The organism is Streptomyces sp. NPDC085946 (genome assembly GCF_044540485.1).
Lineage (GTDB): Bacteria > Actinomycetota > Actinomycetes > Streptomycetales > Streptomycetaceae > Streptomyces.
In genome coordinates this window covers 97,517-153,800 of sequence record NZ_JBITSF010000018.1, presented here as the reverse complement: position 1 = coordinate 153,800, position 56,284 = coordinate 97,517, and the positions used below count along the sequence as shown (strand labels likewise).

General features: G+C 73.8%; 52 protein-coding genes and 1 pseudogene (2 of these 53 cut by a window edge). 25 read left to right on the top strand and 28 right to left on the bottom strand.

All coding sequences use genetic code 11. From position 1 onward, the window contains the following. Positions 1-376: the 3' end of a DNA repair protein RadA gene (gene radA, locus ACIF8T_RS29870; RefSeq protein ID WP_400039213.1), read on the top strand. Its footprint begins 1,034 nt before the window's first position; 376 of the gene's 1,410 nt are visible here — the last part of the coding sequence; the start codon falls outside the window, past its left edge; its stop codon occupies positions 374-376. An 81-nt stretch (positions 377-457) separates the two neighbouring features. Next, positions 458-1,582, top strand: a complete 1,125-nt coding sequence (gene disA, locus ACIF8T_RS29865; RefSeq protein WP_400039212.1) for a DNA integrity scanning diadenylate cyclase DisA — start codon at positions 458-460, stop codon at positions 1,580-1,582. 317 nt (positions 1,583-1,899) lie between these two features. On the opposite strand, the gene ACIF8T_RS29860 is transcribed toward disA, so the two are convergent. Further along, positions 1,900-2,724 (bottom strand): hypothetical protein, encoded by an 825-nt coding sequence (locus tag ACIF8T_RS29860; protein WP_400039211.1) that lies wholly within the window; start codon positions 2,722-2,724, stop codon positions 1,900-1,902. A gap of 114 nt (positions 2,725-2,838) precedes the next feature. Between ACIF8T_RS29860 and ACIF8T_RS29855 the strand changes: the two are divergent. From ACIF8T_RS29855 to cseC, 6 genes and pseudogenes are all read left to right on the top strand, one after another. Next, a pseudogene (locus tag ACIF8T_RS29855) lies at positions 2,839-3,291 on the top strand (phosphatase PAP2 family protein); the annotation flags it as partial. 1,054 nt (positions 3,292-4,345) lie between these two features. Further along, complete coding sequence (locus ACIF8T_RS29850; protein WP_400039242.1) at positions 4,346-5,278, top strand: A/G-specific adenine glycosylase; 933 nt, start codon at positions 4,346-4,348, stop codon at positions 5,276-5,278. Positions 5,279-5,608: 330 nt separating this feature from the next. Continuing rightward, positions 5,609-6,148, top strand: a complete 540-nt coding sequence (locus ACIF8T_RS29845; RefSeq protein ID WP_400039210.1) for a SigE family RNA polymerase sigma factor — start codon at positions 5,609-5,611, stop codon at positions 6,146-6,148. An 83-nt stretch (positions 6,149-6,231) separates the two neighbouring features. After that, a complete protein-coding gene (locus tag ACIF8T_RS29840) occupies positions 6,232-6,831 on the top strand; it encodes a hypothetical protein (protein ID WP_400039209.1) in 600 nt (199 codons plus the stop codon). Between the two features lie 146 nt (positions 6,832-6,977). Then, positions 6,978-7,679, top strand: coding sequence for a two-component system response regulator CseB (gene cseB, locus ACIF8T_RS29835; RefSeq protein ID WP_400039208.1), 702 nt, complete (start codon positions 6,978-6,980; stop codon positions 7,677-7,679). Positions 7,680-7,716: 37 nt separating this feature from the next. After that, positions 7,717-9,078, top strand: coding sequence for a two-component system sensor histidine kinase CseC (gene cseC, locus ACIF8T_RS29830; RefSeq protein ID WP_400039207.1), 1,362 nt, complete (start codon positions 7,717-7,719; stop codon positions 9,076-9,078). Positions 9,079-9,102: 24 nt separating this feature from the next. On the opposite strand, the gene ACIF8T_RS29825 is transcribed toward cseC, so the two are convergent. The 3 genes from ACIF8T_RS29825 to ACIF8T_RS29815 all read right to left on the bottom strand — a co-directional run bounded on the left by ACIF8T_RS29825 (position 9,103) and on the right by ACIF8T_RS29815 (position 12,034). Further along, positions 9,103-9,537 carry a VOC family protein gene (locus tag ACIF8T_RS29825; RefSeq protein ID WP_400039206.1) on the bottom strand — a complete coding sequence of 145 codons (435 nt, stop codon included), beginning with the start codon at positions 9,535-9,537 and terminating at the stop codon, positions 9,103-9,105. Positions 9,538-9,597: 60 nt separating this feature from the next. Then, the gene (locus ACIF8T_RS29820) at positions 9,598-10,110 is read right to left on the bottom strand and encodes a helix-turn-helix transcriptional regulator (RefSeq protein ID WP_400039205.1); all 513 of its coding nucleotides are present in this window, start codon (positions 10,108-10,110) and stop codon (positions 9,598-9,600) included. Positions 10,111-10,465: 355 nt separating this feature from the next. Next, positions 10,466-12,034, bottom strand: coding sequence for an MDR family MFS transporter (locus tag ACIF8T_RS29815; RefSeq protein ID WP_400039204.1), 1,569 nt, complete (start codon positions 12,032-12,034; stop codon positions 10,466-10,468). A gap of 123 nt (positions 12,035-12,157) precedes the next feature. Between ACIF8T_RS29815 and ACIF8T_RS29810 the strand changes: the two genes are divergently transcribed. After that, positions 12,158-12,754: a TetR/AcrR family transcriptional regulator gene (locus ACIF8T_RS29810; protein WP_400039241.1), complete on the top strand. Its 597-nt coding sequence runs from the start codon at positions 12,158-12,160 to the stop codon at positions 12,752-12,754. Between the two features lie 12 nt (positions 12,755-12,766). Here the strand turns inward: ACIF8T_RS29810 and ACIF8T_RS29805 are convergent, their stop codons facing one another. Continuing rightward, on the bottom strand, positions 12,767-13,462 hold the full coding sequence (locus ACIF8T_RS29805; protein ID WP_400039203.1) for a M23 family metallopeptidase: 696 nt from the start codon (positions 13,460-13,462) through the stop codon (positions 12,767-12,769). A 373-nt stretch (positions 13,463-13,835) separates the two neighbouring features. On the opposite strand from ACIF8T_RS29805, the gene ACIF8T_RS29800 reads away from it, so the two are divergent. Both ACIF8T_RS29800 and ACIF8T_RS29795 read left to right on the top strand, forming a co-directional pair. Next, entirely contained in the window at positions 13,836-16,979 is a 3,144-nt protein-coding gene (locus tag ACIF8T_RS29800) for an NACHT domain-containing protein (protein WP_400039202.1), read from the top strand. Positions 16,980-17,093: 114 nt separating this feature from the next. Beyond that, complete coding sequence (locus ACIF8T_RS29795; RefSeq protein ID WP_400039201.1) at positions 17,094-17,735, top strand: HAD family acid phosphatase; 642 nt, start codon at positions 17,094-17,096, stop codon at positions 17,733-17,735. Between the two features lie 77 nt (positions 17,736-17,812). Here the strand turns inward: ACIF8T_RS29795 and ACIF8T_RS29790 are convergent, their stop codons facing one another. Then, positions 17,813-20,335: an ATP-dependent Clp protease ATP-binding subunit gene (locus ACIF8T_RS29790; RefSeq protein WP_400039200.1), complete on the bottom strand. Its 2,523-nt coding sequence runs from the start codon at positions 20,333-20,335 to the stop codon at positions 17,813-17,815. Positions 20,336-20,765: 430 nt separating this feature from the next. On the opposite strand from ACIF8T_RS29790, the gene ACIF8T_RS29785 reads away from it, so the two are divergent. Beyond that, positions 20,766-21,410 (top strand): SCO3374 family protein, encoded by a 645-nt coding sequence (locus ACIF8T_RS29785; protein WP_400039199.1) that lies wholly within the window; start codon positions 20,766-20,768, stop codon positions 21,408-21,410. A gap of 104 nt (positions 21,411-21,514) precedes the next feature. Here ACIF8T_RS29785 and ACIF8T_RS29780 read toward each other — a convergent pair whose 3' ends face one another. The 10 genes from ACIF8T_RS29780 to ACIF8T_RS29735 all read right to left on the bottom strand — a co-directional run bounded on the left by ACIF8T_RS29780 (position 21,515) and on the right by ACIF8T_RS29735 (position 30,146). Continuing rightward, positions 21,515-21,850 (bottom strand): Lsr2 family protein, encoded by a 336-nt coding sequence (locus tag ACIF8T_RS29780; protein ID WP_400039198.1) that lies wholly within the window; start codon positions 21,848-21,850, stop codon positions 21,515-21,517. 260 nt (positions 21,851-22,110) lie between these two features. Then, positions 22,111-22,644, bottom strand: a complete 534-nt coding sequence (locus ACIF8T_RS29775) for an amino-acid N-acetyltransferase (RefSeq protein WP_400039197.1) — start codon at positions 22,642-22,644, stop codon at positions 22,111-22,113. A 9-nt stretch (positions 22,645-22,653) separates the two neighbouring features. Beyond that, the gene (locus ACIF8T_RS29770; protein ID WP_400039240.1) at positions 22,654-23,073 is read right to left on the bottom strand and encodes a BlaI/MecI/CopY family transcriptional regulator; all 420 of its coding nucleotides are present in this window, start codon (positions 23,071-23,073) and stop codon (positions 22,654-22,656) included. A 181-nt stretch (positions 23,074-23,254) separates the two neighbouring features. After that, the gene (locus ACIF8T_RS29765) at positions 23,255-23,440 is read right to left on the bottom strand and encodes a hypothetical protein (RefSeq protein ID WP_400039196.1); all 186 of its coding nucleotides are present in this window, start codon (positions 23,438-23,440) and stop codon (positions 23,255-23,257) included. Between the two features lie 65 nt (positions 23,441-23,505). Further along, complete coding sequence (locus ACIF8T_RS29760; RefSeq protein WP_400039239.1) at positions 23,506-24,225, bottom strand: hypothetical protein; 720 nt, start codon at positions 24,223-24,225, stop codon at positions 23,506-23,508. A 477-nt stretch (positions 24,226-24,702) separates the two neighbouring features. Then, positions 24,703-25,500 carry a type III pantothenate kinase gene (locus ACIF8T_RS29755; RefSeq protein ID WP_400039195.1) on the bottom strand — a complete coding sequence of 266 codons (798 nt, stop codon included), beginning with the start codon at positions 25,498-25,500 and terminating at the stop codon, positions 24,703-24,705. A 14-nt stretch (positions 25,501-25,514) separates the two neighbouring features. Beyond that, a complete protein-coding gene (gene nadC, locus ACIF8T_RS29750; protein ID WP_400039194.1) occupies positions 25,515-26,486 on the bottom strand; it encodes a carboxylating nicotinate-nucleotide diphosphorylase in 972 nt (323 codons plus the stop codon). A gap of 20 nt (positions 26,487-26,506) precedes the next feature. Next, on the bottom strand, positions 26,507-28,210 hold the full coding sequence (locus ACIF8T_RS29745) for an L-aspartate oxidase (RefSeq protein WP_400039193.1): 1,704 nt from the start codon (positions 28,208-28,210) through the stop codon (positions 26,507-26,509). Next, positions 28,207-29,217 (bottom strand): pantoate--beta-alanine ligase, encoded by a 1,011-nt coding sequence (gene panC, locus ACIF8T_RS29740; RefSeq protein WP_400039192.1) that lies wholly within the window; start codon positions 29,215-29,217, stop codon positions 28,207-28,209. The genes ACIF8T_RS29745 and panC overlap by 4 nt, the downstream gene beginning before the upstream one ends. Then, positions 29,214-30,146, bottom strand: a complete 933-nt coding sequence (locus ACIF8T_RS29735) for a Rossmann-like and DUF2520 domain-containing protein (protein WP_400039191.1) — start codon at positions 30,144-30,146, stop codon at positions 29,214-29,216. The genes panC and ACIF8T_RS29735 overlap by 4 nt, the downstream gene beginning before the upstream one ends. Before the next feature lie 186 nt (positions 30,147-30,332). On the opposite strand from ACIF8T_RS29735, the gene ACIF8T_RS29730 reads away from it, so the two are divergent. Continuing rightward, positions 30,333-31,529 carry a threonine aldolase family protein gene (locus ACIF8T_RS29730; protein WP_400039190.1) on the top strand — a complete coding sequence of 399 codons (1,197 nt, stop codon included), beginning with the start codon at positions 30,333-30,335 and terminating at the stop codon, positions 31,527-31,529. 160 nt (positions 31,530-31,689) lie between these two features. After that, positions 31,690-32,796, top strand: a complete 1,107-nt coding sequence (locus ACIF8T_RS29725; protein WP_400039189.1) for a DUF5937 family protein — start codon at positions 31,690-31,692, stop codon at positions 32,794-32,796. Positions 32,797-32,825: 29 nt separating this feature from the next. On the opposite strand, the gene ACIF8T_RS29720 is transcribed toward ACIF8T_RS29725, so the two are convergent. After that, complete coding sequence (locus ACIF8T_RS29720; protein ID WP_400039188.1) at positions 32,826-33,497, bottom strand: response regulator; 672 nt, start codon at positions 33,495-33,497, stop codon at positions 32,826-32,828. An 86-nt stretch (positions 33,498-33,583) separates the two neighbouring features. Beyond that, positions 33,584-34,783, bottom strand: coding sequence for a sensor histidine kinase (locus tag ACIF8T_RS29715; RefSeq protein WP_400039187.1), 1,200 nt, complete (start codon positions 34,781-34,783; stop codon positions 33,584-33,586). Positions 34,784-34,901: 118 nt separating this feature from the next. Here ACIF8T_RS29715 and ACIF8T_RS29710 point away from each other — a divergent pair, with 118 nt between their 5' ends. Further along, on the top strand, positions 34,902-35,933 hold the full coding sequence (locus tag ACIF8T_RS29710; RefSeq protein WP_400039186.1) for an SAM-dependent methyltransferase: 1,032 nt from the start codon (positions 34,902-34,904) through the stop codon (positions 35,931-35,933). Here ACIF8T_RS29710 and ACIF8T_RS29705 read toward each other — a convergent pair. Then, on the bottom strand, positions 35,898-37,049 hold the full coding sequence (locus tag ACIF8T_RS29705) for an NADH-quinone oxidoreductase subunit D (protein WP_400039185.1): 1,152 nt from the start codon (positions 37,047-37,049) through the stop codon (positions 35,898-35,900). The two genes, ACIF8T_RS29710 and ACIF8T_RS29705, sit on opposite strands and share 36 nt — an antisense overlap. 31 nt (positions 37,050-37,080) lie before the next feature. Between ACIF8T_RS29705 and ACIF8T_RS29700 the strand changes: the two genes are divergently transcribed. After that, on the top strand, positions 37,081-37,599 hold the full coding sequence (locus ACIF8T_RS29700) for a PH domain-containing protein (RefSeq protein WP_400039184.1): 519 nt from the start codon (positions 37,081-37,083) through the stop codon (positions 37,597-37,599). Beyond that, positions 37,596-38,927 (top strand): PH domain-containing protein, encoded by a 1,332-nt coding sequence (locus tag ACIF8T_RS29695; protein WP_400039183.1) that lies wholly within the window; start codon positions 37,596-37,598, stop codon positions 38,925-38,927. The genes ACIF8T_RS29700 and ACIF8T_RS29695 overlap by 4 nt, the downstream gene beginning before the upstream one ends. Before the next feature lie 356 nt (positions 38,928-39,283). Here the strand turns inward: ACIF8T_RS29695 and ACIF8T_RS29690 are convergent, their stop codons facing one another. Continuing rightward, complete coding sequence (locus tag ACIF8T_RS29690) at positions 39,284-40,669, bottom strand: hypothetical protein (protein ID WP_400039182.1); 1,386 nt, start codon at positions 40,667-40,669, stop codon at positions 39,284-39,286. Between the two features lie 565 nt (positions 40,670-41,234). Here ACIF8T_RS29690 and folP point away from each other — a divergent pair. The 5 genes from folP to ACIF8T_RS29665 all read left to right on the top strand — a co-directional run bounded on the left by folP (position 41,235) and on the right by ACIF8T_RS29665 (position 44,397). Beyond that, positions 41,235-42,125 (top strand): dihydropteroate synthase, encoded by an 891-nt coding sequence (gene folP / locus ACIF8T_RS29685; RefSeq protein ID WP_400039181.1) that lies wholly within the window; start codon positions 41,235-41,237, stop codon positions 42,123-42,125. Then, positions 42,122-42,634 (top strand): nuclear transport factor 2 family protein, encoded by a 513-nt coding sequence (locus tag ACIF8T_RS29680; RefSeq protein WP_400039180.1) that lies wholly within the window; start codon positions 42,122-42,124, stop codon positions 42,632-42,634. Before folP ends, ACIF8T_RS29680 begins: the two co-directional genes overlap by 4 nt. Before the next feature lie 259 nt (positions 42,635-42,893). Then, a complete protein-coding gene (gene folB, locus ACIF8T_RS29675) occupies positions 42,894-43,253 on the top strand; it encodes a dihydroneopterin aldolase (protein WP_400039179.1) in 360 nt (119 codons plus the stop codon). Next, a complete protein-coding gene (gene folK / locus ACIF8T_RS29670) occupies positions 43,250-43,861 on the top strand; it encodes a 2-amino-4-hydroxy-6-hydroxymethyldihydropteridine diphosphokinase (RefSeq protein ID WP_400039178.1) in 612 nt (203 codons plus the stop codon). Before folB ends, folK begins: the two co-directional genes overlap by 4 nt. Before the next feature lie 47 nt (positions 43,862-43,908). After that, positions 43,909-44,397 carry a DUF3180 domain-containing protein gene (locus ACIF8T_RS29665; RefSeq protein ID WP_400039177.1) on the top strand — a complete coding sequence of 163 codons (489 nt, stop codon included), beginning with the start codon at positions 43,909-43,911 and terminating at the stop codon, positions 44,395-44,397. A gap of 100 nt (positions 44,398-44,497) precedes the next feature. Here ACIF8T_RS29665 and folE read toward each other — a convergent pair whose 3' ends face one another. From folE to dacB, 6 genes are all read right to left on the bottom strand, one after another. After that, a complete protein-coding gene (gene folE / locus ACIF8T_RS29660) occupies positions 44,498-45,103 on the bottom strand; it encodes a GTP cyclohydrolase I FolE (RefSeq protein WP_400039176.1) in 606 nt (201 codons plus the stop codon). Positions 45,104-45,231: 128 nt separating this feature from the next. After that, positions 45,232-47,271, bottom strand: a complete 2,040-nt coding sequence (gene ftsH / locus ACIF8T_RS29655) for an ATP-dependent zinc metalloprotease FtsH (RefSeq protein ID WP_400039175.1) — start codon at positions 47,269-47,271, stop codon at positions 45,232-45,234. Positions 47,272-47,459: 188 nt separating this feature from the next. Further along, a complete protein-coding gene (gene hpt, locus ACIF8T_RS29650; RefSeq protein WP_031115895.1) occupies positions 47,460-48,020 on the bottom strand; it encodes a hypoxanthine phosphoribosyltransferase in 561 nt (186 codons plus the stop codon). 80 nt (positions 48,021-48,100) lie between these two features. Beyond that, positions 48,101-49,156 (bottom strand): tRNA lysidine(34) synthetase TilS, encoded by a 1,056-nt coding sequence (tilS, locus tag ACIF8T_RS29645; protein ID WP_400039174.1) that lies wholly within the window; start codon positions 49,154-49,156, stop codon positions 48,101-48,103. A gap of 192 nt (positions 49,157-49,348) precedes the next feature. Continuing rightward, positions 49,349-50,482 (bottom strand): zinc-dependent metalloprotease, encoded by a 1,134-nt coding sequence (locus ACIF8T_RS29640; RefSeq protein WP_400039173.1) that lies wholly within the window; start codon positions 50,480-50,482, stop codon positions 49,349-49,351. A 100-nt stretch (positions 50,483-50,582) separates the two neighbouring features. Beyond that, positions 50,583-52,145 (bottom strand): D-alanyl-D-alanine carboxypeptidase/D-alanyl-D-alanine-endopeptidase, encoded by a 1,563-nt coding sequence (gene dacB / locus ACIF8T_RS29635; protein WP_400039238.1) that lies wholly within the window; start codon positions 52,143-52,145, stop codon positions 50,583-50,585. A gap of 124 nt (positions 52,146-52,269) precedes the next feature. On the opposite strand from dacB, the gene ACIF8T_RS29630 reads away from it, so the two are divergent. After that, positions 52,270-52,761, top strand: coding sequence for an inorganic diphosphatase (locus tag ACIF8T_RS29630; protein ID WP_400039237.1), 492 nt, complete (start codon positions 52,270-52,272; stop codon positions 52,759-52,761). Positions 52,762-52,884: 123 nt separating this feature from the next. Further along, positions 52,885-54,591, top strand: a complete 1,707-nt coding sequence (locus ACIF8T_RS29625; RefSeq protein ID WP_400039172.1) for a threonine/serine exporter family protein — start codon at positions 52,885-52,887, stop codon at positions 54,589-54,591. Positions 54,592-54,681: 90 nt separating this feature from the next. On the opposite strand, the gene ACIF8T_RS29620 is transcribed toward ACIF8T_RS29625, so the two are convergent. Continuing rightward, positions 54,682-55,680, bottom strand: a complete 999-nt coding sequence (locus ACIF8T_RS29620; RefSeq protein ID WP_400039236.1) for a DedA family protein — start codon at positions 55,678-55,680, stop codon at positions 54,682-54,684. A 139-nt stretch (positions 55,681-55,819) separates the two neighbouring features. Between ACIF8T_RS29620 and ACIF8T_RS29615 the strand changes: the two genes are divergently transcribed. Continuing rightward, a complete protein-coding gene (locus ACIF8T_RS29615; RefSeq protein WP_400039171.1) occupies positions 55,820-56,185 on the top strand; it encodes a YbjQ family protein in 366 nt (121 codons plus the stop codon). Positions 56,186-56,198: 13 nt separating this feature from the next. On the opposite strand, the gene ACIF8T_RS29610 is transcribed toward ACIF8T_RS29615, so the two are convergent. After that, positions 56,199-56,284 carry the end of a MerR family transcriptional regulator gene (locus ACIF8T_RS29610; RefSeq protein ID WP_400039170.1) on the bottom strand. 679 nt of this gene lie beyond the right edge of the window, so only the last 86 of its 765 coding nucleotides appear in the window; the start codon falls outside the window, past its right edge; the stop codon is at positions 56,199-56,201.

Here is a 56,284-nt window from a genome sequence, read left to right as displayed (position 1 = left end):
CGGCAGAATCAGCGCCTTGGGCAAACGGGACATTTACTCCGCAACGGTCGGCGGGGTGAAGCTCTCGGAACCGGCCGCCGACCTGGCCGTCGCCCTCGCCCTGGCGTCGGCCGCGAGCGACACCCCGTTGCCGAAGAACCTCGTCGCGATCGGCGAGGTCGGCCTCGCGGGCGAGGTCAGACGGGTCACGGGCGTGCAGCGCAGGCTCGCCGAAGCCCACCGCCTGGGCTTCACGCACGCCCTGGTGCCGGGCGATCCGGGCAAGATCCCGGCCGGTATGAAGGTGCTGGAAGTCGCGGACATCGGGGACGCCCTGCGGGTCCTCCCGCGCTCCCGTCGCCGAGAGGCCCCACGGGAGGCGGAGGACCGCCGGTAGACTTTGCCCTGGTCTCGCCCGTCCGTACGAACCCAGAGTGCGCAACGGGGGCGCCCCAGAACCTGCGACCGGAGGAGTGCAGTGGCAGCCAACGACCGGGCAGCAGCTCCCGGAAAGTCTGGTGGGAGTGCCGGTTCCGATGGCCTGATGCGCGCCTCGCTGAGCGCCGTGGCACCCGGTACCGCCTTGCGTGACGGCCTGGAGCGCGTGCTCCGCGGCAACACCGGCGGACTCATCGTGCTCGGTTCCGACAAGACCGTCGAGGCACTGTGCTCGGGCGGTTTCGTGCTGGACGTCGAGTTCACCGCGACCCGTCTGCGCGAGCTGTGCAAGCTCGACGGCGGCATCGTGCTGTCCTCGGACCTGTCCAAGATCCTGCGGGCGGGCGTCCAGCTGGTGCCGGACCCGACGATCCCGACGGAGGAGACGGGCACCCGGCACCGCACGGCGGACCGGGTCAGCAAGCAGGTCGGCTTCCCGGTCGTCTCCGTCTCCCAGTCGATGCGCCTGATCGCCCTGTACGTGGACGGCCAGCGCCGCGTCCTGGAGGACTCGGCGGCGATCCTGTCCCGCGCGAACCAGGCCCTGGCGACCCTGGAGCGGTACAAGCTCCGCCTCGACGAGGTCGCGGGCACGCTGTCGGCGCTGGAGATCGAGGACCTGGTGACCGTCCGGGACGTCTCGGCGGTCGCCCAGCGCCTGGAGATGGTGCGCCGCATCGCCACCGAGATCGCCGAGTACGTGGTCGAGCTCGGCACGGACGGCCGGCTGCTGGCCCTCCAGCTGGACGAGCTGATCGCCGGCGTGGAGCCGGAGCGCGAGCTGGTCGTGCGGGACTACGTGCCCGAGCCGACCGCGAAGCGCTCCCGCACGGTCGACGAGGCCCTCGCCGAACTCGACGCCCTCTCCCACGCCGAGCTCCTGGAGATGCCGACGGTGGCCCGCGCCCTGGGCTACACCGGCTCCCCCGAGACGCTGGACTCGGCGGTCTCCCCGCGCGGCTTCCGCCTCCTGGCCAAGGTGCCGCGCCTGCCCGGCGCGATCATCGACCGTCTGGTGGAGCACTTCGGCGGCCTGCAGAAGCTGCTCGCCGCGAGCGTCGACGACCTCCAGACGGTGGACGGCGTGGGCGAGGCGCGGGCCCGCAGCGTCCGGGAGGGGCTGTCCCGGCTGGCGGAGAGCTCGATCCTGGAGCGGTACGTCTGACCCTCTGCCCCGAGGCGACCGGTCCGGCCTGCCGCGATCCGTCCGGCCTCAGGGCCCGTCCGGCCTGCGAGGATCCGACTCGCCTTCGGCGGTCCGGCTTGCTTTCGGCGGTCCGTGTGACGTGTGGTGGTCCACCTGCCCCGCGGCGATCCACCTGAGCTGCGGCGGTCCGTCCCGCCTTCGGTCCGACGTCCCGCCTCCGGCAGGGGTGCGGTCGGCCCGCGGGAGCGGGACGCGGCCGGCGGCGCCGGGCCGGCGGAGCGGGGCTGCGTCCCGCCACCCGGCGGCGACTCCCCCTGGTCTCCCGGCGGGGACCCTCAGTCGTCCTTAAGCACGAACGAGGTCTGCACCTTCGTGAAGCCGGGTGCCTTCGCCTCCACCAGGTACGTGCCCGCCGAGGCGGACCCCGCCGGAGGCGTCGCGCACCGGGCGGCGCTCGGCTTGCGGTCCCACTTCACGGTGTAGGTGATGCCGTCCTCGGCCGGCACCCGGAAGACCAGGCTGGCCGGCCCCTTGGGGCAGTCGTCCGACGCCCAGTAGGCGTCCTCGTCGTCGGCCTGAGTGATCGTCATGACCGCGTTCTTCGGGCCGAGGTCGACCTTGCAGTCGTGCTCCGAGACGTTGCGCGCGGTCAGCCGGAAGGTGGGCGTCTGCCCGGGCCCGTAGGTGTTGCGGACGCTGCGCAGGCTGAACCTGACCACGCTGGGCGTGCACTCCGGCAGCGCGGAGCCGGCCGGGAGCGTGTCGCCGGCGCCGACCCCGGCGGTCGTGCCGCCCTGCGAGCCGCTGCCGGCGGCACCGCCCGCGCCGCCCGACCCGTCGCTCCCCCCGGAGTCCCCGGAGCCCGAGCCGCCGCCGGAACCCGACGAACCCCCGGAGCCCGACCCGTCCTCCGACTCGTCGCGCCCGCCCGGCGCCTGGCTGATCGCCGGTCCGGAACTCGACGGACCCGGCGTGATCGACGGCGCGGGATTCTTGCCGTCGGCCCCGTTGTCGCGGCCCCCGTCGCCGCTGCCGCCGCCGGACGTGACGATCCACGTCATCAGCAGCGCCAACAGGGCGATCACGGACACCAGAACGACCCTCCGACGCCAGTAGATGGAGGAGGGAAGCGGCCCGACCGGATTGCGCAGAGATCCCACGGCGAAAACTGTACGAGAGATCGACGACTTCGCTCGTCCCACCCGCCGCTGACAGCGACAACTTTTCCGGATCATCATTTCGCAACGTGCCCTGTCCGCCCCGGCTTTCACCGGGTGCACCCCCTGACGGTCGCAGTACGTGACGACACCGGCCCGACGCCTACCGTCCGTCACCATGGACTCCGCGGCCACCGGTCTCCACCGCGGCATCACCTGGCTCGCCCACGACACTCCAACGTGGGTACGGCGCACGGCGGGTGTCGGGACGAAGGCCGGACTCCTCGTGTTCGGCGCGCTGTTCACCGCCGCTCGGCGGCGGTCCCGGCGTACGGGTGCGGCGGGGTGCTCAAGTCCCTTGTGGCGCGGGAGCGTCCGTGCCGCGCGGTCGCGGGGCGGCGCTCCCCGGCCGGGTGCCCGCCGTGCGGCGGCCGGTCGTTCCCGAGCAGCCACGCCACCGTCTCGGGCGCGGCGTCCGTCGCCCTGGTCCCGGTCCGCCGCACGCCGGTGCGGGTGACCGCGCCGCGAGCCCTGTTTCCGGTGTTCTCACGGGTGTTGGCCGGCGCGCCCTGCCCGCTCGACGTCGCCGCGGGTCCCGCCGCCGGCACGGTCGGCGCCCTCCTCGCCGTACGCCCGGGCGTCGGGTCGGTGACCCGGCCGGCCGGGGCGCCGCGCCGTTCCCCGGCGCCCGTTGCGCGCCGGCTCACCGTTCCCGGCCCGCGCGACCTCCCGTACGGCGCTCCCCGCCCGCCCGCGCGCCGCCGCCGGGGCTCACGGTTCCACCAGTCCGCCTCGTGCGCCACGATCGCCGCCCGCTCGCGGCGGCGCCCGCCGAGCCGGTCGAGGGCCGCCCTGACGTACGCCTTCACCGTGCCCTCCACCAGGTGCAGCCGGAAGGTGGTTCCGGGCCGGGCGGACCGGCGGACGCGACGGCGGCGGGGAGGGCCGCCGCCGGGCGGGCCCCGGCCGTGCGCGGTCCCGGCAGCAGCGCGGACACGGCGAGCGCCGGGCCTCGGGAGACGCGGAACGGGGCGGGCGCCAGGGTCCGGCTCAGAGCGGCGGCGGCCGTCAGCGCCAACGCTGGCGGCCGCCGCCGGACACGCCGGACGCCACGGCGAGCGCGGCGAGACCGGCCGGCCGCTGCCGGAGCGGGCGCGGCTCGTTCGGCCCGAGCCGGTCCGCGGCGACCGCCGGCACCGCGGGGCCGCCCGCAGGAGGGCGCTCCGCGGCGGGCGGGTCGGAGGCGTCGCATGCGGCCGGCGCCACGAGCGGGCGCCGGGGCGGCACCCGCCGATCGTCGGGTGCCCGCCGTCCGCGGGGGTGGCGCTGCCGCCGCAACGGCGGGTCGGCGTGGCAGGATCGAATGGCCATGACTGCGCCCACGAAACCCCCGCACACCAGTCCCGCCGACCCCGCCGCCGACCCCCTCGCCGACAGCGTCCGCGAGCACGCCCCCACCGGGCCCGCCGTCCCGGAGCCCTCCCCCGACAGCGCGCCCGCCGTCCCGGAGCCCTCCCCCGACAGCGCGCCCGCCGTCCCGGAGCCCTCCCCCGACAGCGCGCCCGCCGTCCCGGAGCCTTCCTCCTGCAGCGCGCCCGCCGTCCCGGAGCCTTCCTCCTGCAGCGTGCCCGCCGTCCCGGAGCCTTCCTCCGGGAGCGTGCGCGCCGTCCCGGAGCCCGTTTCCGGAGAGCCGCTGCACTCCCCCGTCATCGACTGGTTCGACACGCACGCCCGCGACCTGCCGTGGCGGCGGCCGGAGGCCGGCGCGTGGGGGGTGATGGTCAGTGAGTTCATGCTCCAGCAGACGCCGGTGAGCCGTGTCCTGCCCGTCTACGAGCAGTGGATGGCCCGCTGGCCGCGCCCCGCCGACCTGGCCGCGGAGGCCCCCGGCGAGGCCGTGCGCGCCTGGGGCCGGCTCGGCTACCCGCGCCGCGCCCTGCGGCTGCACGGCGCCGCCGTCGCCATAACGGAGCGGCACGGCGGTGACGTACCGGCCGACCACGCCCAGTTGCTCGCGCTGCCCGGCATCGGCGAGTACACCGCGGCGGCCGTCGCCTCCTTCGCCTACGGGCAGCGGCACCCCGTCCTGGACACCAACGTCCGCCGGGTCTTCGCCCGCGCGGTGACCGGCGTGCAGTACCCGCCGAACGCCACCACCGCCGCCGAGCGCAAACTGGCCCGCGCGCTGCTGCCCGACGACGAGAGGACCGCCGCCCGCTGGGCCGCCGCCTCCATGGAGCTCGGCGCGCTGGTGTGCACGGCGAAGAACGAGTCGTGCCACCGCTGCCCGATCGCCGCGCAGTGCGCGTGGCGGCTGGCGGGCAAGCCCGCGCACGACGGGCCGCCGCGCCGCGGCCAGACCTACGCGGGCACCGACCGCCAGGTGCGCGGCCGGCTCCTCGCCGTCCTGCGGGAGGCCCACGCACCGGTCCCCCAGGCGGCCCTGGACCGGGTCTGGCACGAACCGGTCCAGCGCGCCCGCGCCCTGGACGGCCTGGTCGCCGACGGCCTCGTGGAGCCGCTGCCGGGCGGCCTGTACCGGTTGCCGCTGACGTGACGGGGGGCCGGGGGCGGGCGGGCGGCCGGCCTCCGGCCACGACCGGGCGGTTCCTCTCCCCTCCCATTGACGGGAGTAACCCGAACGAGTGACTCGTCACGCGAATCGTTGACACCGAGAGGGAGGCAAAACCCCCATATCCGCCCTGAACGGGCCGCCTCCTTACCCGATTCCGACGGCTGTTACACAACCGACGCACAGCCGCGCGCTGGTCGCGGGCTTGCTCGGACAGCGCCGTGACACGGCCTCCGTAGGTTCGTCCGCATCACACGGAGCAAGGGGAGCCGGCGGCGCGGGGCCGCCGGTCACGGGGAGCGGAGGCGGTTCGACATGGCGCAGGGCGAGGTGCTCGAGTTCGAGGAGTACGTCCGCACCCGGCAGGACGCGCTGCTGCGCAGCGCCCGCCGGCTGGTCCCGGACCCGGTGGACGCCCAGGACCTCCTCCAGACCGCGCTGGTGCGGACGTACGGCCGCTGGGAGACCATCGAGGACAAGCGGCTCGCCGACGCCTACCTGCGCCGGGTCATGATCAACACCCGGACGGAGTGGTGGCGGGCCCGCAAGCTGGAGGAGGTCCCCACCGAGCAGCTCCCCGACGCCTCCGTCGACGACTCCACCGAGCAGCACGCGGACCGCGCGCTGCTGATGGACGTCCTGAAGGTGCTCGCTCCCAAGCAGCGCAGTGTCGTGGTGCTGCGACACTGGGAGCAGATGTCCACGGAGGAGACGGCCGCCGCCCTCGGCATGTCGGCCGGAACGGTCAAGAGCACGCTGCACCGGGCGCTCGCCCGGCTCCGCGAGGAGCTGGAGGCCCGTGATCTGGACGCACGCGCGCTGGAGCGTGAGGAGCGGGAGCGGTGCGCGGCCTGAGCGACGGGGGGCCGGCGGGGGACGGCGCGGAGCTCCCCGGGCGGTCCTCCGGGCCCCCGCGGGTCCGGGGGGACCTCCCGGCGGTGACCACGGCGACGGCCGTGTGCGCCGCCCTCGCGGTTCTGCTCGCCGGCTGCGCCGCCGGCGGCACCGGCGCCCGTGACGAGGGTCCGGCCCACGCCGACTCGGCGGCGGGTGCCGCCTCCCCCGCGGCCGCCCCCTCCCGGACGCCCGACCGGGTGGACGCGGTCGAGCTCGTCATGTCCGACCCGGAGGTCTCCTCGGAGGTCAAGCGCGAGCTCCACCCGTGCGTCGCCGACGAGTACCCGGTCGACGTGTCGTACGGCAACCTCACCGGCGGCTCGGCCGACGACGTCGTCGTCAACGTGCTGACCTGCGGTGACGCGGTGGGCGTGGGCAGCTACGTGTACCGCGAGGAGGACGGCGGCTACGCGAACGTGTTCAAGGCCGAGGAGCCCCCGGTCTACGCGGAGATCGACCGCGGCGACCTGGTCGTGACCAAGCAGGTGTACGAGAGGGGCGACCCGGTGTCGAGCCCGTCCGGCGAGAACGTGATCACGTACCGCTGGACGGCGGGCGGCCGGTTCACCGAGGAGTACCGCACCCACAACGACTACGGCAAGGTCGTCGGCGACGCCCCGTCGCCGGTCCCCGACAGCTGAGGGCCGGGGCACGGCGCGCACCGCCCGGTCGCCGGGACCGATGCGGCGCCGGAGTGAACCCGGCGCGCGCCTGCCGCGTCCGCCCAAGGGACGGCCGGCGAGCACCCGGCACCGCACGAGAGCACACGAGAACTGAGAGCAGCGGGATGGCAGACCAGACCCACGTCCTGTTCGTCGAGGACGACGACGTCATCCGCGAGGCCACCCAGCTCGCGCTGGAGCGGGTCGGCTTCGCGGTCACCGCGATGCCCGACGGCCTGTCGGGCCTGGAGGCGTTCCGGGCGGACCGCCCCGACATCGCGCTGCTGGACGTGATGGTGCCCGGGCTGGACGGGGTGAGCCTGTGCCGCCGCATCCGGGACGAGTCGACCGTGCCCGTGATCATGCTGTCGGCGCGGGCCGACTCCATCGACGTGGTGCTGGGCCTGGAGGCGGGCGCCGACGACTACGTGACCAAGCCGTTCGACGGTGCCGTGCTGGTCGCCCGGATCCGCGCGGTGCTGCGCCGCTTCGGGCACGCCGGCGGCGGCCGGGCCGAGCAGCCGGACGCGGGGGCGGCCGGCGGGGTGCTGGCCTTCGGCGACCTGGAGGTCGACACCGAGGGCATGGAGGTGCGCCGGGCCGGCCTGCCGGTGGCGCTGACGCCGACGGAGATGCGGCTGCTGCTGGAGTTCTCCTCGGCTCCGGGCACCGTGCTCTCCCGCGACAAGCTGCTGGAACGCGTGTGGGACTACGGCTGGGGCGGGGACACCCGGGTCGTCGACGTCCACGTCCAGCGGCTGCGCACGAAGATCGGCCAGGACCGCATCGAGACGGTCCGCGGCTTCGGTTACAAGCTGAAGGCCTGATCCGGGGATGCGGGGGGCGGGAATGCGGGGGTCGTGGATGCGGGAGGCGTGGAGGCGGGCGTCGTGGCGGCGCCCGGTGGCCGCGTACGTGGAGCGCGCCGGCATCCGCACGGGCCTGAGGTGGAAGCTCAGTGCGGCGATCGCGCTGGTCGGCATACTGATCGCGGTGGTGCTGAGCCTGGTCGTGCACAACGCGGCCCGGGTGTCGATGCTGGACAACGCGCGCGACCTCGCCGACGAGCGCATCATGATCGCGCAGCGCAACTACGACCTGTCGGGGCGGATGAACTTCCCCAACACCAAGATCGACGACCCGGAGCTGCCCGCGGAGCTGCGGGAGAAGGTCGAGGAGGGCCGGCGGGCCACGTACGTCGCCGACCGGCCGGGCGACGCGCCGGACATATGGGCCGCGGTGCCGCTGAAGAACGGGCACGTGATGTCGCTGCACTCCGGGTTCACCGACCGCAGCTCCGACATCCTCAAGGACCTCGACCAGGCCCTGGTGATCGGCTCGATCGTGGTGGTCCTGGGCGGCAGCGCGCTCGGCGTGCTCATCGGCGGGCACCTGTCGCGCCGGCTGCGCAAGGCGGCCGCCGCGGCGAACCAGGTCGCGGGCGGCGAGACGGACGTACGGGTGCGGGAGGCCATCGGCGGGATGGTGCGGGACGAGACCGACGACCTCGCCAGCGCGGTGGACGCGATGGCCGACGCGCTGCGGCAGCGGCTGGAGGCCGAGCGGCGGGTCACCGCCGACATCGCGCACGAGCTGCGCACCCCGGTGACCGGGCTGCTGACCGCCGCCGAGCTGCTGCCCCCGGGCCGCCCGACCGAGCTGGTGCTGGACCGGGCCAAGGCCATGCGCACCCTGGTGGAGGACGTGCTGGAGGTGGCCCGCCTGGACGGCGCCTCGGAGCGGGCCGAGCTCCAGGACATCCTGCTCGGCGAGTTCGTCGCCCGGCGGGTGGCGGCCAAGGACCCGGACGCCGAGGTGCGGGTGGTGCACGAGTCCGAGGTCACGACCGACCCGCGCCGCCTGGAGCGGGTGCTGTTCAACCTGCTCGCCAACGCCGCCCGGCACGGCAGGCCGCCGATCGAGGTCACCGTCGAGGGCCGGGTCGTGCGGGTCCGCGACCACGGGCCCGGCTTCCCGGAGGACCTGCTCGCCGAGGGCCCGAGCCGGTTCCGCACCGGCAGCAAGGACCGTGCGGGCCGCGGCCACGGGCTCGGCCTGACCATCGCGGCCGGGCAGGCCCGCGTGCTGGGCGCCCGGCTGACCTTCCGCAACATCCGCCCGGCGGGCGCGCCGGAGCAGGCGCCCGCCGAGGGCGCGGTCGCGGTGCTGTGGCTGCCGGAGCACGCGCCGACGAACACCGGGAGCTTCCCGATGCTGCCGCAGTAGCGGTCGGCGGCCCGGCGCCCGGGCTCAGGCGAAGGGCCGGGAGAAGTCGAGCTCGTCGCTGCGCTCGGTCAGCGAGTACCAGTTGCCGTTGTCGTCGCGGAAGATCGCCTCGATGCCGTACGGCCGCTCCTGCGGTTCCTGGAGGAACTCCACCCCGCGCGCCCGGAAGGTCTCGTAGTCGCCGCGGCAGTCGTCCGTGCGGAACGCGCCGGCGCCGATGACGCCCTTGGCGACCAGCTTCTTCAGCGCCCCGGACGACTCGGCGTCCAGGCCGGGCCCGTCCAGGCTCATCAGGGCCAGCTCGACGTCCGGCTGGTCCTTGGCGCCGACGGTGATCCAGCGCATGTCGCCCAGCGCGAGGTCGTTGCGCACCTCGAAGCCGAGCTTCTCGGTGAAGAAGGCCTTGGTGCGCTGCTGGTCGGACGTCCATACGGTGGTGATGCCGAGGCCCTTGATCATGGCTCTGCGCTCCCGGAGTCGGTGGTGCGGTCCTGCTCGTCACCGTAGGCAGGGCGGGGCTCAGGGCGCTTCTCCGATGTTGCCCTCCCCGCCGCCCGCGCCCTCCCCGCCGCCCGCGCCCTCGCCGCTGCCCGCGCCCTCCCCGCCGCCCGCGCCCTCGCCGCTGCCGCGCGGGGCCCGCCGCTGCCGGAAGCCGCCGGCCCACAGCATCGCGTAGCACCCGGGGATCAGCGCGGCCCCGCGGCCGACGTGCTCGGCCCGGTACTCGGTCGGGGTCAGTCCGGTGCGGGCCTTGAAGCGGGCCGAGAACGTGCCGAGGCTGCTGAAGCCGACCAGGTGGCAGATCTCCGTGACGGTCAGGTCGGCGACGCGCAGGTACTCCTCGGCGCGCTCGATCCGGCGGTGCGTCAGGTACTGGCCGGGGGTCTCGCCGTACGCCTCCTTGAAGGCCCGCAGGAAGTGGTAGCGCGAGTACCCGGCGTGCGCGGCCACGGCGTCCAGGTCCAGCTCCGGGTCCGCCCAGTCCCGGTCCATGGCGTCCTTGGCGAGCCGCACCTGCCGCACCTTGTCCATACGGCCGATGGTGGCACGGGGGTCCGACAACGGGGCCCGGCACGACGGGCTCCCGGCGGTGGGCGGCACGGCCCGGGGGCGGCGGGGGACCACCGGCTCGCGGCGGTGCGCGGCACGGTCCGGCCCCCGGGTGCGGGGCGTTCGGCCGGGCGGGGCGTTCGGCCGACAGCGATGCCCGGTGCGGTCCGGCACCCGGGCACGGGGCGTTCGGCCGACAACAGTGCCCGGCGCCGGCCGGCAACCGAACACGGCGCATCCCTCTCCCGCCTCCCCGCAGCGCCCCGCCCGGCGCCCGGACAGCGCGAAGGCCCCCAGGCCCGGCGCCCGGGAGCCTGGGGACCTTCGTTCCGCGTGGTCAGACGGCCTCGGTCACCGGGGCCGGCGCCGGCGCGTCCTGCGAGGGCTTCGGACCGGCGCCCTTGAGCGGGACCTCCTTGACGAAGACCGCCGCCACCAGCGCGACCACCGCCACGGCCGCCCCCAGCAGGAAGGCCCCGTGGGTGCCGGCGGACACCGCGTGCTGGTACGCCTCGCGTGCCGCCTCCGGGAGCTTCGCCAGGCTCGCCGCGTCCAGCTGCGCGGACTGCTCCGTCACCTTCGAGCCCAGCGCGCCGGCCCGTTCGGCCATCACGTCCTGGACGCGGTGGTTGAAGAGCGCGCCCATGATCGCGACGCCGAAGGAGGAACCGAGCGTGCGGAACAGGGTGCTGGACGAGGACGCGACGCCCATGTCCTTCATCTCCACGCTGTTCTGCGCGACCAGCATGGTGATCTGCATCAGGCAGCCCATGCCGAGGCCGACCACCGCCATGAAGACGCCGGAGGTGAACCGGGAGGTGCCGGTGTCCATGGTCGACAGCAGGTACAGCCCGACGACCATCAGCGCGCCGCCGGCCACGGGGAAGACCTTGTACCGGCCGGTGTTCGTGGTCACCCGGCCGGCGACCATCGAGGTGACGAGCATGGCGCCGAGCATCGGCAGGAGCAGCAGCCCGGAGTTGGTGGCGGAGGCGCCCTGCACGGACTGCTGGTACAGCGGCAGGAAGAGCGTCGCGCCGAACATCACGAAGCCGGTGATGAAGCCGATGACGGACATCAGCGTGAAGTTGCGGCTGCGGAAGATGTGCAGCGGCAGGACCGGCTCGGTGGCCCGGGTCTGCCAGAACACGAACCCGACCAGGGCGGCGACGCCGATGCCGATCAGCTCCATGATCCGCGCGGAGGTCCAGGCGTACTCGGTGCCGCCCCAGGTGGTGACCAGCACGATCGCGGTGATGCCGACGGTCAGCAGGCCGGCGCCCAGGTAGTCGATCCGCGCCTCGGACCGCTTCCTCGGCAGGTGCAGGACCGCGCCGACCGCGGCCAGCGCGACCGCGCCGAGCGGCAGGTTGATGTAGAACGCCCAGCGCCAGCCCCAGTGGTCGGTGATGGTGCCGCCGACCAGCGGACCGCCGATCATCGCCAGCGCCATGACGCCGGCCATCATGCCCTGGTACTTGCCGCGCTCCCGGGGCGGGATCAGGTCGCCGATGATCGCCATGACGCCGACCATCAGACCGCCGGCGCCCAGGCCCTGCACGGCGCGGAAGGCGATGAGCTGGCCCATGTCCTGGGCCATGCCGCTCAGCGCCGACCCGGCCAGGAAGATCACGATCGAGGTCATGAACGTGCTCTTGCGGCCGTAGAGGTCGCCGAGCTTGCCCCAGATCGGGGTGGAGGCGGCGGTCGCCAGGGTGTACGAGGTCACGACCCACGCCAGGTGCTCCAGGCCGCCGAGCTCCCCCACGATCGTCGGCATCGCCGTACCGATGATCATGTTGTCGAGCATCGCGAGCATCATCGCGATCATCAGTGCCAGCAGCACGACCCGTACGCTCCTGGGCCGCCCGTCCGGCCCCGCCTGAGCCGCCGATGCGTCCGTCATGGTGTCCACTCCCCCACCTACCGCTACTTACTTGCCGACCGGCTAGTTACTACAGTAGGGAACGTAAGGGCGTAACTAGCCGGTCGTCAAGTAAGTTTTTCGGTGAGCACGGGGCGTAGGAGGATGGGCGGCACCATGGACGGCACCAGGCAGCGGCGCCGCGGGGACACCCGCCAGCGCATCCAGGACGTGGCGCTCGAACTCTTCGCCGAGCAGGGCTACGAGAAGACCTCCCTGCGCGAGATCGCCGAGCGCCTGGAGGTCACGAAGGCCGCGTTGTACTACCACTTCAAGACCAAGGAAGAGATCCTGGTCGGCATCTTCGAGGACCTGACCCGGCCGGTCGACGACCTGGTCGCGTGGGGCCGGGAGCAGCCGCACACGCTGGAGACGAAGCGGGAGATCCTCCGCCGCTACGAGGCGGCGCTGTCCGCGGCCGCGCCGCTGTTCCGCTTCATGCAGGAGAACCAGGCGACGGTGCGCGAACTGCGCATCGGCGACTCGTTCAAGGAGCGCATGCTGGGCCTGCGCGACATCCTCATCGACCCGGAAGCGGACCTGGTCGACCAGGTCCGCTGCGCCAGTGCCATGTTCACGTTGCACGCCGGGATGTTCGTCCTGCGCGACCTCGACGGCGACCCCGGGGAGAAGCGCGAGGCGGTCCTCGAGGTCGCGATCGACCTGGTCACCCAGGCCCACCGGGGCACCGGGCGCCCCTGACGGCCGAGACCGTCAGACGGTCACGCCCTTGGTGCGCAGGAAGGCGACCGGGTCGACGGCCGAGCCGTAGTTCGGGGTCGTCCGGATCTCGAAGTGCAGGTGCGGGCCGCTGGAGTTGCCCGTGTTGCCGGACAGGGCGATCTTCTGGCCGGTCTTCACGGCCTGGCCGATCTTGACGTTGACCTTCGACAGGTGGGCGTACTGGGAGTACGACCCGTTGCCGTGCTTGATGACGACGGCGTTGCCGTACGCGGGACCGTCGCCCGCGCCGTTGCCGCCCGCCTTGACGACCGTGCCGTCGTGCACCGCGAGGACCGGGGTGCCGGTCGGCACGGCGAAGTCCTGGCCGCTGTGGGTGGACTGCCACATGCCACCGGCCTGGGCGAAGCTCGCGGAGAGCTTGTACGTCTTCACCGGGTCGACCCAGGACGGGGCGGCCTTCTTCTTCGCGGCGGCCTTCTTGACGGCGGCGGCCTGCGCGGCCTTCTTGGCCTGCGCCGCCTCGGCGGCCTTGGCCTGCGCCGCCTTGGCCTGGGCGGCGGCCTGCGCCTGGACGGCGGAGGCGACACCGGACGCGGCCGTGGTGTCGGCGGCGGCCGCGACCCCGGCCCCCAGCACGGCCGTGACTCCGAGGCCGGCGGCCAGGACGGTGGCGCGGGTGCGGAGCCGGGACGTACGGGCGGAACGGGACGAGACACGCTGGGACATCGAGAACCTCATGGAGACGGGGACAGGAGAACCACCCGGCGCACAGTGCGTCCGCCGAACGGCCATCCCTTGGTAACCCGAATGCCGACAAATCCCCAAGAGTGTGACCTACGACGGAAACTAGTAATTTACCCCAGTGATTCACGTCTCTTGACGTAACCGCCATTCGAGACAAATCCCCTCATCAGGGCGCACTACGTCCCCAAACAGAAGCCCTCTTCCCCTCGCCTTCTTTCGGCTTTTTCCACTATTTCGGTTAGTACCGGACAAAAGGCCTGTGCGCCATGTCACCGGCGGCCGAGATCGAGAGACGGCGGAATGTGACGGGGGCTACGCTGACGCCGGCTCCGGCGCACAGGCGAAAGGGAGGGCAGTGGACCCGGCAGTGCTCGGCACCAGGCTCGCGTCGTCCTTGGTCGCCCCGCTCGTCAGACGGCTCTTCGCGCCCCCGGCCCCCGGCGCCGACCTCGTCGACCGCCCCGTACGGATCGCGCGGCTGCTCTCCGCACGGACCCTCAGGGGCGAGCAGCGCACCCTGGACCGGTCCGACCTGCACCGGCTCTCCGCCGAGCTGGTCCGCCAGGCCGTGAGCACCGGCGAACGCCCCCTGCCGGCCGACGAGGAGCAGGCCGTCGTCCACGCCCTGGCCGACACCCTGCACGCCCTCGGCGACCTCACCCTGACCGACGTCCAGGCCGTGGAGCTGGGGCACGAGCGGCTCGCCGCCGAACTGCGCTCCGCCGCCGGCGACCCGGCCCGGGACCTGTCCTTCGACGCGGGCCTGTGCTACGTCCGCCTGCTGCACACGGCCTGCCTGCACGTCCTGCACTTCTTCACCCAGCGCTCCGCGTTCGTCGCCCGCACCCTCGTCGAGCAGACCCGCCGGCAGAGCGAGCTCATCGCCAAGGTCGACGCGCTGATCGCCCTGACCCCGCCGCCCGGCGGCACCGACGCCGCCTTCGACCGCCGCTACCTGGCCTACGTCACCGCCCGGCACGCCCGGCTGACCATCTACGGCATCGACCTCGTCGACTCCCCCGACCGCTGGCCCCTGGACGCCGCCTACCTCAGCCTCCAGGCCCTGGCCCCGGGCGGGGACGACGACGCCACCGGGCCGGACGGGGTGCGCATCGCCTCCGCCGCCACCGCCCTGCCCGCCGAGGAGGCCCTCGCCGAGCACGACCGGGTGCTGCTGCGCGGGGTCGCCGGTTCCGGCAAGACGACGCTCGTGCAGTGGCTCGCGGTGACCGCGGCCCGGGGCGAACGCGGCGACCTCGTCCCGTTCGTCCTGCCGCTGCGCACCCTGGTCCGCCGCGCCGACGGCCTGCCCTCCCCCGACGCGTTCCTGGCCGCCGTGCGCGTCCCCTTCGCGGCGAACCAGCCGGACGGCTGGGCGGACCGGGTGCTGACCGGCCGCCGCGGGCTGCTCCTGGTCGACGGGCTCGACGAGATCCCCGAGCGGGACCGCGAGCGCACCCGCCGCTGGCTGCGCGAGCTGCTCGACGTCTATCCCGGCAACCGCTGGCTGGTCACCTCCCGCCCTTCCGCGGTCCGGGAGGACTGGCTCGCCCCGGACGGCTTCACGGAGCTGACGCTCACGCCGATGGGCCAGGCCGACGTGGCCGCCTTCGTCGCCCGCTGGCACACGGCGGCCCGCGCCGACGCCCCGGAGCCGGAGCGGGAGCGCCTCGACGGCTACGAACGCTCCCTGCTGGACGCCGTACGGACCAAGGCCGACCTCGGCGCCCTGGCCACCAACCCCCTGATGTGCGGCCTGATCTGCGCCCTGCACCGCGACCGGCGCGGCTACCTCCCGCACGGCCGCCAGGAGCTGTACGAGGCCGCCCTGTCGATGCTGCTCGCCCGCCGCGACGAGGAACGGGACATGCTCCCCCGCGGTGCCGACGACGGCGTCCGCCTGACCGAACTGCCGCAGATCCAGCTGCTCCAGCGGCTCGCCTACTGGCTGATCCGCAACCACCAGTCCGAGGTGGACCGCGAGCGCGCCCTGAGCATCGTCGCCGACGTGCTGCCCTCCCTCCCGGCCGCCGCGGCCCAGGGCGACGCCGAGCGGATCCTCGGCCACCTGCTGCTGCGCAGCGGCCTGCTGCGCGAACCCTCGCCCGGCACCGTCGAGTTCGTGCACCGCACCTTCCAGGACTACCTCGGCGCCAAGGCCGCGGTCGAGGACGGCGACTTCGGCCTGCTCGTCCGCAACGCCGTCGACGCGCAGTGGGCCGACGTGATCCGCATGGCGGTCGCGCACGCCCGGCCCCGCGAGCGCGCGCAGTTGCTGACCGACCTGACCGCGTCGGCCCGGCGCCTCGACGGCCCGGCGGCCACCCGCGTCCGGCTGCTCGCCCTCGCCGCGCTGGAGCACGCCACCCAGCTCGACCCGGCCGTCCGGGCCGCCGTCGAGCGCGACGCGGCCTCCCTCATCCCGCCCCGCACCACCGAGGAGGCCCGCGCCCTCGCCTCCGTCGGCCCGCTCGTCCTCGAACTCCTGCCCGGCCCCGAGGGGCTGAGCGACACCGAGGCCCGGGCGGTCGTCGTCACGGCGTCCCTGATCGGCACGGAGGCGGCGGTACCGGTGCTCGCACGGTTCCGGGACCATCCCGCGCTGGAGGTCCGGGCGCAGCTCACGTGGACGTGGAGCCGGTTCCCGACCCGGCGGTACGGCCGGCTGGTCATCGCCGAACTGCGCGAGGACGACCTGTTCTTCACCGCCCGCTCAGCCGAACAGCTGTGGTTCCTGCGGGAGTTGGGCGGGCGCCGGCGCGTCCAGCTCTCGGGGGACATCGATCCGGCCGACATCGCGGCCGGCCTCGACCCCGCCCTGGTGACGGAACTCGTCGTCCGCGACAACGACAGGCTGCGGGACCTGGACAGCCTCTCGGACCTGCGCCGGCTCACCCACCTGGACGTCAACCGGTGCCCGTACGTGGACGACCTCGCACCGCTGGCCCTCCTGCCCCTGCGCCGGCTGTCGCTGGACGTCCTGCCCGCCCTGGACCGGCCGGACGCCCTGCGCGTGCTCTCCGGCTCCGCGACGCTGGACCAGCTGGACGTCGGGGTGGAGCTGACGGCCGACTCCCTCGACCAGGCCCTCCCCACCGACCTGCCGCTGCGCTACCTGCGCTTCACCAAGGACGCGCTGCACCACACCGGCCTGCGCGGACTGCACCGCTTCCGGTCACTCACCCGGCTCAGCCTCGCCGCCCTCGACACGGCGCTCACCCCCCGGGACTGCGAGGAGGTCGTCCGCCTCCCCGCCCTGGAGGACCTGCGCCTGGACTGGCGCGCCGTCGGATGGCCCGGCCCGCCGCTCCCCGGCATCACCACCCTGCGGCTGAACAACTTCCGCGGCACCGAGGACGTCTCGCGGATCCCGGCCCTCTTCCCGAACCTGCGCGCGCTCCAGATCATCCTGGCCGCGGACACCGGCGCGATACCGGAACAGGTCCTCGCCCCCCTCCCCGTCACCCCCTCGGTGACGAGGATGCACGGCGTCGTCTGACGCACGCCTCTTCCCCCCTACCATCCGGTAACCCTACGGTTTTCCCTGCGCCACCCACGCCCCACATCATGCACCTGTCAATGGCAGCAGTACGGACGTGAGAGGACCCCCCACATGACCAGCAGCAGACGCCCCTGGTTGCACCGCGCCTGCGTGACCGCGGTCTCCGCGGCCGCCTTCGTGGCCCTGGCGGCCCCCGCCGAGGCCGCGTCCGCCACCGGCGGCCCCGCGGCGGTCACCGCCGGCACCACCGCGGCGGCGGCCGTCGACTACGCCACCTGGCAGAAGGACTGCCAGGCCGTCATGGACCAGGCCCTGCCGTACCTCGAGCAGCGGATCGCCGCCACCCGGCCGGGCGAGAAGCAGGCGATCGTCTTCGACGTCGACAACACCACGCTGGAGACCGACTTCGGCTTCAGCTACCCGTCGCCGGCCAACAAGCCGGTCCAGGAGGTCGCCAAGTACGCCCAGGACCGCGGTGTCGCCCTGTTCTTCGTGACCGCCCGGCCGGGCATCATCTCCTCCGCGACCGACTACAACCTGAAGTACCGGGGCTACCGGGTCTCCGGTCTCTACGTCCGCGGCTTCCTCGACCTGTTCAAGAACGTCGCCGACTACAAGACCGCCCAGCGCGTCGACATCGAGTCGAAGGGCTACACGATCATCGCGAACATCGGCAACAGCGCCACCGACCTGTCGGGCGGCCACGCCGAGAAGACGTTCAAGCTGCCGGACTACGACGGGCAGCTCTCGTAGAGCGGGCAGGAGACACGCGAAAGGGGCCGGTGCCGTCGGGCACCGGCCCCTCTCGCTGGGCCGTACGGGCCGGGCGCTTACGCGTCCTTGCTCAGGTTCGGACCGCCACCGGCCGCCTGCTCGATCGGCGGGACGTCCGGCAGAGCGGCCTTCTCCTCACCCCGGAAGGTGAACTTCTTGGTCTCGCCCTCGCCCTCGGTGTCCACGACCACGATGTGGCCGGGGCGCAGCTCGCCGAAGAGGATCTTCTCGGAGAGGGAGTCCTCGATCTCGCGCTGGATGGTGCGGCGCAGCGGCCGCGCACCGAGCACGGGGTCGTAGCCCTTCTTCGCGAGCAGCTCCTTGGCGGACTGGGAGAGCTCGATGCCCATGTCCCGGTCCTTCAGGCGCTCGTCCACCTTGCCGATCATCAGGTCGACGATCCGGAGGATGTCGGCCTGGGTCAGCTGCGGGAAGACGACCACGTCGTCGACGCGGTTGAGGAACTCGGGCCGGAAGTGCTGCTTGAGCTCGTCCGAGACCTTGTTCTTCATGCGCTCGTAGTTGGTCTTCGTGTCGCCCGAGGCCGCGAAGCCCAGGTTGAAGCCCTTGGAGATGTCCCGGGTGCCGAGGTTGGTCGTCATGATGATGACCGTGTTCTTGAAGTCCACGACCCGGCCCTGGGAGTCGGTCAGGCGACCGTCCTCCAGGATCTGCAGCAGCGAGTTGAAGATGTCCGGGTGGGCCTTCTCGACCTCGTCGAAGAGGACGACCGAGAACGGCTTGCGGCGCACCTTCTCCGTCAGCTGGCCGCCCTCCTCGTAGCCCACGTAACCGGGGGGCGAACCGAAGAGACGCGACACCGTGTGCTTCTCGCTGAACTCCGACATGTCGAGGGAGATCAGCGCGTCCTCGTCGCCGAAGAGGAACTCGGCGAGCGCCTTGGACAGCTCGGTCTTACCGACACCGGACGGGCCGGCGAAGATGAACGAGCCACCCGGACGCTTCGGGTCCTTGAGCCCCGCGCGCGTACGGCGGATCGCCTTCGACAGCGCCTTGACGGCGTCGTTCTGGCCGATGACCCGCTTGTGGAGCTCGTCCTCCATGCGCAGCAGGCGCGAGGACTCCTCCTCGGTCAGCTTGAAGACCGGGATGCCGGTGGCGGTCGCGAGGACCTCGGCGATCAGCTCGCCGTCGACCTCGGCGACGACGTCCATGTCGCCGGCCTTCCACTCCTTCTCCCGCTTGGCCTTGGCGGCCAGGAGCTGCTTCTCCTTGTCGCGCAGGGAGGCGGCCTTCTCGAAGTCCTGCGAGTCGATCGCGGACTCCTTGTCGCGGCGGACGCCGGCGATCTTCTCGTCGAACTCGCGCAGGTCCGGCGGCGCGGTCATCCGGCGGATGCGCATCCGGGAGCCGGCCTCGTCGATCAGGTCGATCGCCTTGTCCGGCAGGAAGCGGTCCGAGATGTACCGGTCGGCCAGGGTGGCGGCCTGGACCAGCGCCTCGTCGGTGATCGAGACGCGGTGGTGCGCCTCGTACCGGTCACGCAGGCCCTTGAGGATCTCGATCGTGTGCGGCAGGGACGGCTCGGCGACCTGGATGGGCTGGAAGCGGCGCTCCAGGGCCGCGTCCTTCTCCAGGTGCTTGCGGTACTCGTCCAGCGTGGTCGCACCGATGGTCTGGAGCTCGCCGCGGGCCAGCATCGGCTTCAGGATGGAGGCCGCGTCGATGGCGCCCTCGGCGGCACCCGCACCGACCAGCGTGTGGAGCTCGTCGATGAACAGGATGATGTCGCCGCGGGTGCGGATCTCCTTGAGGACCTTCTTCAGGCGCTCCTCGAAGTCACCGCGGTAGCGGGAGCCGGCGACCAGCGCGCCGAGGTCCAGGGTGTAGAGGTGCTTGTCCTTGAGGGTCTCGGGCACCTCGCCCTTGACGATGGCCTGGGCGAGGCCCTCGACGACGGCGGTCTTGCCGACGCCGGGCTCACCGATCAGGACCGGGTTGTTCTTGGTACGGCGGGACAGCACCTGCATGACCCGCTCGATCTCCTTCTCGCGCCCGATGACCGGGTCGAGCTTGGATTCGCGGGCGGCCTGGGTGAGGTTCCGGCCGAACTGGTCGAGGACCAGGGACGTGGAGGGCGTGCCCTCGGCAGGACCGCCGGCGGCGGCGGTCTCCTTGCCCTGGTAACCGGAGAGCAGCTGGATGACCTGCTGCCGCACCCGGTTGAGATCTGCGCCCAGCTTGACGAGGACCTGGGCGGCGACGCCCTCGCCCTCGCGGATCAGGCCGAGCAGGATGTGCTCCGTGCCGATGTAGTTGTGGCCGAGCTGCAGCGCCTCGCGCAGGGACAGCTCCAGGACCTTCTTGGCACGGGGGGTGAAGGGGATGTGACCGGACGGCGCCTGCTGCCCCTGGCCGATGATCTCCTCCACCTGCTGGCGGACCGCCTCGAGCGAAATCCCGAGGCTCTCAAGGGCCTTGGCGGCGACACCCTCACCCTCGTGGATCAGGCCCAGGAGGATGTGCTCGGTGCCGATGTAGTTGTGGTTGAGCATCCGGGCTTCTTCCTGAGCCAGGACGACAACCCGCCGCGCGCGGTCGGTGAACCTCTCGAACATCGTTAATCGCTCCTCAGAGCGGTCAGGCAGTGGGGGGAACTTCCCCTCCCTGTCCTTCCGCAGCTTAGTCCCGCGAGCGGGGACCGCTCATTCCAACTGCCGACACCGTCCTTGGCCTCCTGACCCCGAACGCCGACATCTGCTCCAACCCGATGGTGCGAGACGATGTTCCCGCAGGCCAGGCAGATACCCCTTCCGCCAGTACGCCGATGGCGAACGTGAGACCGCCTCTCCTGCGTGTCGCCCCCTCCCACTAGGCATGTCTTACCCGCAGGCACCGACAGTCCATGCAGAGTGCCCCCTCCGGCTCCGCTACGGGCGAACAACCTTGCGCCGCCCCGTACCCCCACACGCCCCCTCTTCCGCCACTCTGCGCACACGTGGTCACACCCAGCGTAACCCGAACGCGCTTCCGTCGGTTGCACGTGGCATGGTGGGCGCCCTCCCCCCGGTGAACGGGGCCGGCGCGGTCCCGTCCCCCCGCCGGTCACCCGACCCGGCGGGCCCGGACGGCGACCGCGTCCGGCGGTGGTACGAGGACGGACTGGGCTGGCCGACGGTGCCCGGCCCGGCGCCGGGCGCCGCGGTGCGCCTGGCCGTGGGGGTCCGTTTCGACGTCCTGGAGGTGCCGGCGGAGGCCGGGTACGCGGCGCTGCGGCGCCTGGGGCCGCACGCGCCGGTGGCGGTGCAGGGCGACCGGATGCGGCTGCTGGTGGCCGAGGGCGGCGCGGAGGAGCTGCCCGGGCTGCTGGAGTGGCTGGAGTGGGGCGCGCTGGCGCTCGATCTCGTCGCGATCGGCGCGGGCGGTCTCATGGACGCGCCCCTGCCCCCCAGTCCCGGTCCGCCTCCGCCGCGGCCGCTTCCCCTGGACCGCCGCGGTGCGCCGGGGGCCGCGCTGTGGCTGCGGCCCCCCGTGCCGGGACGCGAGGTCGAGGCCTCGCTGCCGACGCTGTCGGCCCTGGGGGGCGGCGGTGCGGACGCCCCCGATCTCGTGCGGCTGGTGGACACGGTGGCCACACAGTGCCACCGGGTCCGGCTGCGGCGCGCCCGCGCCCGGCCGACGACCTGCTCCTAGGCCCGCCGCCGCGGGGGCCCCGCCGGTGTGCGCGGGGTCCTCACCGGCGCGTGCGGGGTCGTTCTCGCGTGCGCTGTCGAAGGAGTGCTGCCGAGGCCGACGGATCAGCCGTTGGCCTTCTCGTAGGCCTCGCGGATGGACGCGGGGACGCGGCCGCGGTCGTTGACCTCGTAGCCGTTCTCCTTCGCCCAGGCGCGGATGGCCGCGGTGTCCTGGCTGCCGCCGGAAGCGGCGCGCGTCTTGCCGCGCCCGCCCGCGGAACGGCCCCCGGTACGGCGGCCGCCCTTCACGTAAGGCTCGAGAAGGCCGCGGAGCTTGTCCGCATTGGCGGTGGTGAGATCGATCTCGTACGTCTTGCCGTCCAGCGCGAACGTCACGGTCTCGTCCGCCTCGCCGCCGTCGAGGTCATCGACAAGAAGGACCTGAACCTTCTGTGCCACCGGATTTCCTTTCATCGATAACTTGAGGGCCGGGCTGTGCCGGCGTCCGCCGTATCGCCGTCCCCTGTTATATGCAGTACTGCAGTACGTCGGAAAGCAAACCGCTTTTGCCGGAAAAACACAAACCCCCGACGGGAACCGGCGGCCCGCCGGTGCACCGGAAACGTACGCGTTTCGGACATAGGGCACCCGGGCATGGGCCCGCGGCGGCGGAATAGGTCTTGGCGAAGCGTGCCGGGCGGCGTTGCCGGGCCCGGCGATCACAGATGCAGAAGCATCCGGCTGTTGCCCAAGGTGTTCGGTTTCACTCGTTCGAGACCGAGGAACTCCGCTACGCCCTCGTCATAGGAACGCAGCAGCTCCGCGTAGACGTCGGTGTCGACGGGCGTCTCGCCGATCTCCACGAAGCCGTGCTTGCCGAAGAACTCCACTTCGAAGGTGAGGCAGAAAACACGGCGAACGCCGAGCCAGCGGGCGGTGTGCAGCAACTTCTCCAGCAACTGATGCCCCACGCCGGCGCCCTTCAGTCCGGGCTTCACGGCCAGCGTGCGGACTTCCGCGAGGTCTTCCCACATCACGTGCAGCGCCCCGCAGCCGACCACCTCGGCGTTGTCGTCCCGTTCCGCGACCCAGAACTCCTGGATGTCCTCGTAAAGCGTCACCATCGCTTTGTCGAGCAGGATGCCGTCGCGGGCGTAGGCGTCGAGGAGGCGACGGACGGCCGGGACATCGCCGGTGCGGGCCCGTCGGACGGTGATGGCTTTTGCGGTGGCTTCGGGGCTCTTCGCGGACATGGGCGGACGCTATCGCCCGGCGCCGCCCTGCGCCGAGCCGGGGTTCTCGTCGGCGCCTTCCACCGGTTCCGCGGGTTTGGCGGGTGCGGCGGGTTCCGCCGTTTCCGGGCCTTGGACGATGCGTACGGCATCGCTGAGTGCGTGGCGCTGTTCCTCGCTCATCATGCCGAAGAAGGCGACCAGAGCGGCCGCGGGGTTGTCGCTCTGCGACCAGGCGTCGTTCATCAGCGCGGCGGCGTAGGCGGCGCGCGTGGAGACCGCCTCATATCGATAGGCCCGGCCTTCCGCCTCGCGGCGCACCCAGCCCTTCTGATGGAGATTGTCCAAAACGGTCATCACCGTGGTGTACGCGATGGACCGTTCCTTCTGAAGATCTTCAAGGACTTCCCGAACGGTCACCGGGCGGTTCCACTTCCATACCCGCGTCATGACCGCGTCTTCGAGTTCTCCCAAGGGGCGAGGCACACCTCAGACAATAGTGGGAGATCCCGGCATTGGCGTGGCGGACGGCGCTTTGGACGGCAAACGGGCACAAAAAGGGCGTACGACTCGGAAGCGCGGGGTGCGCGGAGTCGTACGCCGGGGCGGCGTCGGGCCCGGGAGGGAGGGGTCAGGCGTCGGCCGCCGTCGTCGGGGTGGCCTGGCGGGCGCTCTCCGCGCGCGCCAGGGCGGCGTCGACGGCCGCGTCCTCCTTGGTCTTGTTGGAGCCGCCCTGGGTCTTCACGATCACCCGGATCACGGCGCCGAAGAGGACGGCCATGACGGCCGGGGGCAGGAGCGCGGAGACGTAGTCCATGGCTCCAGGGTAGCCAGCGCGCGGGCGCCGGAGGGGCAGGGGTCGCCCGGCGGGCCGGTCGCGGGTCAGCCCGCGGCGAGCCGGCAGGCGGCCGCGGAGGGCTGCCCGGGCTTGCGGCGGGGGAAGACCTCGCCCGGGGTCGGGATCGGACGGCCGGGCTTGGGGGCGGCGGGGGCGGGAGCCGGCCGGGGGGCCGCGGGGGCGGGCCTGGAGGCCGGCTTCCGGGCGGGCTCGCCCCCGGGGTCCCCGGGGTTCTCGGCGGGGGCCCGGGAGGGTTCCCCGGCTGCCGCGGCGCGCCCGGCGGGGACCTGGGAGGGGGGTCCGTCGGACCGGCCGCCCGGGAGGGCGGTGAGGCGGGCGCGGGAGGCCGGGACGGTCGGCAGGAGCGCGGCGGCCTCGCCGGCCGGGACCGCGCGGCCGGCGAGGCGGGCACGGACCTCCTGTTCGGCCAGGGCCTCGCAGCGGCGCAGCAGGACGGCCGCCGCCGGGTTGCCGCGCAGGGCCCGCAGGGCCGCGAGGTCGTCGGGGGTCGGCCGGTGGCCGGCGGCCAGCGCCTCCCCCAGGAGCGTGAGGTAGCCGGCGGCGGTGCCGGGGAGGGCGGCACGGTACCGGCCGAGGTCGGCCACGAGGAAGGCACGCAGGCGGGCACCCTCGCGCATCGCCTCGTCGAGCGACTCGGCGAGGCGGAGGCAGTCCTGGACGTCGTCGGACGAGGCGGGGGCGGGGTGGAGGGCGAGGGCGAGAGCGCGGCGGAGCACACGCAGCTCCTCCGTGCCGAACGCCATGCCGCCGCGGTTTCCATAAGGCGTGGGCATGCCGCGACGATACGCGCTAATCAGACAAATTTGACATAAGAGGCAGGTGTGGCGTGGGGGGCCACTCGCGTGGGTGCGGGCGGCCTGCCGCCGGGCGGGGCGTGTCGTGGGGCCGGGGGCCCGCGGGTGGCCGGTGGGGGCCGGTGCGGCCGGGGTGCGGAGGGCTGCCGTGGGGCCCGCGAGCGATGGACAGGGCCGGGGCAAAGACCGCGGCGCCCGGGTGGGGGCGGGTCCGGGTCGCGCCGCGGGGCCCGGCCCGGCGGGGTGCCGCCGGACCGGTCTTCGGAGGAGCGCCGGAGGGACGCCGGGCGCGGGTGGCGGCCGTCGCGGCGGATCTCCCCGGCCCGCCCCCCGCGCCCCGGCGACCGCGTGCCGCCGGGGGCGGCCCCGTGGGCGCGGCGGCATCCCGCGGTGCCGGGTCGTGCGACCCGGCACCGCGGCGGGTCCTCACAGGCGGGACACGTTCCGTTCGTAGACCATCCGCAGGCCGATCAGGGTCAGCCACGGCTCGTGCTCGTCGATGACCGAGGACTCGCCGAGGACCATCGGGGCGAGGCCGCCGGTGGCGATGACGGTGACGTCGTCCGGGTCGTCGGCGAGCTCGCGGGCCATGCGGTCGACGACGCCGTCGACCTGGCCCGCGAAGCCGTAGACGATGCCGGCCTGCATCGCCTCGACCGTGTTCTTGCCGATCACGCTCCGGGGCCGGGCCACCTCGATCTTGCGGAGCTGGGCGCCCTTGACGCCGAGTGCCTCGACGGAGATCTCGATGCCGGGGGCGATGACCCCGCCGACGTACTCCCCGCGCGCGCTGACCGCGTCGAACGTCGTCGCCGTGCCGAAGTCGACGACGATCGCCGGGCCGCCGTACAGCTCGACGGCGGCGACCGCGTTGATGATGCGGTCGGCGCCGACCTCCTTGGGGTTGTCGGTGAGGATCGGTACGCCCGTCTTGACGCCGGGCTCGACCAGGACGGCGGGGACGTCGCCGTAGTAGCGGCGGGTCACCTCGCGCAGCTCGTGCAGGACGGAGGGGACCGTGGCGCAGATGGCGATGCCGTCGATGCCGTCGCCCAGGTCGTCGCCGAGCAGCGGGTGCATGCCCATCAGGCCTTTCAGCAGCACCGCCATCTCGTCGGCCGTGCGGCGCGCGTCCGTGGAGATGCGCCAGTGTTCGACGATGTCCTCGCCGTCGAACAGGCCGAGGACGGTGTGCGTGTTTCCCACGTCGATCGTCAGCAGCATGACCGGTACCCGCCCTACTCCGCCGCTCGCAGGTCCAGGCCGATGTCCAGGATGGGCGAGGAGTGCGTCAGGGCGCCCACCGCCAGGTAGTCGACGCCGGTGTCCGCGTACGCCTTGGCGTTCTCCAGGGTGAGGCGGCCCGAGGCCTCCAGCAGGGCGCGGCCGTCGACGACGGCCACCGCCTCCTCGCACTCGCCGGGCGTGAAGTTGTCCAGCAGGATCAGGTCGGCGCCGGCGTCCACCACCTCGCGCAGCTGGTGCAGGGTGTCGACCTCGACCTCGATGGGGACGTCGGGGAAGCGTTCGCGGACCGCCCGGAAGGCCTGGGCGACGCCGCCCGCGGCGACCACGTGGTTGTCCTTCACCAGGGCCGCGTCGGAGAGGGACATGCGGTGGTTGACGCCGCCGCCGCAGCGGACGGCGAACTTCTCCAGGGAGCGCAGGCCGGGGGTGGTCTTGCGGGTGTCGCGGACCTTGGCCTTGGTGCCCTCCAGGGCGTCCGCCCACGCCCGCGTGGCGGTGGCGATGCCCGACAGGCGGCACAGCAGGTTGAGCGCGCTGCGCTCGGCGGTGAGGAGGTCGCGGGTGCGGGTGGTGACCGACAGGAGTTTGGTGCCGGCCGCCACGCGGTCGCCGTCCTCGACGTGGCGCTCGATGGTCAGCTCCTCCTCGCAGACCACGGAGAGCACCGCCTCGGCGACGCGCAGGCCCGCCACGACGCCCGCCTCGCGGGCGGTGAAGTCGGCGGTGGCGACGGCGTCCTCGGGGATCGTCGCGACGGTGGTCACGTCCACGCCGTGCGCCAGGTCCTCCTGGACGGCGACGTTGGCGATGTCCTCGACCTCCACCGGGTCGAGCCCGGCGTCGGCCAGGAGCTGGGCGAGCGCGGGGTCCAGACCGCACTCCAGGTAGGTGTCGTCGGCACCGCAGGCGCAGTCGTCGCCGCAGCCTCCGGACGAGGCGAGGGGAAGGTCGTGGGAGGTCACTTGTGTCACTGCTCCTGCTGCTACGGGTGCCGGGTCGGGGGGAAGTCCGCGGTGTCGGTCGTGTGCACGGCCAGGGTGCGGTCCGGGTTCAGGCGTACGACGATGTGGCGGCGCCACGCGGTGTCGTCGCGGTCGGCGTGGTCCTCGCGCCAGTGGCAGCCGCGGGTCTCCGCGCGCAGCTGCGCGGCGGCGACCAGGACGCGGGCCACGCACAGGAGGTTGGTGGCCTCCCAGGTGTCGACGCCGGGCTCGGCCGTCTTGCCGTTCTCGTCGAGGGCGTCGCGGGCGTCGCTGTGCAGCCGCTGGAGCTGGTCGGCGGCCTTGCCCAGGGACGCGGCGGAGCGCAGCACGCCGGCGCCCTCGGTCATGATCCGCTGGATCCGGAAGCGGGCCTCGGCGGGCAGCAGCGGGTGCGCGGGGCGCTCGGCGTACGGCAGCGGTGCGGGCTCGCCCGCGGCCAGCGCGTCGCCGGCCCGGGCCGCCGCGATGTCGGCGGCGATGCGCTCGGCGTAGACCAGGCCCTCCAGGAGGGAGTTGGAGGCCAGGCGGTTGGCGCCGTGCACGCCGGTGCAGGCGACCTCACCGCACGCGTACAGGCCCGGGACGGTCGTCCGGCCGCGGGAGTCGGTGCGGACGCCGCCGGAGGCGTAGTGGGCGGCCGGGGCGACCGGGATCGGCTCGGTGACCGGGTCGATGCCGTGGGCGTGGCAGGCGGCCAGGATCGTCGGGAAGCGGTGCTCCCACATCGCGGCGCCGAAGTGGCGGGCGTCGAGGAACATGTGCTCGGCGCCCTGCTCCTGCATGCGGCGCATGATGCCCTTGGCGACGATGTCGCGGGGGGCGAGTTCGGCGAGCTCGTGCCGGCCGGCCATGAAGCGCACGCCGTCGGCGTCCACCAGGTGGGCGCCCTCGCCGCGGACCGCCTCGGAGACCAGGGGCTGCTGGCCCTCCGCGTCCGGGCCGAGGAACAGCACGGTGGGGTGGAACTGGACGAACTCCAGGTCGCTGACCTCGGCGCCCGCGCGCAGGGCGAGGGCGACGCCGTCGCCGGTGGAGACCGGCGGGTTGGTGGTCGCGGAGAAGACCTGCCCCATGCCACCGGTCGCCAGGACCACGGCGGGGGCGTGGACGGCGCCGACGCCGTCGTGCTGGCCCTCGCCCATGACGTGCAGGCTGACGCCGGCCGTGCGGCCGTCGGCGTCCGTGAGCAGGTCCAGGACCAGGGCGTTCTCGATCGTCCGCAGGCCGCGCGCGCGGACCGCCTCGACGAGGGCGCGGGAGATCTCGGCCCCCGTGGCGTCGCCGCCGGCGTGCGCGATGCGGCGGCGGTGGTGGCCGCCCTCGCGGGTGAGTTCGATGCCGCCCTCGTCGTCGGTGTCGAACCGGGCGCCGGTGGAGATCAGCCGCCGTACGGCGTCGGGGCCCTCGGTGACGAGGATCCGCACGGCCTCCGCGTCGCACAGGCCGGCGCCCGCGACCAGGGTGTCGTCGAGGTGCTGCCCGGGGGTGTCGCCCTCGCCGAGGGCGGCGGCGATGCCGCCCTGGGCCCAGCGGGTGGAGCCGTCGTCCAGGCGGGCCTTGGTGACGACGACCGTGCGCAGGCCGGCGGCCTCGCAGCGCAGGGCCGCGGTGAGGCCGGCGACGCCGGAGCCGACGACCACGACGTCCGCGGCGATGGACCACCCGGGCGCGGGCGCGTGCAGTCGTATGCCTGTGCTGGTCACGAGGCGGCTCCGAAGGTGAGGGGGATGTTGTCGATCAGCCGGGTCGAGCCGACCCGGGCGGCGACGGCGAGGACCGCCTCGCCGCTGAAGTCGTCCCCGATCTCGGTGAAGTCGCAGGGGTCGACCAGGGCGAGGTAGTCCAGTTCGAGCGGCGGGTCGAGGCGGGCGGCCTCGTCGAGGACCGCCCGGGCGGCGGCGCGGACGGCCGCCGCGGCGCCCGGGACGGCCGTGGCGACGGCGTGTGCGTCGGCCGCCGCGCGGGACTCCCCGAGGGCGCTGAGCGCCTCGGCACGCGCGTGCGTGGCGGGCACCTCGCGGGCCCGCGCGCGCAGCGCCTCCTGGGCGGCGTGCCGGTCCCGGCCCGCGAACAGGGCGTGGGACAGGGCGAGGGCGGTGCGCCGCTCCCGGGGCGAGAGGTAGCGGTTGCGGCTGGACAGGGCCAGGCCGTCGTCCTCCCGGACGGTGGGCACGCCGACGATCTCGACGCCGAAGTCCAGGTCGCGCACCATGCGGCGGATCAGGGCGAGCTGCTGGGCGTCCTTCTGGCCGAAGAAGGCCACGTCGGGGCGGGTGAGGTGGAGCAGCTTGGCGACGACGGTGAGCATGCCGTCGAAGTGGCCGGGGCGCGAGGCGCCCTCCAGGCGCTCGCCCATGGCCCCCGCGCGGAGGGTGACCTGCGGCCTGCCGCCCGGGTACATCTCGTCCGCCGACGGCGCGAAGACGATGTCGGCGCCCGCCCGCTCGGCGGTCCTCAGGTCGGCGTCCAGGGTGCGCGGGTAGCGGTCGAGGTCCTCGCCGGCGCCGAACTGGAGCGGGTTGACGAAGACGGTGACGGTGACGAAGCCGTCGCGGCCGACGTGCTCGCGGGCCGTCCTGATCAGGGTGGCGTGCCCCTCGTGCAGGGCGCCCATGGTCATCACGACGGCGGTGCGGCCCGGCACGGCGGAGCGGTCCAGGACGCGGCGCAGGTCCGCGAAGGTCGGGACGAGTGCGAAAGCGCGGCTCATGAGGCTTCCCCGTTCTCGGGCCGGGCCGCTCCGTCGGCGAGCACGCCCAGCAGGTCTTCGGCGAGTTCCGGCTTCAGCAGCCCGTGGGCCAGGGCCCGGTCGGCGGTCGCGCGGGCCATCGCCAGGTAGCCGGCGACGGTCTGCGGGGCGTGCCGGCGCAGCTCGGCGACGTGCGCGGCGACGGTGCCCGCGTCGCCGCGCGCCACGGGGCCGGTGAGGGCCGCGTCGCCGGAGCGCAGGGCGTTGTCCAGGGCGGCGCCCAGCAGCGGGCCGAGCATCCGGTCGGGGGCCTCGACGCCGGCCGCGCGCAGCAGCTCCAGGGACTGGGCGACCAGGGTGACCAGGTGGTTGGCGCCGAGGGCGAGGGCCGCGTGGTAGAGCGGGCGGTTCTCCTCGGCGATCCACTCGGGCTCGCCGCCCATCTCGATGACCAGGGCCTCGGCGGCCAGCCGCAGCTCCTCGGGCGCGGTGACGCCGAAGGAGCACCCGGCGAGCCGCTGCACGTCGACGGGGGTGCCGGTGAAGGTCATCGCGGGGTGCAGGGCGAGCGGCAGCGCGCCGGCCCGCAGGGCGGGGTCCAGCACCTTCGCGCCGTACCGCCCCGAGGTGTGCACGAGGAGCTGGCCCGGCCGTACGGCGCCGGTCTCGGCGAGTCCGGCGACCAGCCCGGGCAGGGCGTCGTCCGGGACGGTCAGCAGCACCAGGTCGGCGCGGCGCATGACCTCGGCGGGCGGGACCATCGGCACGTCGGGCAGGAGCTGCGCGGCGCGCCGCCTGGAGGCGTCGGAGACCCCGGAGACGGCCACCGGGTGGTGTCCGGCGAGCTGGAGGGACGCGGCCAGCACCGGTCCCACGCGACCGGCGCCGACGACGCCGACGGTGAGCCGCGCGGGGCGGTCCCTGGGATCTGGCTGTTGGCTTGTACTCACGCGACGGCGGCCTTCCCGTTCCAGTCCGCTCCGGGTACCGGACGATTTCTCGTCATGTTAACGCGATCGGTTCGGGGGGTGTCCGGCTGTCCGCGGGCCGCGGACCGCGGGGGCGGCCGCCCGCCCGGGGACGGGGGCGCGGAAACGCGGGTGCCCGCACGGCCGCGGACACGGGATGATCCGGGCGTGGACGACACGGGAGAGCAGGACGGGCGGCAGGCGGAGCGGGTCTCCGACGAGGAACGGCGCACACGGCTGCGGGAGCGGCGCCTCGCAGCACTCAGGGGCGCACAACGTGCGCTCGCGCGCCCCGGCTATGTGCGGACCCTCCGGGAGCGCCTGGCGCTCCTGGACGAGGCGGGCGGCTCGTACGACCTCGACGAGACGGCCGACGTGTACGGCGACGGCGTCGTCGCGGCCCTGGAGGAGAGGACCGCCGCGCTGCTCGGCACCGAGGCCGCCGCGTTCTTCCCGACGGGCACGATGGCCCAGCAGGTGGCCCTGCGCTGCTGGGCGGGCCGCACCGGCAGCCCGGTCGTCGCCCTGCACGCGCTCGGCCACCCCGAGGTGCACGAGCGGCACGCGCTGAGCCAGGTCGGCGGGCTGCGGCCGGTGCGGGTGACGAGCGCCCCGCGCCTGCCGACCGCCGCGGAGGTGCGTGACCTGGAGGAGCCGTTCGGGACGCTGATGCTGGAACTGCCCCTCCGGGACGCCGGTTTCGTCCTGCCGTCCTGGGAGGAGCTCACCGAGGTGGTGGAGGCCGCGCGGGAGCGGGAGGCGGTCGTGCACCTCGACGGGGCCCGCCTGTGGGAGACCACCGAGCACTTCGGCCGGCCCCTGGACGAGATCGCGGGCCTGGCGGACAGCGTCTACGTGTCGTTCTACAAGTCCCTCGACGCCTACGGCGGCGCGGCCCTGGCCGGTCCGCGCACGCTGGTGGAGGAGGCGAGGGCCTGGCGGCACCGGTACGGCGGCACCGTCTACCAGCAGTTCCCCACCGTGCTGTCGGCCCTCGCGGGCCTGGAGCGCGAGCTGCCGCGGCTGCCCGGCTACGTGCGGCACGCGCGCGTGGTGGCCGCCGCGCTGCGCGAGGGCCTCGCGGCCGCCGGGGTGCCGTGGGCCCGCGTCCACCCCGAGGTGCCGCACACCCACGACTTCCAGGTCTGGCTGCCGTACCACGCCGGCACCGCCGCGGAGGCCGCGGTCCGCACCGCCGAGGAGACCGGCACCGTCCTGTTCGCGCACGGCTGGGACGAGAAGGGCCCGGGCCTGTCCTGCACGGAGGTCTACGTACGGGCGGAGGGGCTCGGCTGGACGCCCGAGGACGTGCGGTCCGCGGCGGCGGCGTTCGCGGCCCGGCTGCCCGGGCGGGAGGGGGCGTAGGGCTCCGCCGGGCCGCCGGGGGCGGCGGCCGGCGCCCCCGGCCCGAAGACCGGACCTCGGGCCGGCAGGGAGCGCCCCGTCTCCGGGCCCGGCCCGGACCGCCCCGGGGAACGGCCGCCGCCGGGGCCGCGCTGTCGGTGGCGGGGTGCACCATGTGGGCATGAGCGTGCGCATCGACATCACGGGGCTGCGGCCGGAGAGGATCGCCGTCGTGCCCTCACCCCTGGCCGAGCTCGGCATGGCGCTGCACGCGCTGTCCGAGCCGGGGCACCACCCCGGCCTGCAGGCCTGGGTGACGGGGGTGACGGCCCGGCTCGACTCGCACCTGGCCGACCGGATGTGCGAGGCCGACTTCCTGTGGCGGACGACGTTCTCGGACCTGTTCCTGCCGTGCGCCGGCGTCCCGGGCGGCCGCACGCTGCCGGGCGCCACGCTCGCCGAGGAGCTGGACCTCCTGGACAAGCTGACGGACGAGGAGTTCGTGGACGCGGCGCTGGAGTTCACCTGCGCGCTGCCGTACAGCACGCCCGGCCCCACGGCGCTCTCCGACGCCGGGGCGCGCCGGCGGGCGCTGGAGCTGGCCGCCGCGCGCGGACCGCAGCAACTGCGGTTCACCGAGCGGCTGCTGGCGGACCCGCCCCGGATCCGGGCGTGGCTGCGCCAGTTCCTGCGGGACTGCGACGAGGCGTTCTTCGCGGAGGCCTGGTCCCGGCTGCGCCACCGGATCGCGGCGGACACCCGCCACAAGACGGACCTGCTGCGGCACAAGGGCCTGGCCGGGGCGCTGGCCGCCGTCTCCCCGGCGGTGACGCTGGACGAGGCCGCCGGCCGCATCACGGTCGACAAGCTGGGCGAGGGCCGTACGGCCACCGGGGACGGCGGCCTGCTGCTCGTGCCGACGAGCCTGGGCTGGCCGCACCTGATGGTCCTGCACCGGTACGGCTGGCAGCCGGTGCTGCACTACCCGGTCGGCTCGCCGGAACTGGCCTCGCCGGCCTCCGTCGAGCAGCTCGCGCTGCGGATGACCGCGCTGTCCCACCCCGTCCGCATGCGCATGTGCCGCCACCTGGCCCGCAGCGCGCACACCACCAGCGAGCTGGCGCAGGCCCACGGCGTGACGGCGCCGGAGATATCCCGGCACCTGGCCGTGCTGAAGAAGGCGGGCCTGATCACCACGCGCCGCCGCGGGCGGTACGTCCTGCACCAGCTGGACGTGGCGGTGGTGGCCCGGCTGGGCAGCGACTTCCTGGAAGGGATACTCCGCTAAGGGCTGTCTGACCCCGGCGGCGGCCGCCGTCAGCCCAGGCCGCCCGCCCGCACCAGCCCCGTCTCGTACGCCAGCACCACCACCTGCACCCGGTCCCGGAGCCCCAGCTTGGTCAGGATGCGGCCCACGTGCGTCTTGACCGTGGCCTCGGACAGCACGAGCCGGGCCGCGATCTCGCCGTTGGACAGGCCCTGCGCGACCAGCACCATGACCTCGCGCTCGCGCTCGGTGAGCCGCTCCAGCTCCTTGAGCCGGGGCTGCGCGCCGGTGCCCGGCAGCATCGGCGCGAAGCGGTCCAGCAGCCGGCGGGTGGTGGACGGCGCGACCACCGCGTCACCGCTGTGCACGGCCCGGATCGCGGCGAGGAGTTCGCCGGGCGGCACGTCCTTGAGCATGAACCCGGAGGCGCCCGCCCGCAGCGCGGAGAAGGCGTACTCGTCGAGGTCGAAGGTGGTCAGGATCAGCACCTTCGGCGCGTCGGGGTCCGCGCAGATCCGGCGGGTCGCCTCCACCCCGTCCAGCTTCGGCATGCGCACGTCCATCAGCACCACGTCGACGGCGCTCGCGCGCAGCACCTGGAGTGCCTCGACGCCGTCGCCCGCCTCCGCGACGACCTCCATGTCCGGCTGGGCGGCGAGCACCATCCGGAACCCGGTGCGCAGCAGCACCTGGTCGTCGACGAGCATCACGCGGATCGTCATCGGGTCCTCTTCCGTGGTCGCGCGGGGAGCGCGGGGTTCGTTACGGGGAACATGACAGGTGTCAACGAGGGGCGTGCGGCGGCCCGTCACGCGGGTTTGAGCGGGAGCAGGGCGCTGATGCGGAATCCTCCGCCCGGACGCGGGCCCGCGTCCAGGGTGCCGCCGACCATGCCGACCCGCTCGCGCATGCCGATCAGGCCGTGGCCCTGGCCGTCGAGCCCGCCCTCCTCGTACAGCTCGTGCGGGGCGCCCTTGCCGTCGTCCTCGACGAGCAGGCCGAGCCCGTCGTCGAAGTACACCAGCCGTACGCTCGCGCCCGCGTCCGGCCCGCCGTGCTTGCGGGTGTTGGTGAGCGCCTCCTGCACGATGCGGTACGCGGTGAGCTCGACGCCGCTGGGCAGCGGGCGCGGGGTGCCCTCGACCTTGAAGTCGACGGGCAGCCCCGATCCGCGGCACTGCTCGACCAGCTCCCCTATCTGCTCCACGTCGGGCTGCGGCACGTACTCGCCGGCCTCCTGGTGCTCGCCGGTGCGCAGCACGCCCAGCAGGCGGCGCATCTCGGCGAGGGCCTGCCGGCCGGTGGAGGAGATCGTCTCCAGGGCCTTCTTCGCCTGGTCGGGCGCGGCGTCCAGGACGTAGGCGGCGCCGTCGGCCTGCACCACCATCACCGAGACGTTGTGCGCGACGACGTCGTGCAGCTCGCGGGCGATCCGGGCGCGTTCGGCGGCGACCGCGACCTTGGCCTGCGCCTCGCGCTCCTTCTCCAGCCGGGCGGCGCGCTCCTCCAGCTGCGCGAAGTAGGCGCGGCGGGTGCGGATCGAGTCGCCGAGCACCCAGGCGAGGGCGAACGGCACGGTCTGGAAGACCGTGAGGGCGATGTTGCCCGCCACGCCCGTCTGCTCGCTGGGCCAGCGCAGCTGCGCGACCGGGGCCGCGCACAGGCCCGCGGCCAGCCCGAAGCGGGAGGCCCAGCGGGCGCCGTTCGCCGCGACCGTGTAGACGATCACCAGCAGCGCGAAGTCGGCGGGCAGCGTCCCGACGTCCGCGACCAGCTGCGCCACGCCGAGCCCGGCCGCCAGCAGCAGCATCTTCTCCGGCATCCGGCGGCGCAGCGCCACCACCAGGGACAGCAGCAGCACGATCGGGACGGCGACGGCGGCCGGGGCCGATCCGCCGGCCTCCTCGCGGACCGCTCCGCCCAGCACCGAAACGCCGAACAGGACCACGGCCCAGAAGCCGTCGACCCACGTCGGATGCCTGCGGAGGAAGTCATAGAGGCGCTGCACGTAACCCAGCGTAGGGAAGCGAGATGTGTGCAGGGGTCAACCGGAGGACCGATCCGCGTCCGGCGCGCGTACTCCCCAAGGTGGAGTTCCGGTGATTGCGTACGCGTAGCCTGAGCCGGTGACGGAGGGGACGACGGGCGGCGACGGCGAGTGGCGCGGGTGGCGGGCGGCGGCGCAGGAGGCGCTGTACGGGCCGGACGGCTTCTACCGCAGGCCGGAGGGCCCCGCGGGGCACTTCCGCACCTCCGTGCACGCCTCGCCGCTGTTCGCGCGGGCCGTGGCCGCGCTGCTGTGCCGGGTGGACGAGGCGCTGGGCCGGCCCGCGGCGCTGGACTTCGTCGACATGGCGGCCGGCCGGGGCGAACTCGTCACCGGGGTGCTCGCCGCGCTGCCGGACGCCGTGGCCGCCCGCACGCGCGCGTACGCCGTGGAGATCGCCGATCGCCCCGGCGGTCTCGATCACCGGATCGAGTGGCGGGCGCGGCCCCCGGAGGGCGTCAACGGGCTGCTGTTCGCCAACGAGTGGCTGGACAACGTGCCCGTGGAGGTCGCCGAGGTGGACGCCGCGGGCGTGGCACGGCGGGTGCTGGTGCGGGCGGACGGCACCGAGCGGCTCGGGGAGCCGGTGACCGGGGCCGAGGAGCGGTGGCTGGCGCGGTGGTGGCCGCTGCCGGCCGAGCCGGGGTACCGGGCGGAGATCGGGCTGCCCCGGGACACCGCGTGGGCGTCCGCCGTCGCCCGGGTCGCGCGCGGGCTCGCCGTCGCCGTGGACTACGGGCACACGGCGCGGACGCGTCCGCCGTTCGGGACGCTCACCGGGTTCCGGGAGGGCCGCGGAACGGCGCCCGTGCCGGACGGGTCGTGCGACCTCACGGCGCACGTCGCGCTGGACGCGTGCGCGCTGCCCGGCGGACGCCTCGTCCGGCAGCGCGACGCCCTGCGCGCCCTGGGCGTCACCGGCGCACGCCCCCCGCTCACGCTCGCCTCCACGGACCCCGCCGCGTACCTGCGCGCCCTCGCGGGCGCGGGCGAGGCGGCCGAGCTCACCGCCCCGGGCGGCCTGGGCGACTTCGGCTGGCTGCTCCAGCCGGTCGGCCCGGCCGGCCTCGGCGCCCTACTTGTCGATGTCCCCGACCACGAAGAACAGTGACCCCAGGATCGCGACCATGTCCGCGACCAGCGTCCCCGGCAGCAGCTCCGACAGCGCCTGGATGTTGTTGTACGACGCCGAGCGCAGCTTCAGGCGGTACGGCGTCTTCTCGCCCTTGCTGACCAGGTAGTAGCCGTTGATGCCGAGCGGGTTCTCGGTCCACGCGTACGTGTGGCCCTCGGGCGCCTTCAGCACCTTGGGGAGCCGCTGGTTGATCGGCCCCGGCGCCAGGCCGGCGAGCCGGTCCAGGCACGCGTCGGCGAGGTCGAGGGCGTTGTGGGTCTGCTCCAGCAGGCACTCGAAGCGGGCCAGGCAGTCGCCCTCCTCGCGGGTGACCACGCGCAGGACGTCCCGCAGCTCGCCGTAGGCCAGGTACGGCTCGTCGCGGCGCAGGTCGAAGTCGACGCCGGAGGCTCGCGCGATGGGGCCGCTCACCCCGTAGGCGTGCACCGCCTCGGGCGCGAGGACGCCCACGCCCCGCGTGCGCCCCCGGAAGATCTCGTTGCCGAGCACCAGGTCGTCGTAGACGTCCATGCGCGAGCGCACGGCGGCGACGGCGGCACGCGCGCGTGCGGTCCAGCCGGCCGGCAGGTCCTCCTTGAGGCCGCCGACCCGGTTGAACATGTAGTGCATGCGTCCGCCGGAGACCTCCTCCATGACGTTCTGGAGCGTCTCGCGCTCCCGGAACGCGTAGAACACCGGCGTGATGCCGCCCAGTTCCAGCGGGTAGGACCCGAGGAACATCAGGTGGTTGAGCACCCGGTTCAGCTCCGCCAGCAGCGTGCGCGTCCACACCGCCCGCTCGGGCACCTCCATGCCGAGCATGCGCTCCACGGCGAGGACCACGCCCAGCTCGTTGGAGAAGGCCGACAGCCAGTCGTGGCGGTTGGCGAGCACGATGATCTGGCGGTAGTCGCGCGCCTCGAAGAGCTTCTCCGCGCCGCGGTGCATGTAGCCGATCACCGGCTCGGCGCGCGTGATGCGCTCGCCGTCCAGGAGCAGCTTCAGGCGCAGCACCCCGTGCGTCGACGGGTGCTGCGGTCCGATGTTGAGCACCATGTCGGTGCTCTCCGCGGCGCCGCCGATACCGACCATGGTCTCCGTCGTAGGAGTCATGGACACAGTCTCCCCTACGTACGCTGGCCTCATGGAGACGGGGAGCCCGGACGGCACGGGGACGGCGGGGACGGCGGACGCGGGGGGCGAGCCGGTGTGGACCGGGCTGCCGCGCGGACTGCTGAGGATGCGGCGGCTGCTGCTGGTGGTGTGGCTGGGGCTGCTGACCGTGGCCGCGGCGGTGGTGCCGGGCGTGCTCGCCGGCCCGGCCTGGGCCGCCCTCGCGCTGCTGCCGCTGGCCCTGCTGCTGTGGGGCTGGGTGCTGCTGGAGCGCAACTGGCGCTCCTGGCGGTACGCCGAGCGCGCCGACGACCTGCTGATCAGCCGGGGCGTGCTGTGGCGCGAGGAGACCGTCGTGCCGTACGGGCGGATGCAGCTGGTCGAGGTCACCTCCGGCCCCGTCGAACGCCACTTCGGGCTGGCCAGCGTGCAGTTGCACACGGCCGCCGCCGCGACCGACGCGACCGTCCCCGGCCTCGACCCGGCCGAGGCGGAACGGCTGCGCGACCGGCTCACCGAGCTGGGCGAGGCCCGATCGGCGGGACTGTGACGGCCCCGGGCGCCGACGGCGTGACGGAGCGGCCGCCCGTGACCGAGCGGCGGCTGCACCCCGTCACGCCGCTCAGACGGGCCTGGGCGCCGGTCGCGGTGCTCGCCGGGTGGGCGGTGCACGACCCGGACGGCGCGCAGCGGCAGCTGACCCGGCTGACGACGGGCACGCTGCTCGTCGCGCTGGCCGTGCTCGTCCCGGCCGCCGCGGCCTACGGCTTCTTCTCCTGGTGGTTCACGCACTTCGCGGTCACCGACACCGAACTGCGCATCCGCACCGGCCTGGTCTTCCGGCGCACCGCGCACATCCGGCTGGAGCGCATCCAGGCCGTCGACGTCACGCAGCCGCTGCTCGCCCGGGTCGCGGGCGTCGCCAAGCTCAGACTCGACGTCATAGGCACCGACCAGAAGGACGAACTCGCCTTCCTCGGCGCCGGCGAGGCACGGGCGCTGCGCGCCGAACTGCTCGCCCGGGCGGCCGGTTTCGCGCCGGAGACGGCCCAGGAGGTCGGCGAGGCGCCGGTGACGCGGCTGCTGCGCGTGCCGCCCGGCGTCCTCGCCGTGTCCCTGGTGCTGACCGGCTCGACCTGGGGGACGCTGCTCGCCGCCCTCGTCGTACCGCCGGTGCTGTGGCTGGCCACCGGGAGCGTGTGGACGGTCCTCGCGGCCGGGCTGCCGCTGCTGGGCGCGGCCGGCGCGAGCAGCGTGGGGCGGTTCGTCGGGGAGTACGACTGGACGGTGGGCGAGTCCCCGGACGGGCTGCGCATCGACCACGGCCTGCTGGACCGGGCCCACGAGACGGTCCCGCCGGGCCGGGTGCAGACCGTGCGGATCGTGGAGCCGCTGCTGTGGCGGCGGCGCGGCTGGGTGCGCGTGGAACTGGACGTGGCCGGCTCGTCCAACTCCGTGCTGGCGCCGGTCGCCCCGCGCGAGGTCGCCGAGGCCGTCGTCGCGCGCGTGCTGCCCGGCGTGACCGTGCCGCCGCGCGCCGCCCTGGAACCGCCGCCGCGCCGGGCCCGGTGGTGCCTGCCGGTGTGGTGGCGCGGGTACGGACTCGCCGTCACCGACGCCGTGTTCGCGGCCCGGTCGGGCCTGCTGCGGCGGAGCCTGGCGCTGGTGCCGCACGCCAAGGTGCAGAGCGTGCGGCTGACGCAGGGGCCGTGGGAACGGGCGCGCGGGGTCGCCGACGTGCACGTGGACACGGGGGCGAACAAGACGGTGACGGCACGGCTCCGGGACGCCGGCGAGGCGGCGGAGCTGCTGCGGGCGCAGGCCGAACGGTCACGGACGGGGCGCAAGGGGGCACTGCCGGACCGGTGGATGGTGTGAGGACCGCCGGATGGTGTGAGGCGGGGGCCGGTGGGGGTGGTGGGGGCGTGTGCGGGGCGGGGCGCCGGGCGGCCGGGGGTGACCGGGGCGACCGGTGGGCGCTGGACGCCCGGGGGCGACCGGAGCGACCGATGGGCACCGGACAACCGGGGAGACCAGGGCGACCGATGGGCACCGGACAACCGGGGAGACCGGAGCGACCGAGGGGCGCCGGACGCTCCGTGCGGGTTTCCTGGACGCGTGAGGACCGGCCGGTGGCCGGAGCGCGGCCGTCCGGACACGACGCCGCCCGCGGCCCGGTTTGCGGGCCGCGGGCGGGCGGTGGTGGCTGATCGTTCCGTCGCCGGACGCCGGCGTCAGGACGCCGCGCTGCGCAGCCCCTGTACGTCGATCCGCTCCGTCTCGTCGTGCGCCGTCAGGTCGATGACCTGGCCCACGGCCCGCGACTCCTCGTCCGCGGGCTTGAACCGCGCCTCGGTCTCCGCCTTGTGCAGGGCGAGGGCCTCCTGGCCCACGACGTCGGCGAGGTCCTCGTTCTGCACGGCCTCCAGGGCGGCCCGCTCGGTCCCCTTCTTGGTGCCGAAGAAGTCGAACCCGCCCTCGGTCACCGGACGCCGTACGGGCGCGGCCGGCGGTACGACGGCCACCGCGGTCGGCACGGTGAAGTGCCCGGCGGGCCGCTGCACGGGTCCGCCGGGCTGCCCCGGCGCGTCCGGCGCGGAGCCGGTGGCGGCGCCCGCCTGCTCGTGCCCGTCGGCCGCCCCGGACCGCTCCCGCGGCGCGTCCTCCCGCTCGCCCTCGCGCTCCCTCGGGGCCGCCACGACGCTCTCCCGCGCGGCCGGAGCCCCGGCGGCCTCGTCCTGCGGGGCGGCGCCGTCCGGGATGCCGCCCTCCGGGCCACCGCCCTCGGGTCCGTCGCCGCGCGGGGCGCCGCTCCGCACGGTGTCGTCCTTCACGGCGGCGTCCTTCACGGCGGCGTCCTCCACGGCGGCGTGCTTCTCCGCGGCGTCCTGCGCGGCGGCGCCGTCGCCCCCGCTCCCGGGACCGCCGACGTCGAAGCGCGCCAGCGCCGACCGGGCCCGCAGGAACAGCCGGGAGCCCTCCGGGGAGAACACCGACCACGCGGCGTCCGGCTGCTCCCCGCCCGCCTCGGGCGCGGTACCGGCCTCGGTGCCGCTGTCGCCGGTGCCGGCCACGGGCCCGGCCTCCGGTACGGACGCCCCGTCCGCCGCGGCCGGCTCCGCACTCGCCCCCGCGGATCCGGCGGGCAGGGCGCGCGCCGGAACCGCGGCCTCTATCTCCAGCACACGACGGGCTTCCAGAACGCTCGCGCGCTCGGTCTCCGCCGTGGCGTAGCGCCGCAGCAGTGCCGCGTGCTCGTTGCGCAGCCCCGTCAGTTCCGCGCGCTTGGCGCGCAGCCGCTGCTCCAGTTTCCCGCGCAGTTCGCGGGATTCCTCCAGGTCGGCCTCCAACTCGGCGACCCGCTCCTCGAAACGCCACTCGTCGCTCGCCCGCGCGCGCGTGAGCTCGGCGACGCGCTTGCCCGCCTGGGTGTCCCAGCGGCGCATGACGACCGCGCCGACGACCGCCGTCGCCGCGGCGGCCGCGGCCAGGCCGCGGAGCACGGCCGGTTCCGTGAACACCCAGGGTCCCAGGGCGCAGACGAAGGAGACGCCTGCGATCGCCGACGGGGGAAGCAGCCTGTGCAGGGGCGGTGAATGACGGTGACGTCCACGTGGCATGGCCAGAAACTTACCGCGCGTAGGCGAATCATGGTGCCCCGCACCGTAAAAACAAAGCCATACCGAAGGGTTCACAGCGCATCAGGAATTCACGCCGTCGTGAACGGCGGCATTCCGGGCCGGCACCAGGAAAACGATCTTGCGGAATTCCGTGTTCCCGCCCTCCCCGTTCCGGGGCGCCCGCGCGCGCATTCACGGTCTCCGCGCGGCCCGCTTCCCCCGCTCCGGCAGCCGCCCACCCTCCCGCCCCCGGTGAGCCGCCTCCGTCACGTCCTGCGCGCCCCCGCCCCTGCCCCTGCCCCTGCCGGCCTTCCTCCCCACCGCCGCGCCGCCACCCGCCGCCCTGCGCCCGCGTCCGCGCCTGCACCCGCCGGACGGCACCGGAACGCACGGTCCGCGCGGCACGACACCGCCGAAGGCCCGGACCGGCGCGACCTCACGCCAGCGCGGCGCCCGGACTTCCGCGGGCCGACGGCACCGAAGCGCCCGGGCCCGCGCGACCCGGCACCACCGGCGCACCCGGCCCGCGGCGCTGCCCGGCCGCCCCCGGGCCTACGCTGAACGTATGAGCAACCAGAGCGGACGCGGGCGCGTGGCAGGCCTTCCGGCATGGGACCGGTGCGCGGTCATGGGAGTCGTGAACGTGACACCCGACTCCTTCTCCGACGGCGGCCGCTGGTTCGACACGACGACCGCCGTCAAGCACGGCCTCGCCCTGGTCAGCGAAGGCGCGGACCTGGTCGACGTCGGCGGCGAGTCCACCCGCCCCGGCGCCACCCGCGTCGACGAGGCCGAGGAACTGCGGCGCGTCATCCCCGTCGTGCGGGGCCTGGCCTCCGAAGGCGTCACGATCTCCGTCGACACCATGCGCGCCTCCGTCGCCGACCAGGCCCTCGCAGCCGGCGCCGCCCTCGTCAACGACGTCAGCGGCGGCCTCGCCGACCCGGACATGATCCCGGTGGTCGCCCGGGCCGGCGCCCCCTTCGTCGTCATGCACTGGCGCGGCTTCCTCCAGGGCGGCAACGTCCAGGGCGTCTACGACGACGTCGTCACCGAAGTCGTCGACGAGCTGCGCGCGCGCGTGGAGGCCGTCCTGGAGGGCGGCATCGCGCCCGACCGGATCATCGTCGACCCCGGCCTCGGCTTCTCCAAGGGCGCCGACCACGACCTCGCGCTCCTCGCCCGTCTGGACCGCCTCCTCGGCCTCGGCCACCCCCTGCTCGTCGCCGCCTCCCGCAAGCGGTTCCTCGGCCGCGTCCTGGCCGGACCGGACGGCGCGCCCCCGCCCGCGCGCGAGCGCGACGCGGCCACCGCCGCCGTCTCCGCGCTCGCGGCGCACGCCGGCGCCTGGGCGGTGCGCGTCCACGAGGTCCGCGCGACGGCGGACGCCGTACGGGTCGCGCGCGCCGTCGAAGGAGCGCGCGCAACGGCAGACGGCGCAGAAGGAACCCGGTGAGCGCCCCCCACACCGACGTCGAACAGGTCGAGGCCGCCAACACGGCCTTCTACGAGGCCATGGAGAACGGCGACTTCGAGGAACTCGCGTCGCTCTGGCTGACCCCCGCCGACCTGGGCGTCGACGAGACCTACCACGACCCGGCCGACACCGGCGTGGTCTCCTGCGTGCACCCGGGCTGGCCGGTGCTCACCGGCCGCGGCGAGGTCCTGCGGTCGTACGCCCTGATCATGGCGAACACCGACTACATCCAGTTCTTCCTCACCGACGTGCACGTCTCGGTCACCGGCGACACCGCCCTGGTGACCTGCACGGAGAACATCCTCAGCGGCGGCCCCGCCCCCGAGGGCGGCGACGAGCTCGGCCCGCTGGTCGGCCAGCTCGTGGTCGCCACCAACGTGTTCCGGCGCACCTCCGACGGCTGGAAGATCTGGTCGCACCACGCCTCCCCCGTCCTGGCCGAGACCGACGAGAACGGCGAGAACCCGGACGACGACACACCCTCCTGAGTGGGTAGACGGCCGTACAGGAGAAACACACGGGAACCAGGAGGTGCCGGGCAGCACCGGCCGGGGGACGGGGGACGCACCGGCCCGTGTGCCGCCGGGCTCTCCCGGGGAGACCCGCGGGGAGACCCGCCGGCTCCGGCCGGGGCCGTGTCCCGTGGCCCGGTCCTGTCGGTGCCCGCAGGTAGATTCGACCGAGGCCGGCAAGCCGCCCGCACGCGGCGCCCGCCGGCCCAGACCGACGATTGCAGGAGTGATTCGCGTGGATCGTGTCGCGCTGCGCGGCCTGAAGGCCCGCGGGCACCACGGTGTGTTCCCCAAGGAGCGCGAGGAGGGCCAGACCTTCCTCGTGGACCTCGTCCTGGGCCTGGACACCCGGCCGGCCGCCGCCGACGACGACCTGACGAAGACCGTGCACTACGGCATCGTGGCCGAGGAGGTCGTGGCCGTCGTGGAGGGCGAGCCCGTCAACCTCATCGAGACCCTCGCCGAGCGCATCGCGCAGGCCTGTCTGAAGCACGAGGCGGTCCAGGAGGCCGAGGTCACCGTCCACAAACCGGACGCGCCGATCACCGTCCCCTTCGACGACGTGACCGTCACCATCACCCGGAGCCGAGTATGACCGCGCCGTTCGCCAAGGGCCCCACGGACCCGACCGTCCAGCCCGTGCCCGCCTCCGTCGTCGACCGGGTCGACGCGGCCGACACCACCCTGCACAACCCGCAGCGCGCCGTGATCTCCCTCGGCTCCAACCTCGGCAACCGCCTGGAGACCCTCCAGGGCGCCGTCGACGCCCTGGAGGACACCCCCGGCATCCGCGTCAAGGCGGTCTCCCCCGTCTACGAGACCGAGCCCTGGGGCGTCGACCCCGGCAGCCAGCCCTCGTACTTCAACGCGGTCGTGGTCCTGAAGACCACGCTCCCCCCGTCCTCCCTGCTGGAGCGGGCGCACGCCGTCGAGGAGGCCTTCCACCGGGTCCGCGACGAGCGCTGGGGCCCGCGCACCCTCGACGTGGACATCGTGGCCTACGACGGCGTCGTCTCCGACGACCCGCGCCTCACCCTCCCCCACCCCCGCGCCCACGAACGCGCCTTCGTCCTGGCACCGTGGCACGACGTCGACCCCGACGCCGAGCTGCCCGGCCGCGGCCCCGTGGCCGGCCTGCTCGGCGCGATCACCGAGCCCGGCGTCGCGCCCCGCGCGGATCTGGAACTCCGGCTGCCCGAGTAGCCGTTAAGGTCGAGACGACCACCGTCCGGGGGAACCGAAGGGACACCGTGAGAGAGCTGCGCATCAGGGTGCTGGCCGGCGTCTTCGTCGTCGCCGGGATCCTGTCCTGGGCGGGCGCCCGCCTCTGGAACTCGGTCGGGACCCTGCCCAGCGTCCCGCTGGCCGCCCCCGTCGTCCTCGCCCTGATCGCCGTCGTCCTGCTGGCCACGGCACTGTCCCTGCGCGCCCGCCTGAGGGCCCAGCGCGAGCGCCGCCCCGAGGCGAAGGGCGTCGACCCCCTGATGGCGGCCCGCGCCGTCGTCTTCGGCCAGGCCAGCGCCCTGGTCGCCGCCCTGGTCGCCGGCATGTACGGCGGCACCGGCGTCTTCCTCCTGGAGATGCTGGACGTCCCCGCCCGCCGCGACCAGGCCGTCTACGCCGGCTTCTCGGTCCTCGCGGGCATCGCCGTCATAGCGTCGGCCCTCTTCCTGGAACGCGTCTGCAGACTCCCGGAAGACGACGAGAACAACGGCGAGGGCACCGCACCGGCGGCCTGACCCGGGCACCGGCCGCACAGGCCCTGGCGCTCCTGCCGGCTCGGGCGGTCCTCCCGACCGCCCGGCCGCGCCAGGAGCGCCCGGCACGCCGTCCGGCGCGTCAGCGCGCCATGATCAGGCTCATGGCCTCGTTGCGCGTCGCCGCGTCCCGCAGCTGTCCGCGCACGGCCGACGTCAGGGTCTTGGCGCCCGGCTTGCGGATACCGCGCATCGACATGCACATGTGCTCGCACTCGATGACGACGATCACGCCCCGCGGCTCCAGGATCTCCATCAGCGAGTCGGCGATCTGCGTGGTGAGTCGTTCCTGCACCTGCGGGCGGCGGGCGTAGACGTCCACGAGGCGCGCCAGCTTGGACAGACCGGTGATCTTCCCGGTGGTCGACGGGATGTACCCGACGTGCGCCACACCCCTGAACGGCACCAGGTGATGTTCACAGGTGCTGTACACCTCGATGTCCTTCACGAGCACCATCTCGTCGTGCCCGATGTCGAACGTCGTGGTCAGCACGTCCTCCGGCTTCTGCCAGAGCCCGGCGAATATCTCCTTGTACGCCCGCGCCACCCGCGCCGGCGTCTCCCGCAGGCCCTCACGGTCAGGGTCCTCGCCGACCGCGATCAGCAGTTCGCGTACGGCGTTCTCGGCGCGCTTCTCGTCGAACTCGCCGAGGGTCCCCTCGCCGTCCAGCGTCACGGGGTCGGTCATGTGGTGCCTCGTTCCTGTGTGTCTTGGCGGCCCGGCACGCGGACATGGCGAAATGCCGCGCCCCCCAGGCTAGAACCTGGGGGGCGCGGCGTTCATTCCGGGCCGGGAGGGGGCCACCGGGAGAGCGGTCAGCTCTCGGGGCGGTCCTCCGGGGTTCGCTCCGGCGTCGCGGCGGGCTCCGCGGCGGTGCTCTTCGCGGTGGTGATCGCCGGCGCGGCGCCGTTGGCACCGTTGGTCAGTGCGAGCTCCTTGGGGGAGAGCACCGGCGGACGGGTGGACGGCGTGCGGCGCGAGGAACCGGTCCACGCAGGCCGCGGCGGGCGCTTGACGATCGGGGCGAAGATCTCGGCGATCTCCTCCTTGCCCAGCGTCTCCTTCTCCAGGAGGGCGAGGACGAGGTTGTCGAGGACGTCGCGGTTCTCGACCAGGATCTCCCACGCCTCGTTGTGCGCGGTCTCGATGAGCTTCTTGACCTCTTCGTCGACCAGCGCGGCGACCTCTTCCGAGTAGTCGCGCTGGTGAGCCATCTCACGTCCCAGGAACGGCTCGGTGTTGTCGCCGCCGAACTTGATCGCGCCGAGCCGCTCGGTCATGCCGTACTGCGTGACCATCGCGCGGGCCAGGTTGGTGGCCTTCTCGATGTCGTTGGCGGCACCGGTGGTCGGGTCGTGGAAGACGAGCTCCTCGGCCGCGCGGCCGCCCAGCATGTAGGCCAGCTGGTCCAGCATCTCGTTGCGGGTGGTGGAGTACTTGTCCTCGTCCGGCAGGACCATGGTGTAGCCGAGGGCCCGGCCGCGCGACAGGATCGTGATCTTGTGGACCGGGTCGGAGTTCGGCGAGGCCGCCGCGACCAGGGCGTGACCGCCCTCGTGGTACGCGGTGATCTTCTTCTCCTTGTCCGACATGATCCGGGTCCGCTTCTGCGGGCCCGCGACCACGCGGTCGATCGCCTCGTCCAGCATCTTGTTGTCGATCAGCTTCTGGTCGCTGCGGGCCGTCAGCAGGGCGGCCTCGTTCAGGACGTTGGCGAGATCGGCACCGGTCATGCCGGGCGTACGGCGGGCGACGGCCGACAGGTCGACGTCCGGTGCGACCGGCTTGCCCTTCTGGTGGACCTTGAGGATCTCCAGACGGCCCTGCATGTCCGGGCGGTCGACCGCGATCTGGCGGTCGAAGCGGCCGGGGCGCAGGAGGGCCGGGTCGAGGATGTCGGGCCGGTTCGTCGCGGCGATGAGGATCACGCCGCCCTTGACGTCGAAGCCGTCCATCTCGACGAGCAGCTGGTTGAGGGTCTGCTCGCGCTCGTCGTGACCGCCGCCGAGGCCGGCGCCGCGGTGGCGGCCGACCGCGTCGATCTCGTCGACGAAGACGATGGCCGGGGCGTTCGCCTTGGCCTGCTCGAACAGGTCGCGGACACGGGAGGCACCGACACCGACGAACATCTCGACGAAGTCGGAACCGGAGATCGAGTAGAAGGGGACGCCCGCCTCGCCCGCGACGGCGCGCGCGAGCAGGGTCTTGCCGGTACCGGGAGGCCCGTACAGCAGGACGCCCTTGGGGATCTTCGCGCCGACGGCCTGGAACTTCGCCGGCTCCTGGAGGAACTCCTTGATCTCCTGGAGCTCCTCGACGGCCTCGTCCGAGCCCGCGACGTCGGAGAACGTCGTCTTCGGGGTGTCCTTGGTGATGAGCTTCGCCTTGGACTTCCCGAAGTTCATGACACGGGAGCCGCCGCCCTGCATCTGGTTCATCAGGAACAGGAAGACGACCACGATGAGGACGAAGGGCAGCAGGGAGAGCAGGATGCCCACGAACGGGTTCTGCTTGGACGGCGAGACGGTGTAGCCGTCCGGGATCTGCTTGTCCTGGTACTTGTTCTGCAGGGTGTTGGCGATGTCGACGCCCTGGTCGCCGATGTAGCTCGCCTGGATCTTCGAGCTGCCCTCGACCTTCTCACCGTCCTTGAGCTGGACCTTGACGGTCTGCTCGTCGCCGGTGGTCAGCTTGGCCGACTCGACCCTGTTCTGGTTGATCGCCTGGACGACCTGGCCCGTGTCCACCGTCTTGTAGCCGCCGGAGGAGCCGACGACCTGCATCAACACGACCACGGCAAGGACGGCCAGCACGATCCACATGACCGGCCCACGGAAGTATCGCTTCACGTCCATCCATACGGAGCGGTGCCGCCCCGTCCCTCCTGCCATAGTGAGTTTGATAAAGGCTGTTTCTTCGGACGGTACCCCAGCATTGTCACCTGAAGCCGCACGGGACGGCTGGCGATCCCGCCTACGTTTGCTCCAACGGTGCCGGACCCGCTGGGGTTCCCGATCTCCGTCGGGCCGCCCCGGCGGGCGTCTCAGCCGCCGTAGACGTGGGGCGCGAGCGTACCGACGAACGGGAGGTTGCGGTACTTCTCGGCGTAGTCGAGGCCGTAGCCGACGACGAACTCGTTGGGGATGTCGAATCCGACCCATTCCACGTCGATGGCGACCTTGGCGGCCTCGGGCTTGCGCAGCAGCGTGCACACCTTGAGGGAGGCGGGCTCGCGCGAGCCGAGGTTGGAGATCAGCCAGGACAGGGTCAGGCCGGAGTCGATGATGTCCTCGACGATGAGGACGTGCTTGCCCTTGATGTCGGTGTCGAGGTCCTTGAGGATCCGCACCACACCGGAGGACTGGGTGCCCGCCCCGTACGAGGATACGGCCATCCAGTCCATGGTGACGGGGGTGGACAGCGCCCGGGCGAGGTCGGCCATGACCATCACCGCGCCCTTCAGGACGCCGACGATCAGCAGGTCCTTGCCCGCGTACTCCGCGTCGATCTTCGCGGCCAGCTCGGCCAGCTTCGCGTCGATCTCTTCCTTGGTGATGAGCACCTGCTGGAGGTCGGCACCCATGTCTTTCGCGTCCACCCGCATCACTTTCGGTCGTGCCCCGTGGCTGCTCGGTTCCGGGACCGTCCGGGGACGGTCCCGCGGCTGAGCCGTGGGGCCAGGATTCAGCCTTGCCGAATCACCAGTCTGCCACCCTGGCGCTGGGCGACGACCCTGCCGGGGAGGTTGATGGCCCCCTGCCCGCGCCAGCCGGTGATCAGCCGGTCGACTTCCTCGATGTGCCGGGCGAACAGCGAACCGGCCGGGGCGCCGGCCTCGATGGCCGCGCGGCGCAGGATGCGGCGGCGCACGGCGGGCGGCAGCGCGTGGAGCTTGGCGCACTCCAGGCGGCCGGCGGCGTCGCGGACGCCCGCCTCGGCCTGCGCGGCCCAGGCGTCGAGGGCGTCGGCGTCGTCGCGGGAGAGCTGGGCCGTCCGGGCGAGGGCCTCGACGACGCCCTTGCCGAGGGCCTTCTCCAGGGCGGGCAGCCCTTCGTGGCGCAGCCGGGACCGGGTGTAGGCCGGGTCGGCGTTGTGCGGGTCGTCCCAGACGGGCAGGGACTGGGCCATGCAGGCCTTGCGGGCGGTCTGGCGGTCGAGCTGGAGGAAGGGGCGCCGGTAGCGGCCGCCGGCCCCCGAGACCGCGGCCATGCCGGACAGGGAGCGGATGCCCGAGCCGCGGGCGAGGCCGAGCAGGACGGTCTCGGCCTGGTCGTCGCGGGTGTGGCCGAGCAGGACGGCGCACGCGCCGTGGCGTTCGGCGGCGGCGTCGAGGGCGGCGTAGCGGGCGTCGCGGGCGGCCGCCTCGGGGCCGCCGTCGCGGCCGACGGTCACGGTCGCGGACTCGGCGGGGTCGAGGCCGAGTTCGCGCATCCGCAGGACGACGTCGTCGGCGCGCAGGTCGGAGCCGGGCTGCAGGCCGTGGTCGACGGTGACGCCGCCGGCGCGGATGCCGAGCCGGGGGGCCTCGAAGGCGAGGGCGGAGGCGAGGGCCATGGAGTCGGCGCCGCCGGAGCAGGCGACGAGCACGAGGGGCGGGGGCGGGGGCGCGTGCCGGTGGGCGGGCGCGTACGCCGGTGCGTGGGCGGGCTCGCCGGTGGCGCTGTGCTGCTCGGTGAGGATGTCGTGGAGGACGCGGCGGACCGCCAGGCGTATCGCCGCGACCGCAGGATGGGGACCCATGTCCGGTTCCCTTCATGAAGTTTTCGGGGGGTGAGCCCGAGATCGGTCACTCAGAGTGTGTAGATGGTGACAGAACCGGGCCGTTCCCCGAGCATTGCACGCCTACCCCTCGCTCACGGTCCCTCGGACGGGTGATTGAAGGGGCGTTCGCCTGCCGGCGGCCGGTTTCGCTTCACGACCCCTCCACGGCGTTCACGCCTCCGGCTTGCGGTGCACCCGTGCGATCCAGTCCGCCGGTTTGGCGATCTCCGCCTTGGTGGGGAGGGTGTTGGGCGAGGTCCACACGCGGTTGAAGCCGTCCATGCCGCACTCGCCGACGACGGCCCGCACGAAGCGTTCGCCGTCCCGGTACTGGCGGAGCTTGGCGTCCAGGCCGAGGAGCTTGCGCAGGGCCATGTCCAGGCGGGAGGCGCCCTTGGCGCGGCGCTGCTGGAACTTCTCGCGGATCTCGGCGACGGACGGGACGACGGCGGGTCCGACGCCGTCCATGACGAAGTCGGCGTGGCCCTCCAGCAGGGACATCACGGCGGTGAGGCGGCCGAGGACCTCCCGCTGGGCGGGGGTCTGCACGAGTTCGACCAGGGAGCGGCCGCCGTCGTCCTCCTCGCCCTCGGGGCGCCCGCCAGCGAGGGACTGGGCGGCTTCCCGGATGCGTTCGAGGACGGTCATGGGATCGACGTCGGTCTCCGCCAGGAACGACTGGATCTCGCCCTCCAGGTGGTCCCGCAGCCAGGGCACGGTGGTGAACTGGGTGCGGTGGGTCTCCTCGTGCAGGGTCACCCAGAGGCGGAAGTCGTGCGGTTCGACGTCGAGTTCGCGTTCGACGTGGACGATGTTGGGGGCGACGAGCAGCAGGCGTCCGCCGCCGTTCGCGCCGGCCGGGAGGTCGCGGGTGGCCGGGGCGAAGGTCTCGTACTGGCCGAGGACGCGGGAGGCGAGGAAGGACAGCAGCATCCCGAGTTCGACGCCGGTGACCTTGCCGCCGACGGCGCCGAGGACCGCGTTGCCGGTGCCGCCGCCGCGCCGCTCCTGCATCTTCTCCAGCAGCGGGCGGAGGATCTCCCGGAACCCGGCGACGTTGGCCCGGATCCAGCCCGGGCGGTCGACGACGAGGACGGGGGTGTCGTGGCCCTCCTCGGTGGCCAGGCCGGTGAATCCCCGGACGTGTTCCTCGGAGGCCTTGGCGTGCCGGCGCAGCTCGGCGACGACGGCGCGGGCCTCGTCGCGGCTGACGTCGGGGCCCGGCCGTACGAGCCGGGTCGCGGTCGCGACCGCGAGATTCCAGTCGACCATCCCGGATGAGGCAGCGCCACCGATGCTCGTCATGTGTCAACCGTACGTGAGCCCCGTCATCGGGGGCAGGGCGTGGCGTCCGGCAGTGGCCGTCGTGCGGCGGCCGGCCGCCGGGGCCGGCCGCCGTGCGGGGTCAGCGGCAGCCGCAGCCCGCCAGGGCGGTGGCCGCCTTGTCCAGGGTGGTCTGGGCGGCGACCGGGTCGGTCGTGTCCGAGGCGAGGAAGGCGAAGGCCAGGAGCCGGCCGCTGTGGTCGACGACCGTGCCCGCCAGGGCGTTGACGCCGGTCAGGGTGCCGGTCTTGGCGCGGACGACACCGGCGGCGCCGTCCGCATAGCGGTGGGTCAGGGTGCCGGTGAAGCCGGCGACGGGCAGGCCGGTGAGGACGGGGCGCAGGGCGGGGCGGGCGGGGTCGGCGGACGTGAGGAGCAGGGCCGTCAGGACGTCCGCGGAGAGCCGGTTGCGGCGGTCCAGTCCGCTGCCGTCCCGGAAGACGGCCCCGGTGAGGGGCACGCCGAGCTTGGCCAGCTGGGTGCGGATCGCCTGGCCGGCGCCGGCGAAGTCGGCGCGTCCGCCGGTCGCGAGCGCGGTGTGGCGGGCGAGGGCCTCGGCGATGTCGTTGTCGCTGTGGGTGAGCATGCGTTCGACCAGGGCCGACAGCGGGGGCGAGGCGACCGTGGCGAGGGTGGTGGCGCGGGTGGTCGCCTTCGAGGGGCCCGGGGGCCGCGCCTCGATGCCGTGCTCGCCGAGCAGGTCGCCGAACCTGCGGGCGGCGTCGGCGGCCGGGTCGGGCACGCGCGGGGCCGGGCCGCCGGTGCTGTCGTCGGTGCGGGCCTCGTCGGTCATCAGGGCGGTGACGGGGGCGAGGTTGTCGTTGACCCCGATCGGGTGCCTCTCGGAACCCGCGTACAGGGTCTTGTCGTAGGAGAGCGTCACCTCGCGGAGGCCGCGCTGGGCGAGGGCCGCGGCCGTGTCCCGGGCGAGCGCGCGCAGGCTCGCGGAGCCGTCGGCCGGGTCCTCGCGGGCGGTGAGGGTGGGGTCGCCGCCGCCGACCAGGACGACCTCCTTGGTGTCGGGTTCGAGGGCGGCGCGGGTGGTGAGGCGGTGGTCGGGGCCCAGGGCGGACAGGGCGGCGACCGCGGTGGCGATTTTGGTGGTGGAGGCGGGGGTGAGCGCGGTGCCGGAGCCGGTGCCGTACAGCGGCCGTCCGGTGGTGACGTCGACGACCGCGGCGGAGCGGCGGGGGCCGAGGGCCGGGGCCTTCAGGAGGGGGTCGAGGAGGTCGGCGAGGGCCTTGCCGCCGGGGGCGGACTTCACGGTGCTGACGCCGCCGAGTCCGGTCAGCACGGCGGCGGCGCTGGGGGCGGGGCGCGGCGTCCGGGGTCCGGGGGCGGGCGCCCGGCCGTGATCTGCGCCACGCGTCCGTTCGTGCGCGGCGGCCCGGTACCGCTCGGCCGTACGCTGACCCGAGGCGTCCCAGGGGCCGGCGGCGGAGACCACGCCGGCGGCCAGTGCCAGTCCGGCGGTGGCGGCGCCCGCCGTGTACCGCCAGGTCCGCGCCACCCCGAGCGGAACCTGCGGTGATCCGTCCCGCCCGAGCCGCGCGACCCGCGGACCCGCGGCCCGGGCCAGGCGCGGCCGTACGCTGTCCGCGGCACGTGCCAGACGCGGTCGTACGGCGTCCGCGACCCGCGCCACGCGCGGTCTCGCGGCCCGCCAAGGCCTCAGCTCCGGCACGAAGACCAGCCCCTTTCGCGATCACACACCTGCGTGAGGGACACTTAACCACCAGAACTATGTGCTGATCATGGAGGAGCCACCGGTGGAGTTCGACGTCACGATCGAGATCCCGAAGGGTTCGCGCAACAAGTACGAAGTGGACCACGAGACGGGTCGGATCCGCCTGGACCGGCACCTTTTCACCTCGACGGTCTACCCGGCCGACTACGGCTTCATCGAGGGCACCCTCGGTGAGGACGGCGACCCGCTGGACGCCCTCGTCATCCTGGACGAGCCGACCTTCCCCGGCGTCCTCGTCAAGTGCCGTGCCGTCGGCATGTTCCGGATGCGCGACGAGGCGGGCGGCGACGACAAGGTGCTGTGCGTGCCGGCGTCCGACCCGCGGATGGAGCACCTGCGCGACATCCACCACGTGGCCGAGTTCGACCGCCTGGAGATCCAGCACTTCTTCGAGGTCTACAAGGACCTGGAGCCGGGCAAGTCGGTCGAGGGTGCCAACTGGGTGGGCCGCACGGACGCCGAGGCCGAGATCGAGCGGTCCTACAAGCGCCACACGGAGCAGGGCGGTCACTGAGACCGCAGGGGCCGCTTCCGGCCCCGTGACGCCCACGGGCCGCACGCGCACGCGTGCGGCCCGTCGGTCCGTCCGTGCGCATACTGAGGGCGACGCACGGTGTCGTACAGGGAGCGCTGGTCAGTGACGGACGCGGAGGACCGCAAGCCGCAGTCGGACGAGGCGAGGGGCACGTATCCGCCGAGACCGCCCGCCGGGGTCGCGGCGCCGGCCGACACCGAGTCGTCGACCACCTCCGAGTTCGCCGTCCCGGAGGGGCTGGCCGTGCCCCGGGCCGGTTCGGAGTCCGAGACGACCTCCGAGTTCGCCCTGCCCCGGGGGCTCGACGTGCCGCCGGCGGCGCAGCAGGCCGAGCCGGAGGGGTCGGCGTTCAGCACGCCGAGCACCTACAGCACCCGGCACGCCCCGCCCGCGTTCACCCCGGCGGCCGGCACGCCGGTGGTCAGCCTGACGAAGGACGTGCCCTGGCAGGACCGGATGCGCACCATGCTGCGCATGCCGGTGGCCGAGCGGCCGGCCCCGGAGCCGGTGCAGCGCACCGAGGAGGGCGGCCCGGCCGTCCCGCGCGTGCTCGACCTGACGCTGCGCATCGGCGAGCTGCTGCTGGCGGGCGGTGAGGGCGCCGAGGACGTGGAGGCGGCGATGTTCGCCGTGTGCCGGTCCTACGGCCTGGACCGCTGCGAACCCACCGTCACCTTCACGCTGCTGTCGATCTCCTACCAGCCGTCCCTGGTCGACGACCCGGTGACGGCGTCCCGGACGGTGCGCCGCCGGGGCACCGACTACACCCGGCTGTCGGCGGTGTTCCGGCTGGTGGACGACCTGAGCGACCCGGAGACGGCGGTCTCCCTGGAGGAGGCCTACCGGCGGCTCGCGGAGATCCGCCGCAACCGCCACCCCTACCCGGGCTGGGCGCTGACCACGGCGAGCGGGCTGCTCGCGGGCGCGGCCTCGGTGCTCGTCGGCGGTGACGTGGTGGTGTTCGTCGCCGCGGCGCTCGGCGCGATGCTGGGCGACCGGCTGGCGTGGCAGTGCGCGGGGCGGGGGCTGCCGGAGTTCTACCAGTTCACGGTGGCCGCGATGCCGCCGGCCGCGATCGGGGTGGCGCTGACGCTGGCGCACGTCGACGTGAAGGCGTCCGCGGTCATCACCGGCGGGCTGTTCGCGCTGCTGCCCGGGCGGGCCCTGGTGGCGGGCGTGCAGGACGGTCTGACCGGGTTCTACATCACCGCGTCCGCGCGTCTGCTGGAGGTCCTGTACTTCTTCGTGGGCATCGTCGTCGGGGTGCTGCTGGTGCTGTACTTCGGCGTGCAGCTGGGCGCCGAGCTGAACCCGGACGCGGCGCTCGGCGTCTCCGAGCAGCCGCTGGTGCAGATCGGCGCGTCGATGCTGCTGTCGCTGACCTTCGCGGTCCTGCTCCAGCAGGAACGTTCCACCGTGCTGTGGGTGACCCTCAACGGCGGGGTGGCCTGGGTGGTGTACGGCGCGATGCACTACGCCGGCGGGATCTCGCCGGTCGCCTCGACGGCGGCGGCGGCCGGGCTCGTCGGCCTGTTCGGGCAGCTGCTGTCGCGCTACCGGTTCGCCTCCGCGCTGCCGTACACCACCGCGGCGATCGGCCCGCTGCTGCCGGGTTCCGCCACGTACTTCGGCCTGCTGGCGATCGCCCAGAGCGAGGTCGACGCGGGGCTGGTGTCGCTGACCAAGGCGGTCGCCCTGGCCATGGCCATCGCGATCGGGGTGCACCTCGGGTCGGAGATCTCGCGGATGTTCCTGCGGGTCGGATCGGCGGAGAAGCGGCGGGCCGCGAAGCGGACGCGGGGGTTCTAGGGGCTGTCGTGCGGACCGGGTGGTCCCGTCCGCCGGCGGCCGCGGGTGCCGGCGGACGGTCGCGCGGCCCCCGCGTCCCCTCCGGCGGGCTCAGTAGCCGCGGTTGGGGGGGTACTGGCCGTCCTGCTGGTGGTAGCCCTGCTGCCGGCCGTGACCGGGCTGTCCCTGGTCCGGCTGCTGGGGGTACTGGCCGTAGTACTGCTGGTCGTAGCCGCCCTGCTGCCGGCCGCCGTGCTGCTGGTCGTAGCCGCCCTGCTGCTGGCCGTACTGCTGCTGCCGGCCGTACTGCTGCTGGTAGCCCTGGTCGCCGTAACCCTGGTCTCCGTAGCCCCGGTGCTGGTCGCCGTAGCCCTGGTGCGGGGCGGGCTGCTGCTCGGCGGGGGCGATGCGGCGGAGCTGGGTCGTGGCGTCGTCCATGACGGGCGGCCGGTGCTGGGCCGGCCGGGGCGCCGGGGCGTCGGCGGCGGCGCGCTTCTTCTTGCCGCGCTCGCGCAGGTACTCGACGAGGATCGGGACGACCGAGACGAGGACGATCAGGATGAGGATCGACTCGACGTTCTTCTTGATGAAGTCGATCTGGCCGAGCCAGTAGCCGGCGACCGTGACACCGGTGCCCCAGGCGATGCCGCCGATCACGTTGTACGTGAGGAACGTGCGGTACTGCATGCGGCCGGCGCCCGCCACGATCGGGGCGAAGGTGCGCACGATCGGCACGAAGCGGGCCAGGACGATCGCCTTCGGCCCGTACCGCTCCATGAACTCGTGGGCCTTGTCCAGGTTCTCCTGCTTGAAGAGCTTGGAGTTGGGGCGGCTGAAGAGCTTCGGGCCGAGGAACTTGCCGATCATGTAGCCCACTTGGTCGCCGATGACGGCGGCCAGGACGATCAGCGTGCACACCAGCCACAGGGGCTGGCTGATGTAGTTCCCCTCGGCCACGAACAGGCCCGCCGTGAACAGCAGGGAGTCGCCGGGCAGGAAGGCGAACAGCCCGGACTCGGCGAAGACGATCAGCAGGATGCCGGGCAGGCTGAACGTCGAGATCAGGTAGTCCGGGCTGAGCCACTCGGGGCCGAGCGCAAGCGTGGTCACGGTCACGGGGATGTGGCTCCTGCTGCTGGGGGGCGGGCGGGGGGCGGGCTGCCCAAATTATCAACGCAGCCGCCGGTCCCCGGGTTCCACGGGGGTACCCAGGATGCACCGCGGGCCCTCCGGGGCAAAGCTGGGAGCCATGAGCATCGACGAGTACGGCGGCGGGCAGGGCCCCGAGCCCGACGTCCTGGTGGTCACCACCGACGACGTCCCGGGCCACCGGGTGGAGCGGGTGCTGGGCGAGGTCTTCGGGCTGACGGTCCGCTCCCGGCACGTCGGCAGCCAGCTCGGCGCCGGACTGAAGTCGCTGGTCGGCGGCGAGCTGAAGGGTCTGACCAAGACGCTCGTGCAGACCCGCAACCAGGCCATGGAACGCCTGGTGGAGCAGGCACGCGCGCGGGGCGCCAACGGCGTGCTGGCGTTCCGCTTCGACGTGACGGAAGCGGGGGACGTCGGCACCGAGGTGTGCGCGTACGGCACGGCGGTGGTCCTGGCCCGGGAGTGACCGGGCCAGGACGTCACGCGGTGGCGTGCCGGGCCGCGTTCGCGGCGATCGCGTCCCTCAGGTGCTCGGCGAGACCCGGGCGCATGGCGTCGTAGAACG

Excerpts from the sequence above, each read along its gene's own strand:
- ACIF8T_RS29845 (WP_400039210.1), top strand. The coding sequence starts at position 5,609 with ATGGCGCAGGGCGAGGTGCTCGAGTTCGAGGAGTACGTCCGCACCCGG.
- cseB (WP_400039208.1), top strand. The coding sequence starts at position 6,978 with ATGGCAGACCAGACCCACGTCCTGTTCGTCGAGGACGACGACGTCATC.
- cseC (WP_400039207.1), top strand. The coding sequence starts at position 7,717 with ATGCGGGAGGCGTGGAGGCGGGCGTCGTGGCGGCGCCCGGTGGCCGCG.
- ACIF8T_RS29825 (WP_400039206.1), bottom strand. The coding sequence starts at position 9,537 with ATGATCAAGGGCCTCGGCATCACCACCGTATGGACGTCCGACCAGCAG.
- ACIF8T_RS29820 (WP_400039205.1), bottom strand. The coding sequence starts at position 10,110 with ATGGACAAGGTGCGGCAGGTGCGGCTCGCCAAGGACGCCATGGACCGG.
- ACIF8T_RS29815 (WP_400039204.1), bottom strand. The coding sequence starts at position 12,034 with ATGACGGACGCATCGGCGGCTCAGGCGGGGCCGGACGGGCGGCCCAGG.
- ACIF8T_RS29810 (WP_400039241.1), top strand. The coding sequence starts at position 12,158 with ATGGGCGGCACCATGGACGGCACCAGGCAGCGGCGCCGCGGGGACACC.
- ACIF8T_RS29805 (WP_400039203.1), bottom strand. The coding sequence starts at position 13,462 with ATGTCCCAGCGTGTCTCGTCCCGTTCCGCCCGTACGTCCCGGCTCCGC.
- ACIF8T_RS29795 (WP_400039201.1), top strand. The coding sequence starts at position 17,094 with ATGACCAGCAGCAGACGCCCCTGGTTGCACCGCGCCTGCGTGACCGCG.
- ACIF8T_RS29790 (WP_400039200.1), bottom strand. The coding sequence starts at position 20,335 with ATGTTCGAGAGGTTCACCGACCGCGCGCGGCGGGTTGTCGTCCTGGCT.
- ACIF8T_RS29785 (WP_400039199.1), top strand. The coding sequence starts at position 20,766 with ATGGTGGGCGCCCTCCCCCCGGTGAACGGGGCCGGCGCGGTCCCGTCC.
- ACIF8T_RS29775 (WP_400039197.1), bottom strand. The coding sequence starts at position 22,644 with ATGTCCGCGAAGAGCCCCGAAGCCACCGCAAAAGCCATCACCGTCCGA.
- ACIF8T_RS29770 (WP_400039240.1), bottom strand. The coding sequence starts at position 23,073 with ATGACGCGGGTATGGAAGTGGAACCGCCCGGTGACCGTTCGGGAAGTC.
- ACIF8T_RS29765 (WP_400039196.1), bottom strand. The coding sequence starts at position 23,440 with ATGGACTACGTCTCCGCGCTCCTGCCCCCGGCCGTCATGGCCGTCCTC.
- ACIF8T_RS29760 (WP_400039239.1), bottom strand. The coding sequence starts at position 24,225 with ATGGCGTTCGGCACGGAGGAGCTGCGTGTGCTCCGCCGCGCTCTCGCC.
- ACIF8T_RS29755 (WP_400039195.1), bottom strand. The coding sequence starts at position 25,500 with ATGCTGCTGACGATCGACGTGGGAAACACGCACACCGTCCTCGGCCTG.
- panC (WP_400039192.1), bottom strand. The coding sequence starts at position 29,217 with ATGAGCCGCGCTTTCGCACTCGTCCCGACCTTCGCGGACCTGCGCCGC.
- ACIF8T_RS29725 (WP_400039189.1), top strand. The coding sequence starts at position 31,690 with ATGAGCGTGCGCATCGACATCACGGGGCTGCGGCCGGAGAGGATCGCC.
- ACIF8T_RS29720 (WP_400039188.1), bottom strand. The coding sequence starts at position 33,497 with ATGACGATCCGCGTGATGCTCGTCGACGACCAGGTGCTGCTGCGCACC.
- ACIF8T_RS29705 (WP_400039185.1), bottom strand. The coding sequence starts at position 37,049 with ATGACTCCTACGACGGAGACCATGGTCGGTATCGGCGGCGCCGCGGAG.
- ACIF8T_RS29700 (WP_400039184.1), top strand. The coding sequence starts at position 37,081 with ATGGAGACGGGGAGCCCGGACGGCACGGGGACGGCGGGGACGGCGGAC.
- ACIF8T_RS29690 (WP_400039182.1), bottom strand. The coding sequence starts at position 40,669 with ATGCCACGTGGACGTCACCGTCATTCACCGCCCCTGCACAGGCTGCTT.
- folP (WP_400039181.1), top strand. The coding sequence starts at position 41,235 with ATGAGCAACCAGAGCGGACGCGGGCGCGTGGCAGGCCTTCCGGCATGG.
- folK (WP_400039178.1), top strand. The coding sequence starts at position 43,250 with ATGACCGCGCCGTTCGCCAAGGGCCCCACGGACCCGACCGTCCAGCCC.
- folE (WP_400039176.1), bottom strand. The coding sequence starts at position 45,103 with ATGACCGACCCCGTGACGCTGGACGGCGAGGGGACCCTCGGCGAGTTC.
- ftsH (WP_400039175.1), bottom strand. The coding sequence starts at position 47,271 with ATGGACGTGAAGCGATACTTCCGTGGGCCGGTCATGTGGATCGTGCTG.
- hpt (WP_031115895.1), bottom strand. The coding sequence starts at position 48,020 with ATGCGGGTGGACGCGAAAGACATGGGTGCCGACCTCCAGCAGGTGCTC.
- tilS (WP_400039174.1), bottom strand. The coding sequence starts at position 49,156 with ATGGGTCCCCATCCTGCGGTCGCGGCGATACGCCTGGCGGTCCGCCGC.
- ACIF8T_RS29640 (WP_400039173.1), bottom strand. The coding sequence starts at position 50,482 with ATGACGAGCATCGGTGGCGCTGCCTCATCCGGGATGGTCGACTGGAAT.
- ACIF8T_RS29615 (WP_400039171.1), top strand. The coding sequence starts at position 55,820 with ATGAGCATCGACGAGTACGGCGGCGGGCAGGGCCCCGAGCCCGACGTC.